59 protein-coding genes, 1 tRNA gene and 1 pseudogene (1 of these 61 only partly in view) are annotated in these 57671 nt (G+C 45.4%); 39 read left to right on the forward strand and 22 right to left on the reverse strand.

From position 1 onward, the window contains the following. Nucleotides 1-65, forward strand: the 3' end of a protein-coding gene (gene ltaS, locus ERX40_RS00310) for a polyglycerol-phosphate lipoteichoic acid synthase LtaS (RefSeq protein ID WP_133416510.1). The gene continues 1873 nt to the left of window position 1, outside the view; 65 of the gene's 1938 nt are visible here — the last part of the coding sequence; its start codon lies beyond the left edge, outside the window; it ends in the stop codon at nucleotides 63-65. A 34-nt stretch (nucleotides 66-99) separates the two neighbouring features. Here ltaS and ERX40_RS00315 read toward each other — a convergent pair whose 3' ends face one another. Further along, nucleotides 100-915, reverse strand: a complete 816-nt coding sequence (locus ERX40_RS00315; protein ID WP_133416511.1) for a ZIP family metal transporter — start codon at nucleotides 913-915, stop codon at nucleotides 100-102. A gap of 90 nt (nucleotides 916-1005) precedes the next feature. Here ERX40_RS00315 and ERX40_RS00320 point away from each other — a divergent pair, with 90 nt between their 5' ends. The 6 genes from ERX40_RS00320 (at nucleotide 1006) to ERX40_RS00340 (ending at nucleotide 7863) form a co-directional block, all read left to right on the forward strand. After that, on the forward strand, nucleotides 1006-2862 hold the full coding sequence (locus tag ERX40_RS00320) for an ABC-F family ATP-binding cassette domain-containing protein (RefSeq protein ID WP_133416512.1): 1857 nt from the start codon (nucleotides 1006-1008) through the stop codon (nucleotides 2860-2862). A 7-nt stretch (nucleotides 2863-2869) separates the two neighbouring features. Next, the gene (recQ, locus tag ERX40_RS00325; protein WP_133417561.1) at nucleotides 2870-4627 is read left to right on the forward strand and encodes a DNA helicase RecQ; all 1758 of its coding nucleotides are present in this window, start codon (nucleotides 2870-2872) and stop codon (nucleotides 4625-4627) included. A 39-nt stretch (nucleotides 4628-4666) separates the two neighbouring features. Then, nucleotides 4667-5587, forward strand: a complete 921-nt coding sequence (locus ERX40_RS00330; RefSeq protein WP_133416513.1) for an ABC transporter ATP-binding protein — start codon at nucleotides 4667-4669, stop codon at nucleotides 5585-5587. Further along, the gene (locus tag ERX40_RS00335; RefSeq protein WP_133416514.1) at nucleotides 5587-7101 is read left to right on the forward strand and encodes an ABC transporter permease/substrate-binding protein; all 1515 of its coding nucleotides are present in this window, start codon (nucleotides 5587-5589) and stop codon (nucleotides 7099-7101) included. Before ERX40_RS00330 ends, ERX40_RS00335 begins: the two co-directional genes overlap by 1 nt. Nucleotides 7102-7201: 100 nt before the next feature. Next, nucleotides 7202-7330, forward strand: coding sequence for a hypothetical protein (locus ERX40_RS11520; RefSeq protein ID WP_279487635.1), 129 nt, complete (start codon nucleotides 7202-7204; stop codon nucleotides 7328-7330). Next, on the forward strand, nucleotides 7327-7863 hold the full coding sequence (locus ERX40_RS00340; RefSeq protein ID WP_133416515.1) for a 5' nucleotidase, NT5C type: 537 nt from the start codon (nucleotides 7327-7329) through the stop codon (nucleotides 7861-7863). The genes ERX40_RS11520 and ERX40_RS00340 overlap by 4 nt, the downstream gene beginning before the upstream one ends. Before the next feature lie 34 nt (nucleotides 7864-7897). Here the strand turns inward: ERX40_RS00340 and ERX40_RS00345 are convergent, their stop codons facing one another. From ERX40_RS00345 to ERX40_RS00365, 5 genes are all read right to left on the reverse strand, one after another. Next, entirely contained in the window at nucleotides 7898-8803 is a 906-nt protein-coding gene (locus ERX40_RS00345) for a diacylglycerol/lipid kinase family protein (RefSeq protein ID WP_133416516.1), read from the reverse strand. A 74-nt stretch (nucleotides 8804-8877) separates the two neighbouring features. Beyond that, nucleotides 8878-10380, reverse strand: coding sequence for a peptide MFS transporter (locus tag ERX40_RS00350; protein ID WP_133416517.1), 1503 nt, complete (start codon nucleotides 10378-10380; stop codon nucleotides 8878-8880). Nucleotides 10381-10534: 154 nt separating this feature from the next. After that, the gene (locus ERX40_RS00355) at nucleotides 10535-12007 is read right to left on the reverse strand and encodes a peptide MFS transporter (protein WP_133417562.1); all 1473 of its coding nucleotides are present in this window, start codon (nucleotides 12005-12007) and stop codon (nucleotides 10535-10537) included. A 118-nt stretch (nucleotides 12008-12125) separates the two neighbouring features. Continuing rightward, nucleotides 12126-12620: a preQ(1) synthase gene (gene queF, locus ERX40_RS00360; protein WP_133416518.1), complete on the reverse strand. Its 495-nt coding sequence runs from the start codon at nucleotides 12618-12620 to the stop codon at nucleotides 12126-12128. 48 nt (nucleotides 12621-12668) lie between these two features. Continuing rightward, the gene (locus ERX40_RS00365) at nucleotides 12669-13517 is read right to left on the reverse strand and encodes a DMT family transporter (protein WP_133416519.1); all 849 of its coding nucleotides are present in this window, start codon (nucleotides 13515-13517) and stop codon (nucleotides 12669-12671) included. A gap of 298 nt (nucleotides 13518-13815) precedes the next feature. Here ERX40_RS00365 and nrdI point away from each other — a divergent pair, with 298 nt between their 5' ends. The 4 genes from nrdI to ERX40_RS11525 are packed head-to-tail and all read left to right on the forward strand — an operon-like array spanning nucleotide 13816 to nucleotide 17441. After that, nucleotides 13816-14193, forward strand: coding sequence for a class Ib ribonucleoside-diphosphate reductase assembly flavoprotein NrdI (nrdI, locus tag ERX40_RS00370; protein ID WP_133416520.1), 378 nt, complete (start codon nucleotides 13816-13818; stop codon nucleotides 14191-14193). Next, nucleotides 14165-16270 (forward strand): class 1b ribonucleoside-diphosphate reductase subunit alpha, encoded by a 2106-nt coding sequence (nrdE, locus tag ERX40_RS00375; protein ID WP_133416521.1) that lies wholly within the window; start codon nucleotides 14165-14167, stop codon nucleotides 16268-16270. The genes nrdI and nrdE overlap by 29 nt, the downstream gene beginning before the upstream one ends. A 25-nt stretch (nucleotides 16271-16295) precedes the next feature. Continuing rightward, complete coding sequence (gene nrdF, locus ERX40_RS00380) at nucleotides 16296-17261, forward strand: class 1b ribonucleoside-diphosphate reductase subunit beta (RefSeq protein WP_133416522.1); 966 nt, start codon at nucleotides 16296-16298, stop codon at nucleotides 17259-17261. 51 nt (nucleotides 17262-17312) lie between these two features. Beyond that, nucleotides 17313-17441: a hypothetical protein gene (locus tag ERX40_RS11525; RefSeq protein ID WP_279487643.1), complete on the forward strand. Its 129-nt coding sequence runs from the start codon at nucleotides 17313-17315 to the stop codon at nucleotides 17439-17441. 9 nt (nucleotides 17442-17450) lie between these two features. Here the strand turns inward: ERX40_RS11525 and rpmG are convergent, their stop codons facing one another. Continuing rightward, on the reverse strand, nucleotides 17451-17600 hold the full coding sequence (rpmG, locus tag ERX40_RS00385) for a 50S ribosomal protein L33 (protein ID WP_133416523.1): 150 nt from the start codon (nucleotides 17598-17600) through the stop codon (nucleotides 17451-17453). A 270-nt stretch (nucleotides 17601-17870) separates the two neighbouring features. On the opposite strand from rpmG, the gene ERX40_RS00390 reads away from it, so the two are divergent. After that, a complete protein-coding gene (locus tag ERX40_RS00390; RefSeq protein WP_133416524.1) occupies nucleotides 17871-18590 on the forward strand; it encodes a FixH family protein in 720 nt (239 codons plus the stop codon). A gap of 22 nt (nucleotides 18591-18612) precedes the next feature. Here the strand turns inward: ERX40_RS00390 and ERX40_RS00395 are convergent, their stop codons facing one another. The 4 genes from ERX40_RS00395 to ERX40_RS00410 form a co-directional block, all read right to left on the reverse strand. Further along, complete coding sequence (locus tag ERX40_RS00395; protein ID WP_133416525.1) at nucleotides 18613-19560, reverse strand: cation diffusion facilitator family transporter; 948 nt, start codon at nucleotides 19558-19560, stop codon at nucleotides 18613-18615. A gap of 323 nt (nucleotides 19561-19883) precedes the next feature. Next, nucleotides 19884-20117: a helix-turn-helix domain-containing protein gene (locus tag ERX40_RS00400; RefSeq protein WP_133416526.1), complete on the reverse strand. Its 234-nt coding sequence runs from the start codon at nucleotides 20115-20117 to the stop codon at nucleotides 19884-19886. Between the two features lie 19 nt (nucleotides 20118-20136). Continuing rightward, nucleotides 20137-21057 carry a UDP-N-acetylmuramate dehydrogenase gene (gene murB / locus ERX40_RS00405; RefSeq protein WP_133416527.1) on the reverse strand — a complete coding sequence of 307 codons (921 nt, stop codon included), beginning with the start codon at nucleotides 21055-21057 and terminating at the stop codon, nucleotides 20137-20139. 44 nt (nucleotides 21058-21101) lie between these two features. Continuing rightward, nucleotides 21102-21566: a GrpB family protein gene (locus ERX40_RS00410; protein WP_133416528.1), complete on the reverse strand. Its 465-nt coding sequence runs from the start codon at nucleotides 21564-21566 to the stop codon at nucleotides 21102-21104. A gap of 77 nt (nucleotides 21567-21643) precedes the next feature. Here ERX40_RS00410 and ERX40_RS00415 point away from each other — a divergent pair, with 77 nt between their 5' ends. Further along, nucleotides 21644-22528, forward strand: coding sequence for an EMYY motif lipoprotein (locus ERX40_RS00415; RefSeq protein WP_165980606.1), 885 nt, complete (start codon nucleotides 21644-21646; stop codon nucleotides 22526-22528). Nucleotides 22529-22538: 10 nt separating this feature from the next. Here ERX40_RS00415 and ERX40_RS00420 read toward each other — a convergent pair whose 3' ends face one another. Continuing rightward, on the reverse strand, nucleotides 22539-22739 hold the full coding sequence (locus ERX40_RS00420) for a hypothetical protein (RefSeq protein ID WP_133416530.1): 201 nt from the start codon (nucleotides 22737-22739) through the stop codon (nucleotides 22539-22541). Between the two features lie 98 nt (nucleotides 22740-22837). On the opposite strand from ERX40_RS00420, the gene ytxJ reads away from it, so the two are divergent. Further along, on the forward strand, nucleotides 22838-23158 hold the full coding sequence (gene ytxJ, locus ERX40_RS00425; RefSeq protein WP_133416531.1) for a bacillithiol system redox-active protein YtxJ: 321 nt from the start codon (nucleotides 22838-22840) through the stop codon (nucleotides 23156-23158). A 54-nt stretch (nucleotides 23159-23212) separates the two neighbouring features. Beyond that, a complete protein-coding gene (locus ERX40_RS00430; RefSeq protein ID WP_133416532.1) occupies nucleotides 23213-24280 on the forward strand; it encodes a glycerate kinase in 1068 nt (355 codons plus the stop codon). Between the two features lie 34 nt (nucleotides 24281-24314). Here the strand turns inward: ERX40_RS00430 and pepT are convergent, their stop codons facing one another. Genes pepT through ERX40_RS00455 form a run of 5 tightly spaced genes read right to left on the reverse strand, consistent with a single transcriptional unit; the run spans nucleotide 24315 to nucleotide 28753 of the window. After that, nucleotides 24315-25538 (reverse strand): peptidase T, encoded by a 1224-nt coding sequence (pepT, locus tag ERX40_RS00435; RefSeq protein ID WP_133416533.1) that lies wholly within the window; start codon nucleotides 25536-25538, stop codon nucleotides 24315-24317. A gap of 42 nt (nucleotides 25539-25580) precedes the next feature. Beyond that, nucleotides 25581-26048 (reverse strand): threonine/serine exporter family protein, encoded by a 468-nt coding sequence (locus tag ERX40_RS00440; RefSeq protein WP_208001637.1) that lies wholly within the window; start codon nucleotides 26046-26048, stop codon nucleotides 25581-25583. Next, complete coding sequence (locus tag ERX40_RS00445) at nucleotides 26030-26779, reverse strand: threonine/serine exporter family protein (RefSeq protein WP_133416534.1); 750 nt, start codon at nucleotides 26777-26779, stop codon at nucleotides 26030-26032. Before ERX40_RS00445 ends, ERX40_RS00440 begins: the two co-directional genes overlap by 19 nt. A 47-nt stretch (nucleotides 26780-26826) precedes the next feature. Next, nucleotides 26827-27888 carry a GGDEF domain-containing protein GdpS gene (gdpS, locus tag ERX40_RS00450; protein WP_133416535.1) on the reverse strand — a complete coding sequence of 354 codons (1062 nt, stop codon included), beginning with the start codon at nucleotides 27886-27888 and terminating at the stop codon, nucleotides 26827-26829. Further along, nucleotides 27881-28753: a YitT family protein gene (locus ERX40_RS00455; protein WP_133416536.1), complete on the reverse strand. Its 873-nt coding sequence runs from the start codon at nucleotides 28751-28753 to the stop codon at nucleotides 27881-27883. The genes gdpS and ERX40_RS00455 overlap by 8 nt, the downstream gene beginning before the upstream one ends. 166 nt (nucleotides 28754-28919) lie before the next feature. Here ERX40_RS00455 and ERX40_RS00460 point away from each other — a divergent pair, with 166 nt between their 5' ends. Beyond that, entirely contained in the window at nucleotides 28920-29963 is a 1044-nt protein-coding gene (locus tag ERX40_RS00460) for a glycosyltransferase family 4 protein (RefSeq protein ID WP_133416537.1), read from the forward strand. Here ERX40_RS00460 and ERX40_RS00465 read toward each other — a convergent pair whose 3' ends face one another. Further along, nucleotides 29964-30593, reverse strand: a complete 630-nt coding sequence (locus tag ERX40_RS00465) for a YigZ family protein (RefSeq protein ID WP_133417564.1) — start codon at nucleotides 30591-30593, stop codon at nucleotides 29964-29966. It abuts the gene before it with no gap. A 124-nt stretch (nucleotides 30594-30717) separates the two neighbouring features. Here ERX40_RS00465 and ERX40_RS00470 point away from each other — a divergent pair, with 124 nt between their 5' ends. The 22 genes from ERX40_RS00470 to whiA all read left to right on the forward strand — a co-directional run bounded on the left by ERX40_RS00470 (nucleotide 30718) and on the right by whiA (nucleotide 54050). Then, nucleotides 30718-31575, forward strand: a complete 858-nt coding sequence (locus ERX40_RS00470) for a DegV family protein (RefSeq protein ID WP_133416538.1) — start codon at nucleotides 30718-30720, stop codon at nucleotides 31573-31575. Nucleotides 31576-31651: 76 nt separating this feature from the next. Then, nucleotides 31652-32878, forward strand: a complete 1227-nt coding sequence (locus ERX40_RS00475) for a DEAD/DEAH box helicase family protein (protein WP_133416539.1) — start codon at nucleotides 31652-31654, stop codon at nucleotides 32876-32878. After that, nucleotides 32866-33537: a ComF family protein gene (locus tag ERX40_RS00480; RefSeq protein WP_133416540.1), complete on the forward strand. Its 672-nt coding sequence runs from the start codon at nucleotides 32866-32868 to the stop codon at nucleotides 33535-33537. Before ERX40_RS00475 ends, ERX40_RS00480 begins: the two co-directional genes overlap by 13 nt. Nucleotides 33538-33601: 64 nt before the next feature. Continuing rightward, nucleotides 33602-34159 (forward strand): ribosome hibernation-promoting factor, HPF/YfiA family, encoded by a 558-nt coding sequence (gene hpf / locus ERX40_RS00485; protein WP_133416541.1) that lies wholly within the window; start codon nucleotides 33602-33604, stop codon nucleotides 34157-34159. 112 nt (nucleotides 34160-34271) lie between these two features. Next, a complete protein-coding gene (gene secA / locus ERX40_RS00490) occupies nucleotides 34272-36803 on the forward strand; it encodes a preprotein translocase subunit SecA (protein ID WP_133416542.1) in 2532 nt (843 codons plus the stop codon). Continuing rightward, a protein-coding gene (gene prfB / locus ERX40_RS00495) for a peptide chain release factor 2 (RefSeq protein WP_243712874.1) occupies nucleotides 36803-37904 on the forward strand; the annotation gives its coding sequence in 2 pieces (ribosomal slippage) (nucleotides 36803-36874 and nucleotides 36876-37904; 1101 coding nt in all). The genes secA and prfB overlap by 1 nt, the downstream gene beginning before the upstream one ends. Before the next feature lie 55 nt (nucleotides 37905-37959). Next, nucleotides 37960-38274, forward strand: coding sequence for a cytochrome c551 (gene cccB / locus ERX40_RS00500; protein ID WP_133416544.1), 315 nt, complete (start codon nucleotides 37960-37962; stop codon nucleotides 38272-38274). Nucleotides 38275-38437: 163 nt separating this feature from the next. Next, on the forward strand, nucleotides 38438-39361 hold the full coding sequence (locus ERX40_RS00505; protein WP_165980607.1) for a C40 family peptidase: 924 nt from the start codon (nucleotides 38438-38440) through the stop codon (nucleotides 39359-39361). 157 nt (nucleotides 39362-39518) lie between these two features. Then, nucleotides 39519-39959 carry a CHAP domain-containing protein gene (locus ERX40_RS00510; RefSeq protein ID WP_243712876.1) on the forward strand — a complete coding sequence of 147 codons (441 nt, stop codon included), beginning with the start codon at nucleotides 39519-39521 and terminating at the stop codon, nucleotides 39957-39959. 80 nt (nucleotides 39960-40039) lie between these two features. Beyond that, complete coding sequence (locus tag ERX40_RS00515; protein WP_133416546.1) at nucleotides 40040-40576, forward strand: TlpA family protein disulfide reductase; 537 nt, start codon at nucleotides 40040-40042, stop codon at nucleotides 40574-40576. A 2-nt stretch (nucleotides 40577-40578) separates the two neighbouring features. After that, a complete protein-coding gene (locus ERX40_RS00520; RefSeq protein WP_133416547.1) occupies nucleotides 40579-41223 on the forward strand; it encodes an HD domain-containing protein in 645 nt (214 codons plus the stop codon). After that, nucleotides 41220-41438 (forward strand): DUF2198 family protein, encoded by a 219-nt coding sequence (locus tag ERX40_RS00525; protein WP_133416548.1) that lies wholly within the window; start codon nucleotides 41220-41222, stop codon nucleotides 41436-41438. The genes ERX40_RS00520 and ERX40_RS00525 overlap by 4 nt, the downstream gene beginning before the upstream one ends. Before the next feature lie 147 nt (nucleotides 41439-41585). Then, nucleotides 41586-43565 carry an excinuclease ABC subunit UvrB gene (gene uvrB, locus ERX40_RS00530; protein WP_133416549.1) on the forward strand — a complete coding sequence of 660 codons (1980 nt, stop codon included), beginning with the start codon at nucleotides 41586-41588 and terminating at the stop codon, nucleotides 43563-43565. Between the two features lie 4 nt (nucleotides 43566-43569). Then, nucleotides 43570-46398 (forward strand): excinuclease ABC subunit UvrA, encoded by a 2829-nt coding sequence (uvrA, locus tag ERX40_RS00535; protein ID WP_133416550.1) that lies wholly within the window; start codon nucleotides 43570-43572, stop codon nucleotides 46396-46398. A gap of 89 nt (nucleotides 46399-46487) precedes the next feature. Continuing rightward, nucleotides 46488-47417 carry an HPr(Ser) kinase/phosphatase gene (gene hprK / locus ERX40_RS00540; protein WP_424960719.1) on the forward strand — a complete coding sequence of 310 codons (930 nt, stop codon included), beginning with the start codon at nucleotides 46488-46490 and terminating at the stop codon, nucleotides 47415-47417. A 1-nt stretch (nucleotide 47418) separates the two neighbouring features. Continuing rightward, a complete protein-coding gene (lgt, locus tag ERX40_RS00545) occupies nucleotides 47419-48258 on the forward strand; it encodes a prolipoprotein diacylglyceryl transferase (protein WP_133416552.1) in 840 nt (279 codons plus the stop codon). Continuing rightward, nucleotides 48236-48709: an acyltransferase gene (locus ERX40_RS00550; protein WP_133416553.1), complete on the forward strand. Its 474-nt coding sequence runs from the start codon at nucleotides 48236-48238 to the stop codon at nucleotides 48707-48709. The genes lgt and ERX40_RS00550 overlap by 23 nt, the downstream gene beginning before the upstream one ends. Before the next feature lie 8 nt (nucleotides 48710-48717). Beyond that, nucleotides 48718-50133, forward strand: a complete 1416-nt coding sequence (locus tag ERX40_RS00555) for a tetratricopeptide repeat protein (protein WP_133416554.1) — start codon at nucleotides 48718-48720, stop codon at nucleotides 50131-50133. Between the two features lie 54 nt (nucleotides 50134-50187). Next, nucleotides 50188-51120 (forward strand): thioredoxin-disulfide reductase, encoded by a 933-nt coding sequence (gene trxB / locus ERX40_RS00560; protein WP_133416555.1) that lies wholly within the window; start codon nucleotides 50188-50190, stop codon nucleotides 51118-51120. Nucleotides 51121-51215: 95 nt separating this feature from the next. Continuing rightward, the gene (rapZ, locus tag ERX40_RS00565; protein WP_133416556.1) at nucleotides 51216-52118 is read left to right on the forward strand and encodes an RNase adapter RapZ; all 903 of its coding nucleotides are present in this window, start codon (nucleotides 51216-51218) and stop codon (nucleotides 52116-52118) included. Beyond that, entirely contained in the window at nucleotides 52105-53085 is a 981-nt protein-coding gene (locus ERX40_RS00570; protein ID WP_133416557.1) for a gluconeogenesis factor YvcK family protein, read from the forward strand. Before rapZ ends, ERX40_RS00570 begins: the two co-directional genes overlap by 14 nt. A 14-nt stretch (nucleotides 53086-53099) precedes the next feature. Next, a complete protein-coding gene (gene whiA / locus ERX40_RS00575; RefSeq protein WP_133416558.1) occupies nucleotides 53100-54050 on the forward strand; it encodes a DNA-binding protein WhiA in 951 nt (316 codons plus the stop codon). 12 nt (nucleotides 54051-54062) lie between these two features. Here the strand turns inward: whiA and ERX40_RS00580 are convergent, their stop codons facing one another. From ERX40_RS00580 to clpP, 3 genes are all read right to left on the reverse strand, one after another. Next, nucleotides 54063-54812: a hypothetical protein gene (locus ERX40_RS00580; protein ID WP_133416559.1), complete on the reverse strand. Its 750-nt coding sequence runs from the start codon at nucleotides 54810-54812 to the stop codon at nucleotides 54063-54065. Between the two features lie 66 nt (nucleotides 54813-54878). Beyond that, the gene (locus ERX40_RS00585) at nucleotides 54879-56234 is read right to left on the reverse strand and encodes an alkaline phosphatase (RefSeq protein WP_133417566.1); all 1356 of its coding nucleotides are present in this window, start codon (nucleotides 56232-56234) and stop codon (nucleotides 54879-54881) included. A gap of 202 nt (nucleotides 56235-56436) precedes the next feature. Continuing rightward, complete coding sequence (gene clpP, locus ERX40_RS00590) at nucleotides 56437-57030, reverse strand: ATP-dependent Clp endopeptidase proteolytic subunit ClpP (RefSeq protein ID WP_133416560.1); 594 nt, start codon at nucleotides 57028-57030, stop codon at nucleotides 56437-56439. Between the two features lie 146 nt (nucleotides 57031-57176). Here clpP and ERX40_RS00595 point away from each other — a divergent pair. Continuing rightward, nucleotides 57177-57248: transfer RNA gene (locus ERX40_RS00595), tRNA-Arg, on the forward strand. A 162-nt stretch (nucleotides 57249-57410) separates the two neighbouring features. Here ERX40_RS00595 and ERX40_RS00600 read toward each other — a convergent pair. Then, a pseudogene (locus ERX40_RS00600) lies at nucleotides 57411-57650 on the reverse strand (tyrosine-type recombinase/integrase); the annotation flags it as partial. Nucleotides 57651-57671 lie beyond the last annotated feature (21 nt).

Genomic DNA, 57671 nt, shown 5'->3' on the forward strand with positions numbered 1-57671 from the left:
ATTTCAAGGAAATCAATCCAGCTGATTACGATTATCCAAATGGGACGGTCAGTGGGATGAAATAGAAAAAAGACGATTTCAGCTGAAATCGTCTTTTTTTTATCCCAATGAAACATCCAGAATCATCATGATAGTAAACCCGAGCATAAGTCCAAGGGTCGCAAGGTCCGTATTTTCACCCGCCTGTGACTCAGGGATCAGTTCTTCTACTACGACGAAGATCATGGCACCTGCTGCAAATGCAAGTGCATAAGGAAGTAGAGGTGTCACGAGAAGGACAGCAGCAGCACCGATTACGGCGAAGACTGGTTCCACCAGAGCAGAGGCCTGGCCGTAATTGAATGCCTGCCACTTGGACTTGCCATCACCCCGGATAGGCAGACTGAGTGCCGTTCCTTCAGGGATATTCTGAATTCCGATACCGATAGCAAGACCGATGGCAGCCATCAGCGTGCCTCCCCCTGTTGCATGTCCGATAGCACCGAACGCAACACCGAGAGCAAGACCTTCAGGAATATTATGCAGGGTGATCGCCAGCAGTAATAATGTGGACTTCTTCATATTACTCTTACGTCCCTCTGTCTGGTGACCAGGTGAGGCATTGGCATGCATATGAGGGACGACAAGATCAAGTCCGCGGATGAACATGCCGCCGAACAAGAAGCCGACAGCAGCAGGAATCCATGGTATTTGACCTGCTTTCTCACTGAACTCAAGTGCAGGAGCGAGCAGCGACCAGAATGAAGCCGCTATCATGACCCCTGCAGCAAAGCCCTGCATGGTATTAAGTAATTTGTTGTTGACAGACTTCACCATGAATACAAGAGCGGCACCAAGAGCGGTCATACTCCAGGTGAACAGACCGGCAATCAGGGCCTGGTAAACATGTGATAACTGACTAAACCATTCTAACATAGTGCCTCCTTATTGAGAAAAGTGTATAATATATTAATAAAATTTTGACATTATCCATATCATAGCACATATATGAGAAAGAGGTTAACAATGGAAGCATATAAGATAGAGAGTTTGGATAAACAGTACGGAGATAAGACTATATTCGACCAGGTTAACTTAAGTATCGCTGAAGGAGAGAAAATCGCACTTGTCGGTATCAATGGTACCGGGAAAAGTGCGCTATTAAAAACGATTGCAGAAATCGAGCCTCATAACGGTGTAGTCACACATCCGAACGGGTTTAAAATCAGCTACGCGGCCCAGGATCCGGTTCTTGAACTCGGTAAAAATGCCCTGCAGAATGTTCTTGATCCGGAGAGTCCTGTCGTTAGACTGCTGACCGACTATGAACGTGTGCTGCAGCGGATGACGGAGGATATGTCAGAAGGAATAATGAGTGATTTCAATCAGCTGCAGGAACAGATTGAAGCAGTGGACGGTTTCAGCTATCAGGCAGAGGCGAAGACGATTCTGACGAAGCTGGGCATTATGGACCATGACAAACACCTGAATGAGATGAGCGGAGGGCAGCAGAAGCGGGTAGCGCTCGCGAAGACCTTACTTTCCCGCCCTGATCTATTATTGCTGGATGAGCCGACGAACCACCTGGATTTCGAATCCATCGCCTGGCTGATTCAGTTCATCAGAAATTATCCGAAGGCGGTGCTTGTGGTCACTCATGACCGCTACTTCCTGAATGAAGTGACCGACCGGATTGTTGAACTGAGAAACGGTCACCTCCATCCTTATACAGGAAACTATGATGCCTATATCGCTCAGAAAGCAGAGGAAGAACTGACCGCTGAACGTCTGCAGCATAAAGAGAAGCAGCTCTATAAGCAGGAGCTTGCATGGATGCGGAAAGGGGCGAAAGCACGCTCGACGAAGCAGCAGGCCCGTATTGACCGATTCAGAACGATTGAGGAGAAGGTCTTGGAACATCAGACGAAAGACCAGATGACAATCGACCTGAATCATCAGCGACTCGGCAAACAGGTCTTTGAACTGGAGCATATCGGTATGACGCTGGGAGAAAACAGGCTCTTCTCCGGCTTTTCTGCAATTGTCCAGACAACGGACAGAATCGGTATCGTCGGCGAGAATGGTACAGGGAAGTCAACACTGCTGAATATTTTGAGCCAGCAACTGACTGATTATGACGGAACATTGAAGGTCGGGCAGACCGTTAAAATAGGCTATTATCAGCAGTCCTACGCCAAAATGAATGAAGAGATGCGTATCATCGACTTTCTGCGCGAGAAGGCAGAGGAAGCTACGCAGAAAGACGGTACGAAAATCTCGGTGACCCAGCTGCTGGAACGTTTTCTCTTTCCGTCAAGCATGCATGGCACACTGATTCATCGCCTGTCCGGCGGTGAGAAGAAGCGTCTGTACTTACTGAGTATCTTGATAGAAGGTCCGAACGTTCTGCTGCTCGATGAACCGACGAATGATCTGGATACTGAGACACTGACCATTCTTGAACAGTACTTGGCGGAATTCAGCGGTGCTGTCATTACGGTCAGCCACGACCGTTATTTTCTCGACAAAGTTGTGAACAAATACTGGTTCATCAGTCAGCAGGAAATTAAGACCATTCTCGGCGACTTTGATGATTATCTGAATCACAAGAAAGAGACATATGTTGTGCCCGTGAAAGAAACAGCAGCGAAAGCGCCGCGCACACAGTCAAGGGTCAGCTATAAGGATAAACGCCGCTTTGAGGAGCTGGGCGCAGAAATAGAGCAGCTGGAGCACAAGCTTGACGAGACGGATACCCACATAGCAGGGGAAACAACAAACTACGAACGACTGAATAAGCTGACAGCAGAACGGGAAGCATTGAACGTGCGGTACGAAGAAGCATTTTTAGAGTGGAGCGAACTCGCAGAACGGATGGAGTAGAATGAAGCTGGAAGAGATACTGCAGAAATATTATGGTTATCAGAATTTCCGGGAAGGACAGGGTGCACTGATCGATTATGCGGTCGAAGGCAGGTCAGCGCTTGGTATTCTGCCGACAGGCGGCGGAAAATCCATCTGTTATCAGGTGCCCGGTATAGCGCTCGGTGGACTGACCCTGGTCATAAGCCCTCTGATCTCACTGATGAAGGACCAGGTGGATGCCCTGACAGCGGCGGGTATTGAAGCCGCCTATCTGAACAGTCAGCAGAAAGAGGCAGAAGCAAGGGCGATTGAAAGGGGTCTTATAAAGGGTGAATATCGGTTCTTATATGTCGCCCCTGAACGTTTCGATAAAAATGATTTCAGATATCTGCTGTCACGCCTGGATATCAGGCTGATAGCGTTCGACGAGGCGCATTGTATATCGAAATGGGGACATGACTTCAGACCGAGCTACCGACAGGTCGTCGGCCGGGTAATGAGCCTGGGAGCGCCGTGTATGGCTGTAACAGCTACAGCAACAGCCGATGTCAGAAAAGATATACAAAGTCTGCTGCATATTAGTGATGACTGTGTCGTTGAGACGAGCATCAAGCGGGACAATCTTGCCTTCAAGGTCGATCCGACCTTTCAGAAAGATAAGATGGTGCGGCGTTACATCAAGGAACATCCGGATGATTCAGGTATTATCTATGCGACGACCCGTAAACAGGTGGAGGCGTTAAGTGAACAGTTCAGAGACTTTAAGATCAGCCATACGATTTATCATGCGGGGCTGCCGGCTGAAGTGCGTGCAGAGAATCAGACGGCATTCGTCAATGATAACTGCTCTGTTATGATTGCGACGAATGCCTTCGGGATGGGAATTGACAAGTCGAATGTCAGATATGTCATACATTACAACCTGCCGCAGGACCTTGAATCCTATTATCAGGAAGCGGGCCGTGCCGGACGGGATGGTCTCACCAGTGAATGCATCCTGCTGTACAGCGACCAGGATATCCGACTGCAGCAGTTCTTCATCGGTAACACGCAGGACGAAGTCATCCAGGACATGAAAAAGGAAAAGCTCGAAAAGATGGTGCAGTATACGAAGACCACCCAATGTCTGCAAGGAACGCTGATCAACTATTTCAATTCCGAGGAACATCTGGAACCGTGCGGCAAGTGTACGAACTGTCTGATGGAAGCGGATTATGATATGACGACAGAAGCGAAGAAACTGCTGAGCTGTCTCCTCCGGATGAAGACACCTGTCAACCGCAGTGTGCTCACGAAGGTGATCAGAGGAGAAAGCTTTCCTCGTCATGACTTCGAACATCTCAGCACGTTCGGACTGATGAAAGAATACGAGACAAAGGCCATCAACGGCTTTATCGATACGCTGTTATTCAACGGTTATGTGGATGAAATAGACGGCAGATTAAGTGTCCATCCAAGTGCGAAGGAAGTACTGCTGGAAAATATGCAGATCATGACACATTATCATCCTGTCGATTACAATGAGCGCGTCACGATTCATACGCTGGTAACAGTGGACGATGCACTCTTCGATGTACTGAAGAAAGTGCGTAAGACGCTTGCAGAGGAAATGAAGATTCCGCCGTTCACCATATTCTCTGACCGGACACTGACATTATTCGCACAGAAACAGCCGACGACGAAACAGGAGATGTTCCAGATAGAAGGGGTCGGCTCCTATAAACTGAAACATTACTGTCCGCGTTTTATCGAAGCGATAAAAAGTTATCAGACCACAGTTTAACGGGACTTATTCAGGCTATTAAGATACAGAGGTGAAGGCATGATTAAATTTGACAATGTTTCTAAGATGTACGGGGACAAAGCAGCGGTGGATCAGATTTCCTTTGAGGTGCAAGAAGGTGAGTTCTTTGTGCTCATCGGTCCGTCAGGATGTGGCAAGACAACGACGCTCAAGATGATCAACCGGCTGATTCCACTGACCAGCGGCTATATTTATTTCAAGGAGCAGCCCATCAGCAGTTATAAGCTTGATGAGATGCGCTGGAATATCGGTTATGTGCTGCAGCAGATTGCACTCTTTCCGCATATGACGGTGCGCGATAATATCGCGCAGGTCCCACTGATGAAGAAGTGGAAGACAGGTACAATCGATGACCAGGTGAACCGTCTGCTGGATATGGTCGGTCTGCCCCATGCACAGTTCAGAGACCGCTATCCATCTGAACTGTCAGGCGGACAGCAGCAGCGTATCGGTGTGGTCCGTGCACTGGCGGCTGATCCGCCTGTTATTCTGATGGATGAACCGTTCAGTGCACTGGATCCCATCAGCCGTGAGAAACTGCAGGATGATCTGCTGCGGCTGCAGTCTGAAATCAATAAGACCATCATCTTTGTCACGCATGACATCAATGAGGCTTTTAAGCTCGGTGATCGTATTTGCCTGATGAATCAGGGCAGAATCGAACAGATCGGTACACCTAGAGAATTTGTAGAGTCCCCGAAGAGTAAGTTCGTCACGTCCTTTATAGGGAAAACAGATATTGAACGCCTGGCTCGGGACTGTGTGACGAAGCTGCCATTTGACGGGCGCTATCCGACAGTAGATGCAGAGACACCTGTCAGTGCGTTGTACTCTCTGCTCGCCGAACACGAGCAGCTGAACGTAACCGGCGCGGACTATCTCGGTGCTGTGACACGTCCTTCTGTCTTCGAAGTCCTGAGTAAAGGAGGCACCGTCTGATGAAGGCACTTATTTCGACATTTCAGGAACGCCAGAGTGAGCTCTGGTCCGCCTTACTGGAACATATCCAGATTTCGTTTATTGCACTGCTGATAGCGATGCTGATCGCTGTACCGCTTGGTATATTATTGTCGAGATATAACAGAATTGCTGAGCCCATTATCAATGTGACCGCAGTGCTCCAGACGATTCCGTCACTCGCACTCCTCGGCTTGATGATTCCGCTATTCGGAATCGGCCGAGTACCTGCCATCATAGCGCTCGTGATATATGCATTGCTGCCTATCCTGCGTAATACATATACAGGGATTAAAGAAGTCGATCCGTCGTTGACAGAGGCGGCAAGCGGTCTCGGTATGAATCCATTCAGACGTCTGACCCGGGTTGAGCTGCCGCTTGCGATGCCGGTCATTATGGCCGGAATCCGCACTGCAATGGTGCTGATCATCGGGACTGCGACCCTTGCCGCGTTTATCGGTGCGGGCGGTCTCGGAGACCTGATCTTACTCGGTATCGACCGGAACAATATGTCCCTGATTCTGCTGGGTGCGATACCGGCAGCTATTCTTGCCATCTTCTTTGATATCCTGCTGCGCTTCATGCAGCGACTGTCATACCGGAAAATCGGCTTGATATTAGGGCTGATTCTACTGATTGCCCTGCTTATGTCGGTCATACCGCTCTTCAGTAAAGATAAGGGTCAGATCAAACTGGCCGGTAAGCTGGGTACTGAACCGGAAATTATCACGAATATGTACAAACAGCTGATTGAAGAGGAGACGGATGTCTCAGTTGAAATTCAGCCGGGACTCGGTAAGACTTCATTTTTATTCAATGCCCTGAAGGCTGATGAGATCGACGGGTATCTGGAGTTCACAGGTACGGTGCTCGGTGAGCTGGTCAAAGAGACACCTGAAGGCAATACAGAAGAAGAGGTCTATCATCAGGCGAAGAACCGTATCGAAAAGAAATATGACATGGCGCTTCTCAAACCGATGCAATATAACAATACGTATGCACTCGCAGTGAAAAGATCATATGCCGAGCAGCATGATTTAAAAACCATCTCTGATTTACGGAAAGTGAAAGACGATATCAGAGCAGGATTCACCCTTGAATTCAATGACCGGGAGGATGGTTATAAAGGGATTCAGAAAAAATATGGGATTAAGCTTGCTCATATCAGAACAATGGAGCCGAAGATCCGTTATCAGGCTATCCAGAGCAATAAGATTGATCTGATTGATGCTTATTCGACTGATGCTGAGCTGAGAAAATATGATATGGTTATTTTAAAGGACAATCAGCATCTGTTCCCGCCTTATCAAGGTGCACCCTTACTTAAGAAAGAGACCGTCAAAGAGTACCCGGAAGTAGCTGAGGCGTTGAACAGGCTGGCAGGACAGATTTCTGATGAGGAGATGCAGCAGATGAACTATGAAGTCGCCTACGAAAAGAAAAAGGCAGCTGATGTTGCACATGATTACCTGAAGAAAAAACACCTGCTTAAATGAGGAGTGAATATCTATGAAGAAACAGCTCTTATCACTCGCTATCTATTCGCCGGAGAAAACAGCTGAAGCGTGAACTGAACATTGAAGGGGATATGATGATGTGCCAGCAGCTTCCATTCTGCCAGCGGGCACGTCCTTTGCCGGGGTTGTCAGAGTGACAATCGGCTCAACTGAGCAGAATACAGTGATTATCGACAGATTTGAACATTATTTTGAGGAGGAATTATAATGAGAGAGACCATTGCCATTGATATGGACGAAGTATTAGCGGATACACTGAAGAAAGTGATATTTAGATTCAATGAGGAGTCAGGTGAGACAGTGACAGCTGAGGAACTGCAGGGTGTCAAACTGCGCGATCTGCATCCACAGCATGTCGAGCACTTATCAAATCTGCTGCTTGACCGTGATTTCTTCAGAGACCTGGAAGTATTCCCGGACGCAGTGCGCGTGGTCAGACGGCTGACAGAATCTTATGATGTCTATATCGCCACAGCAGCGATGGATGTACCTACGTCATTTGATGCGAAATATGAGTGGCTGCTTGAACATTTCCCGTTCCTGGATCCGCAGAACTTTATCTTCTGCGGCAATAAAGGCGTTGTGGGTACAGATTATCTGATTGATGATAATCCTAAGCAGCTCGCCGCCTTCAAAGGCAAGGGCATCATGTTCAATGCAGCGCATAATATCAATGAAGAAGGCTTTGAGCGCGTTCGCAGCTGGAAAGAAGTGGAATCATACTTCTTTCCAGCAGAATAAAGATAAAGAGGTCTCTGGAATTCCAGAGGCCTCTTTATTCTATATCAGGACCGGCGAACAACCGAAGTCTCTTATTTAAGATTTCTATGGTGACTGGTGTGGTCAAGTCGACTTCACCGTCAACATCAATATCCATTTCATCCTTTGTCGAGATTGTGATGTGCTTACCGCTCAGATGCTCGACATTTTTACTGATGGCATTCCAGTTATCGATGCTTTTCTCCTTGATCATCTCCGTAAAGAGCTTGAGTCCTGCTTCCTTGAAAATAAAGATCTGCATCAGTCCATCATCTGCCCGAAGCTCTGTCAGTGGAATACGATTTCCTCCGACAAACTGTCCGTTCGCCACCACGATCATGGAGGCGTTTCCTGTCTGATTCTGACCGTCAATCGTCAAATCATAGTCAAAAAATGTCGGATCAGCGACTGTCTTCAAAGTGGAGAAGAGATAGCTGAACTTACCCAGCTTGCTTTTGCTTTTGTCAACCACTGCCTCAGAGTTTTCTACAATCAACCCCATCCCTACAAAATTCAGTACATATCGATCATTCGCTTTCATGACATCGATGTGTCTGACATGACTGTCGAGCAGAACCTCCGATGCCTCACGAGGTGTAGGAGGAAGATTCAATGTCTTGGCGAAGTCATTGAATGTACCACCGGGTAGAATACCGATCGGCAGATTCAAGTCAGCTGCGATGACACCATTGATAAGTTCATGAACGGTACCATCGCCACCCAGGATAAAAAGGATATCGTAATTTTCATCTTTAAGGGTCTGACAATATGTTTTGATGTCGCCTTTAGCATCGCTCCGGTAGATGGTCAGCTGCTTGCACATCTTTAATACATTAGTTGTCACTTCTCCAAGTGCCTGATGGACATCACCTTGCCCTGCTGCTTCGTGATAGAATAGTATACCTTTGTTGAAATTGGCCATATGGACACCTCGCTTTTATCTATCATTTACCCATTTTAATCAAAAAAACACGCCCTGTACGGGCGTGTCGTCATTTAATGAATGCCTTCCATTTTTCGTGTGACCCACTTGTTCAGCAGAAGTAAAATCACGAAGAGAAAAAGAGCAAGCCCGCCGATAAAGGCGAAGTAGTTCGTGTAGCCCATCGGCTCAACTAATTTCACGAGCTGGGCGTTGATGGCCTGTGCACTGGCATTGGTCAGGAACCAGAGACTCAGCATCTGTGAGCTGAACGCTTCAGGCGCAAGCTTGACGGAGACAGATGACCCTGTCGGCGATAAGCAGAGTTCTCCGATAACGCAGAGCAGGAACGAGAGAACAAGCCATAACGGATTGTAAAGCTCGCTGCCACTTGTCATTGCCGGAATGATCATCACCAGAAAGGAGATACCCGCAAAGAACAGGCCAAGCGCAAATTTAAGCGGAGTTGAAGGATTATATTTACCCAGTTTCGACCATAAGCTTGAAATAAACGGGGCGAGCAGCACGATGAAGAATGGATTGATTGACTGGAACCATGCAGCCGGTACAGTGAAATCAATACCGAACAGCTGGTTCAGATCAAGCTGTGTCTTTTCTTTGGCAAAGATACTGAGCACGTTTGCACCCTGTTCCTGGATGGACCAGAACATAACCCCGGCAATGAACAACGGGATATAAGCAAGCAGACGATTTTTCTCAGTTGAAGTAACATCCCTGCTTATGTACATCATACGGAAATAGATGATGGGCAGCACGACACCAAGAACTGTGACGAGAATTGAGAATGTACCGAATGTCAGACCGCCTGTCATATAAGTGATGACAAACACTGCAATGAGTGCAATAACGGAAATCGTGATGACTTTTGTATACTTCACCTTTTCATCTGCAGTCAGTGGATGGGAAGGTTCAAGTCCGACGAGTCCGAGAGAGCGTCTCTGGAAGATGATATAGGTGATTAAGGCAAGTGCCATACCGATGGCAGCGGCCAGGAAGCCGGTATGATAGTTGTAGTTTTTCTGCAGAGCGCCAACGATGAACGGTGAAGCGAGAGCACCCATATTAACAGACATGTAGAAGATAACAAAGCCTGCATCCATGCGGTCGTCGCTCTTATGATACAAGCCGCCGACCACGTTTGAGATATTCGGTTTCATCAGTCCGGAACCGACGATGATCAGAAACATGGAGGCAAGAAAAGCGGGTACGCCGAACGGCAGACTCATCGCGATATGGCCTGCCATGATCAGTACGGCACCATACATCAGCGCACGTCTTGACCCGATGACACGGTCAGCCAGCCACCCACCGACAATCCCGGTCATGAAGATGAGGGCACCGTACATCGATGCGATACTTGCTGCGGTCGTCTGCTCCATACCGAGTCCGCCGTTGATAATCTTGTCGTACATGTAATAGACCAGGATGGCGCGCATACCGTAGTAGCTGAAACGCTCCCAGAATTCTACGAAGAAGAGGATACCCAGACCTCTAGGATGTCCGAAGAATCCGGTCTGTGGTACACTGTTGACCATTTCCTCTCTTGTGTGTTTCATAAGTCCAACTCCTGTCTTTTTAGTTACCATTATTGTAGCGATGAATGCTTAAAAGAACAATAGTTATGGGAAAAGTTGGAATATTCTTATAATTATATTTAATAATAAATCTGCATAGAAAAAAGCACTCATAACGAGTGCTTTGTTTTCGTAATCAGTGGATGCCGTGCATCTTACGTTTAATCAGCGGATTGATCAGCATAATTAGAATACCCAGACCGATGGCGATACTGCCGAAATAACCGAAGTAATGCGTAGAATCGATGCTGGTATAGACATTGACAAGACGTGCATTGAGACCTTGGGCCATCGTGTTTGACAGGAACCAGATACTCATCATCTGAGCTGTAAATGCTTCAGGTGCAAGTTTTGTCGTTGTCGATAAGCCGACAGGGGACAAGCAGAGTTCAGCAACGGTCACCAGGAAGAAACTGAGAACGAGCCATAATGGGTTGATCAGTTCATTCCCTGACATAAGGGGCAGAATCATGACTAAGAAACTTGAACCTGCGAGCAGTAAGGCAATACCGAACTTAATGACAGTCGGCGGGTTATAACGGCCGAGTCTGACCCAGAGTGATGCGATAAAGGGTGCAAGCGTCACGATGAAGAGTGGGTTCAATGACTGGAACCATGCGGCTGGTATCGTGAAATCAATCAGACCCTCAGTGACCACACCTAAGTCCAGCTGTGTGCGTTTGTCAGAGAAACTTGCAAGTACGGTGGATCCCTGTTCCTGAATCATCCAGAACATCACTGAAGCAAGGAACAGCGGAATATATGCAAGCAGACGGGATTTCTCGATCTGAGTGGTCTTATGCGAAAGAAACATTATCGCGAAATAGATGACCGGCAGCACAACGCCTAAGATTGAGATCGTTAGGCTGATCACATTGAAGTTGAGTTGACCGAGCGCACTAAGAACGAGCAGGAAAACAACAATCCCTGCAGCAATCAAACTTACAAACATCCAGGTCTTTTTACGGTTTTCAGCTGTAATCGGATTAGGGACATTGAGACCTGACAGTCCCAGTGTCTTTTTAGCTGTCAGGATGTAGATGACCAGACCGATGAACATACCGATGGCAGCTGCTGCGAACCCGGCATGGAAGCCGATGCGTGTCTGCAGCAGACCGACAAGCAGAGGTGACAGGAAAGCCCCTAAGTTGATGGACATGACAAATAGGGTGAAGGCTGCGTCTATTTTCGAGTCATTCTTCAGATAGAGTTCGCCGACGTTCGCCGAGATATTCGGTTTCAGTAAACCTGTACCGATAATCAGAAAGAACAGAGCGAAAAGAAATAGAGTGAAGTTATTGGGTAAAGATAATAAAATATGCCCGACCATAATCAGGATGGCACCGATCAGAATAGAGTGTCTGGTACCGAGTATACGGTCTGCAACCCAGCCGCCGATAATTCCACTCATATAGATGAGTGCACCGTAGATGGAGACAATCTGCAGGGCAGTCCCTTCTTCCAGACCGAAGCCTCCTTTGGAGACTTCATAGTAGAGATAGTAGGCCAGGATGGCTCTCATGCCGTAGTAGCTGAAACGCTCCCAGAATTCCGTGACCATAAGTGTGAAAAGCCCTTCAGGGTGTCCGAAGAAACCGGTCCGAGGCATGCTGTTGACGATTTCTTCGCGTGTATGCTGTGTCAAAGTAGATCTTCCTCTCTCAAAAGAAAAAAATAAAAACAATGTAATCAATATACACTGTTTTTAATTCTCTGACAATTTTATTTTAGCGGTTTGTAATCGTTTCCGGGTATAAATCATGGTTCATGAGCCGATAGTTCGCTATTTCTTCATATTTAGAATCAGGCCGGCCATAGTTTGTGTAAGGATCGATGGAAATACCGCCCCGGGGAGTGAATTTCCCCCACACTTCAATATAATGTGGATCCATCAGCTCAATCAGATCATTCATAATAATATTTATGCAGTCCTCATGAAAGTCACCATGATTACGGAAGCTGAATAAGTAGAGTTTCAGGGATTTGGATTCCACCATCTTGATGTTCGGGATATAGCTGATATAAATAGCCGCGAAGTCAGGCTGTCCTGTAATCGGGCAGAGACTGGTGAATTCCGGGCAGTTGAACTTGACGAAATAGTCGCGCCCTGGGTGTTTATTATCGAAAGACTCGAGAATGGAAGGATCGTATTCATAGAGATATTGGTTGTTCTGATTGCCGAGTAAAGTGATATCCTGTAATTCTTCTTTATTGCGTGACATGACATGTCCTCCTTTATTAATGTTCTGATACTACTATAGAAAGATAGTTTACTCAAGTCTTGTTTTCTGGAACATATAGTAGCTGGCACTGAAGACGATGATATAACCGATGAAGCTCAGCATGTCCGGTGTTTGTCTGAAAAGAACGAAACTGATAATGGCACTGAACAGCACTGTCGCATAGAAGAAGATGGAGATATGCTTAGCGGGTGCGTACTGATAGGCGATGGTGATGCCGAACTGGCCGACTGTCGCGAAGACGCCGGATAACAATAGATAAATAGTCTGCGCCATTGTCATTGCTGCGTAATTGAAAATGACGTAAGGCAGCAGAACAATCGTTGAGAAAAAGGAAAAATAAAATACGGTTGTATAGAACTTCTCACGCTGGCCGAGGACTCGTAGTGTAGTATAGGCACACCCGGCGAAGAAGGCACCGAGCACACCGATGATGGCGATATTCATATCGCTTGAGAAACTGGGCTTGATGATAAAGAGAGAACCAAGGAAAGCCACAGTGATGGCAATGATCTGATATCGTCTGATATTCTCTTTCAGGAAGACTGCACACAGCAGAATAGTGAAGAAGGGACTGAGCTTGTTCAGCATATCTGCATCACTCAGCACCATACGGTCAATCGTGATGTAGTTCAGCACGACGCCGATCAGTCCGAATACACTGCGGGCTATCAATAGAGGCTGATTCTGCAGTCTGCCGAATAGCCGCTCTTTGTTTCTGATGACGAAATAAAGGGGAATCAGCATGCCGACAATGTTTCTGAATAATGTTTTCTGCAGTACCGGAAGATCGCCGGAAAGTTTGACGAAGGCACCCATCAGACTGAAACCGAGTGAGGCGATCAAGAGTGCCAGTATGCCTTTTTGTAAATTATTCATAATAGCCGACCTTTCAAGTAGGATAGTTTATTTTAACACATCGAGAATAGACTGAGAAAATTCCTGTCATTAAAATGTAATAATTTCTGAACCCTATGGGCGGCAACGAGTTAAGAATACCAAGTAAAAGTCAAGCTCTTAAATTAAAAAAATTATGGGTATAATCAATTGAAAGTGCGAACAAACGTGCTATAATATTTCATATATCTTGTGGTCCGTTAAAGAATCAAACACTACATGTAGTGTTTGATTCTTTAACGGATTGCAGAGCCGGAGTTTTACATATGGAGTGATGAAAGTGAAGATAGTCTATTATTCGCTGACGGGAAATGTGAGACGTTTCTTGCAGAAGACAAAGTTTACAGGCGAATCAATGCTTGACCTGCAGACAATTGATCAGTCTTTTGTGATGGTGACAGGAACGATAGGTTTCGGAGAAGTGCCGGATGCCGTCCGACAATTTCTGAATCGGAACTCAAGTCATCTAGTAGGAGTTGCCAGCAGCGGTAATCGCAACTGGGGAGAGAATTTTGCTCGTTCAGGCGAGCTGATCGCAGCAGAATACCATGTCCCGCTTCTCATGAAATTTGAACTTCACGGCAATGCACATGATGTACAACTATTTAATGAAAAGGTGGATGAATTAAATGAAAGTCTTAGACGACAAACAATATAATCACATAGAGCTGAATAACCAGGTAACTAAACGCCGTGCAGATGGCTTTTTTGATTTAGAGAAAGATCAGGAAGCACTCAGGGTCTATCTGGAAGAAATAAATGCCAAGACCATTCATTTTAATTCACCGCTGGAACGTCTTCATTATTTAGTGGATAATCAGTTTTACTATGATCTGTTCGCGCAGTACTCAGATGCTGACTTAGTCGAAATTATCGCTTATGCTGAGAGTCTCCCTTTCAGATTTGCGAGCTATATGTCTGCCAGTAAGTTCTTCAAGGATTACTCGCTGAAAACAAACGACAAGAAGCAGTATCTTGAGGATTATAAGGAACATGTTGTGATTGTCAGCCTCTACCTCGCAAAAGGGAATGTGGAAAAAGCGAAGGAACTGGTCAATGCGATGGTGGAACAGCGTTATCAGCCCGCGACACCGACCTTCCTGAACGCAGGACGTGCGCGTCGCGGTGAACTCGTTTCCTGTTTTCTGCTGGAAGTGGATGATTCACTGAACTCTATCAACTATATCGATTCAACAGCCAAGCAGCTCTCTAAAATCGGCGGCGGTGTGGCCATTAACTTATCGAAACTTCGCGCGCGTGGTGAAGCGATTAAAGGCATCAAAGGGGTTGCTAAAGGAGTGCTGCCTGTTGCAAAAGCACTTGAAGGCGGCTTCGGCTATGCGGATCAGCTCGGCCAGCGTCCGGGAGCAGGTGCTGTATACTTAAATATCTTCCATTATGATGTGCTTGAATTCCTCGATACGAAGAAAGTGAATGCCGATGAGGACTTACGTCTGTCCACGATTTCAACAGGACTGATCGTGCCATCAAAATTCTTTGAACTTGCAAAAGAAGGTAAGGATTTCTATATGTTCGCGCCGCATACAGTTGAAGCTGAATACGGCCAGACATTAGATGATATCAATCTGGATGAGATGTACGATGCGATGGTCGCAAATCCGAACATCATGAAGAAATCAAAAGATGCGCGTGAGATGCTGAATACGATCGCCCAGACACAGCTGCAGTCAGGTTATCCTTACCTGATGTTCAAGGATAATGCGAATAAAGTCCATGCAAACTCAAATATCGGCCAGATCAAGATGAGCAATCTCTGTACGGAGATCTTCCAGCTGCAGGAGACATCTGTTATCAATGATTACGGTACTGAAGATGATATCAAACGCGATATTTCATGTAACTTAGGTTCACTGAATATTGTCAACGTCATGGAATCAGGAAAAGTGAAAGAATCCGTTCATATCGGCATGGATGCCCTGACTACGGTCAGTGACGAGGCAGATATCAAGAATGCACCAGGCGTCGCTAAAGCGAACCGTGAACTGCATTCAGTCGGTCTCGGTGTGATGAACCTGCATGGTTATCTCGCAAAGAATAAGATTGCCTACGAATCAGAAGAAGCGAAAGACTTTGCCAATACATTCTTCATGATGATGAACTTCTATTCAATTGAACGTTCAATGGAAATGGCCAAAGAACGCGGTCAGGTCTATACAGACTTTGAGCAGTCAGATTATGCATCAGGCAAGTATTTCGAGAAATATATCCATATAAGCTTTGCACCGCAGTCAGATCAGGTGAAGGCTTTATTCGACGGTATGCATGTGCCGACTGAAGAAGACTGGCAGGAATTAAGCGAAAAGGTCAAACAACATGGTCTCTTCCATGCTTACCGTCTGGCGATTGCACCGACTCAAAGTATTTCATATGTACAGAACGCGACGAGTTCAGTGATGCCGATTGTCGATCAGATTGAACGCCGTACATACGGTAATGCTGAGACATTCTATCCGATGCCATTCCTGTCACCTGAGACGATGTGGTTCTACAAATCTGCATTCAGCACGGATCAGATGAAACTGATTGATCTCATCTCAACGATCCAGCAGCATATCGACCAGGGAATCTCAACGATTCTCTTCGTGAACTCTGAGATTTCAACACGTGAACTGTCACGTCTTTATGTCTATGCACATCACAAAGGTCTAAAGTCACTTTACTATACACGGAATAAATTACTGAGCGTTGAAGAATGTACGAGCTGTGCGATTTAATTAATTAAAGCAAGGATGGGTTCAGATGAAAGCAGTAAACTGGAATACGCAGGAAGACATGACCAACATGTTCTGGCGTCAGAATATCTCACAGATGTGGGTTGAGACAGAATTCAAGGTATCAAAGGATATTGCGAGCTGGAAAGAGCTGACGGAAGACGAAAAATATACATTCAACCATGCACTGGCGGGTCTGACAGGACTTGACACGCAGCAGGCAGATGACGGTATGCCGCTTATTATGATGCATACAACTGATTTACGTAAAAAAGCAGTCTACTCATTTATGGGTATGATGGAGAATATCCATGCGAAGAGTTATTCACATATCTTCACAACATTGTTGCCGACGCATGAAACAGATGAGTTGCTTAATGAATGGGTGCCGAGTGAACCTCATCTGACGTATAAAGCAAACAGAATTTTAGAGAAATATCATAAATTGTGGTCGCCTGAAGCAAGTATCTACGACCAGTATATGGCACGTGTCGCTTCAGTGTTCCTTGAGACCTTCCTCTTCTACAGCGGCTTCTATTATCCATTGTATCTGGCGGGACAAGGCCGCATGACGACATCAGGTGAGATTATCCGTAAGATTCTGCTCGATGAATCCATTCACGGTGTCTTCACAGGACTTGATGCCCAGAGCCTGCGCAACGAATTATCGGACGATGATAAACTTCGTGCAGACAGAGAAATGTACAAGATGCTGGAAGACCTCTATCGCAACGAAGAATCATATACACGTGAACTGTATGACCGTGTCGGTTTAACAGAAGATGTCCTCAACTATGTCCAGTACAATGGTAATAAAGCACTGGCAAACTTAGGGTTTGAGCCTTACTTTGAAGAGCGCGGCTTCAATCCGATCATCGAGAATGCGCTGAATACCAGCACGAAGAACCACGACTTCTTCAGTGTCAAAGGTGACGGCTATGTGCTTGCACTTAACGTCGAAGCACTGACAGACGAAGACTTCGTATTTGAATAAAATGAACCCATCACAGCAATCGTTGTGATGGGTTTTTCTAGTTGTGACTGAATGAATCGTACTGATGACAGTGAGACGGAACGTCAGGGAAACGGGGTTTGCGTGACGATAGGAGACGTCAAGTCACTCAATATAGAAAGAAACGTCCTGCAAACTGAATTTGCGGGACGTTCACTCTGATATCCTGCTTTACTTTGTTTCTCGGTGTAAAGTATGTTTCTTCAGTCTCGGACAGTATTTCATCAATTCGATTCGTTCAGGATTGTTACGTTTGTTCTTCTTTGTGATATAGTTGCGGTCACCACATTCTGTGCATGCTAATGTTACATTTACTCTCATCATCTTTTCTCCTTTTAATTTAAAATAATATCTGCAGCTGTATCCTCGATGATATAGGCAGGAAGCTTACTGTCATATATGTTCCTGTAATACGAAATCATTACGTTTTATAATTCTAAGGTATTTATCTTTTTTTGTAAAGGATAAATTAAATATGGCAGAATCAGTAATTTTAATCATAATTAAAGTACTGTCACGTTTTTGACATTGAATTATCAAAAAATAAAAAAGATAATGAAAGATGTATAAAAAAAGAGAAGGAGCAATCATATGAAAAAATTAGCATTTGTCTTATCAGCAGGTCTTGTTCTTGCAGCTTGCGGACAGACAGCGGAAAAACATGAAGAACATTCCAAAACAGAGGCGTCAGTTCAGCCTGTAAATGTTGAGCTGACAGTTCCTGAAAAAGCAGAAGCAGGTGAGGAAGTCACATTGAAAGCGAAAGTGACACAAGCTGATAAAGCCATCAATGATGCAGACGAAGTGATGTTCGAAATCGTGAAAGATGGCAAAAAAGAGACATCCATCAAGAAAAAGGTCAAAGAAGCCAAGGACGGCGTATATACCCTTCCTTATACTTTCAAAGAGGACGGCAGCTACGAAGTGACCAGTCACGTCACTGCGGAAAATCAGCATACGATGCCCAATAAAACCATTCTGATCGGCAAGGCTGAAAAACCCGCAGCTGCTCACGACCATCATGACGGTTCAGTCCATGTGATGCCGATTACAGCTGAGAAAGATAAAGCTGTGGAGTTAATGATGCATGTAGAAGGTCAGGACGGGAAAGCAAAAGACGGCGTAATGGCACGACTTGAAGTCAAGCAGCCGGATGGTAAAGTGAAGTGGGTTGATCTTGAAGAGACGAAACCTGGGCAGTACGAAGGACAGGAGACGTTCACGCAGAGTGGCATGTATGATGTGACCGCACACGCAGAGAACAAAGAGGGCTTCCATGTCCATACCGAAACGATGTTCACAGTAAAATAAGAGACAGGCATATGCCCGTCTCTTATTTTATTTGCTCGAAATAGGGATCGTCCAGGTGGTTCGCTTTTAAATGTTCCAGCTGAAGTGTTGTATGATCAAGCTTGTAATCTCTTTCAAGCATTGCAGCTAACTCATTGATGACCTGATAGTTCTCGGCATCATTTCTGTTGTCAACTACGACGTGCGCGGATAAGGTATAGTGACCTGTCGTGATGGCAGATAAATGAAATTCATGAACATCCAGAACGTTAGGATGTTCTTTCATACGAGTGATGATTTCATCTGTATCGAGTTCATCAGGTACTTTAGCCATCAGAATATCCCATGCATTTTTCACAATTTTGTAGCCGCCACGGAATATGATGAGTGAAATCAGAATGCTTAAAATAGGATCGATCAGTACCCAGTGAGTGAAATAGATGACAACGACCGCAACGATAACGCCGACTGAATTGAGCAGGTCACCAATGAAATGCCAGAGGGCGCTCTGGACATTGATATTGTCCTCACCTTTTAATGAGCGGGCCAGAATAATGGTCAGAACAATATTGACGACAAGCCCGATCAGTGAGATGGTGAGCATCAGCTTGACATCGACGGTCTGCGGATGAAGAATACGCATGATTCCTTCGTAACAGATACCGAGTGCGATGACAACAAGTGCAAGTCCGTTCAGTAAGGCAGCCAGTATTTCTAAGCGCAGATAACCGAATGTATACCGTGCTGTCGGTGCTTTTGCGGCGAAATAGATGGCGATCATTGACAGACCTAATGCCAGCACATCACTCAGCATATGAGCTGAGTCTGATAATAAGGCGAGGGAGTTGGATAGGATACCACCGACCACCTCAACTATCGTGAAGAACAGGGTGATCAGAAGGGATGCCCATAATGTTTTTTTCGAACCTTGCTGCTCTTTCAGGTGTTCAACGTGGTGATAATAGGTCGGCTGTGATAAAGTTTTTCTCATTATTATTCTCCTTGAACTGTGTGATCTTGTCATTCCCATATACTATTTTACCACCAAGGTGGCCTGTGTATGCGAAAAATCCGCTCCCTAATAGTGATACTATCAGTACGACAGTTAATAGTTCTTTTCTGTAGAATGAGCTGAAGTGAGTAAATAATTTGATAGCAGCCGCAGCGCTGAACATGATAAGGGCAGTAATTGCCATCTGTTTATGATGAATAAGACCTTCAGATGTTTGAAGCAAGACTTAAGCTGCAAGGGAAAAAGAGATGAGCAACAGGAAGATAGCGGCCGAAAAAATGATACACAGTTTTCTGAGCTGTTTATTCACTGAGCTGATATCCCATATTCCGCACCGTCCTGATTTTAACAGGACTTATTTTTTTACGCAGCCGGCCTATCAGTGCTTCCACAGCATTGTCACTGACCACATCATCTATATGCCACACTTTATCCAGTATGAGGTCTTTAGAAGGGATGCCATTCTGATGATGCAGCAGCTGTGTCATTCTGCCCAGTTTCAGGTCGTCTTCAATCAATAGAATATTCATGATCATCTATAAAAAAAGCAGCAGATTAATCCGCTGCTTTCTCTCCTATAATTCTGACTTCCGGCTGAAGTTCAACTCCAGTGTTCTTAAACACGGTCGTCTGTACGTGTTCAATCATATTTTCGTAATCAGTTGCGGTGCCGTTATCTACGTTGACAATGAATCCGGCATGCTTTGTGGAGACCTCAACGCCACCGATGCGATGTCCCTGCAGGCCTGCCTGCTGAATCAGCTGTCCCGCGAAATGTCCGGGTGGTCGTCTGAAGACACTGCCGCATGAAGGATATTCGAGTGGCTGCTTATCCTCACGTCGCTGAGTCAGATCATCCATCTTAGCCTGAATGACGGTGACGTCACCGCGCTCCAGGTTGAACGTCGCTTCCAGAACAACCAGATGCTGGCTCTGGATGGAACTTGTTCGGTAATCCAATGCCAGCTCATCCTTTGAGAGAGTGTAGATTTCGCCTCTTTCGTCGACGACTTTAGCATGATCGATACAGTCTTTCACTTCGCCGCCATATGCACCGGCGTTCATATAGACTGCGCCACCGACAGAACCTGGGATGCCACATGCAAATTCAAGACCGGTCAGGTGATGATCGCGCGCAATACGTGAGACATCAATGAGGGCAGCGCCACTGCCCGCAATAATCTGATTGTATTCGACCTGCACATCAGTGAAGTTGAGCAGACTAAGTACGATGCCACGTATACCGCCGTCACGGATAATGATATTTGAGCCGTTGCCAAGGAATGTAACGGGAACACCGTATTTTTCAGCGAGCTTCATCACCGTGCTGACTTCTGTATATTTACGCGGAGAAATATAATAGTCTGCATTGCCTCCTGTTTTTGTATATGTATATTTTTTTAAAGGTTCATTGATGCTGATCAACTCATCCGGTAGCAATGCTGTCAGTTCCTGCAGTAAATTATTTTCAATCATGACGTTCGCCCTTTCGTTCTTTCTTCCACTATATTATAGCAACATTAGAGGGGATTTGCGATATTCATTCTGAACCAGTCTGCTTTCTCTGTTTCGTAGTCTTTCTTCGGCAGGTGGCGGATGCGGTCCTTGTAATTCCGGAATGCTCTCAACAGGGACGATGATTGTGACAGCAGGTGGTGACTATGCATATAGCGCACTGCTTTGTCACTGTTTTCTTCCACGATATGCAGCCGGCATTTTTCTTCCAGTGTCGTCATGCTGTGAAACTGGCTGAAGACACATTTCTTCCGGTAAGGGTGGTGCAGACGATAAAATCCGGCCAGATTGAGTCGTTTCTCATCAAGTGTCGTCATTGCATGCAGACTCGGTACAATGACCAGAACATCAATGATGCCGTCATCCCCCAGTGCGGTGCCGCCGATATGAGCGACCTCGGTGACCGGAGAATCGAGCAGGTCAAGCAGCAGTCTGCGTATTTCCAGATATTGATCTTGTAAGTGAGTCATGTCAGAACCTCGGTTATTAATTATTATTTATCTTAGACCCGTGTTTAGGTATAATGGGTGTAGCAAGGAGTAGGTATATGAAAATAAAATTTTACGTTCTGTTGCTGATCGGCCTCATGCTGAGCGCTTGCGGTACCAGTTTGCAATCAGATATTAATGATTATAAGTCTCAGATGAAGGATGTTCAATCTGAAGAAAAGAAATTAGTGAAATATATTGATGAACTCGAACTGGATAAAGTGGATCAGCTGATCGGTTCTGAAGTGACAGACCAGAAAAAACAGAGGCTGCAGGAAAAAGAACGGACAATTGAAGATGATGTGCTCCCGCAGCTTGCTGAATATGAAGAGAAAATGAATAAAGTCAATGTGGACAATCCGGAGATCAAGGAAGTTCATGATATCTATATTAACAACTTTGATGAAAAGAAAACGTTTATAGAGAACATCCATCAGTATATCAAGCTATATAATGCGTCAATTGACTCTAATGAAGAGATACTAGGCTATACTAAAATCTTCGAAAAGAACAAAGAAACCAGTGAGAAATATGCTGAACTCGCTGCCAGCAGTAAATCTGAGCTTTCAGATTATAACAAACTGACTGAGATTATCAACCGGAATAATGAAGAACTCAAAGTGAAGGTAGAGGAACTGATGAATATATCTGAGACAGCTGAACGCATCGAATATATCGATGGGCTACTGGTGCCGATGATCAATAAGCATATACAGTCTCTCAATAAAATGCACATCGCTTCTCCGCATACTTCTCATATGAGACAGGCACAGATCGAAATCTACTATAGTCTGATCAATTATTACAAGGAGAGAAAGAATGCGATGAAAATTGAGGAGCAGCTAAGAAAATTACCTGTCCAGAGCATTCTATCAAAAGCAAAAAGTATCAAGACGGTAGATGACAAGTATTATCAGGCATTAAAAAAACTTGAAGAACAGTAAGCTCTTCAAGTTACTTATTCCGAAACTTCGATAAATAGATATTGCGTGCAATGACGGTGAGAATCCAGATACCGAATGCAATGATGATGATCCAGGACAACGTTGCATTGTTCTGGAAATCGATAATGAAGAGACAGACTGTTATCAAGAGACATGCATTGATGGTATCAAGCATACTCCAGCGTTTTACAGGCAGCTGTGGTTTAGCCATTGGGATGTCCTCCTTTTTTATTAAATTATAGCATGACTAAACAAACGCGTGAGGGGTATTCAGTAAGAAAAGAGTCAACCAAATGAAGAGGTGGAAAAATGGTTATTAAATTAAATAGCATTGAACAATTTGAACAGACGATACAGAAGCATGACAAGGTTTTTATTATGAAGCACTCACTGACATGCCCGATTTCACTTAATGCCTATGATCAGTACAATAACTTTTTATATGAACGTGATATGGATGGCTATTATCTGACTGTACAGGAGTCGCGGGAACTTTCAAATTATATCGCTGAGAAGACAGGTATCAGACATGAATCACCGCAGGTCTTTTATTTTGTTGATCAAAAGGTCGCCTGGCATGGTTCCCATAGCCAGATTACTGTATCTTCATTGTCAGCTGCGGAAGAATAAACTTGAGAGAACGAGCAGCCTAGCTGCTCGCTATTTTATTTGAAGGAGAACTGGATGAATATATTAATTGCAATAGACAGGTTTGAAGATGCGCTGACTTCACAGGAGGCGGCGAGCTATGTGGAAGAAGGCGTGAAAGCTGTGCACAGAACAGCAAATGTCATCAGTGTGCCTCTGTTTGATGGGCAGAAGCATCTGATTGACGGTATATTGGCCTGGCAGCAAGGGACTAAATATACATGGAAGATTCCGGATGCCAATATGAAGCGCCGTGATGTGACAGCAGCGGCGATGAATGACCGTTTCTATATTGACTGCTCAGATCTATACGGTCAGACAGAAAATATGCTGCAGACTTCATCATATGGACTCGGTCAGATGTTGTTGAACGGCCTTGACCTGGATTACCGTGTATTCACGATTGCGCTGGGTGAAACAGCATTATTCGACGGTGGCATGGGGATGCTTGAAAGACTGGGTGCACAGTTTTATGACCTGAATGAAGAGAAGTTAGCAGGTCCTCTGGATTCCGAATCTATCAAGAAGGTGAGACGAATCGACTTATCAGGTCTTGATGACCGCCTAAGTGAAAGTACATTTACAGTCATCAGCGATTATGACTATTATCTCTTCGGCAATAAGAGTCAGATAGCAGCGCAATCACTGCCAGATGAAGCGAAGACGAAGCTGGATAATCAGATCTGGTACCTGAATGAGCAGTTCAAGAAGACGGGGCTATATCTATCACTTGAGAAAGGCGGACATGCAGGCGGCTTAAGAGCACTATTTGAGTCATTGTTTCATGCCCGCACGTTATCCTCTAAGGAGATGATCTTTGAAGAGACAAGTATAGAGGAGCTGCTGAATGAGGCTGATATCATCATCTACGGCGGGGGTAACGTCAAACCTGCAGATAACTCACTTGTGGCACAGGCGCTGACTCAGAAAGTCAGTTCCGACAAACGCTTCATCTATCTTGCTGCCGGCCAGCAGTTCGCACCCCCTGACCATTCAGTCTATTATCTGAATATCTATCCTGACATGACTCCTGAAACTGACAGTATGAAGCTGGGTATTCAGTTACAGAACAGCATTCAGACATTACTTAATATCGCCAGATAAAAAACCTCCTCTGATCATTTCAGAGGAGGTTTGATTATGCGCGCTCTTCGAATTTCCGGATGATACCGACGATATGATGGACTGATTTCTCCATATCATCAATCGATACATATTCATAAGGACCGTGAAAATTCTCTGCCCCTGTGAAGAGGTTAGGTGTCGGCAGCCCCATATAGGAGAGCTGGGAGCCATCTGTACCGCCGCGGATCGGTTCAACGATCGGTTCAATACCGAGGTCTTTCATCACTTCAAGCGGCACATCGATCAGCTCAGGGAATGGCTTGATTTTCTCACCCATGTTGAAGTACTGGTCTTTTATAGTGATTTCGACTGACTCTTCTCCGTATAGTGCTGCAATTTGCTTTGCTGCCTGTTTCATCGTCTCTTTTCGATGATTGAAATTTCCCTTATCATGGTCACGGATGATATAGACCAGTTTCGCCTCTTCAACGGATCCATTCATGTCCAGGAGATGATAGAAGCCTTCGTAATTATCAGTCTGTTCAGGCACTTCCTCAGCCGGCAGTTCAGCATGGAACTGCATCGCTAATTTCTGTGCATTGACCATCTTGTCTTTTGCAGAACCGGGATGGACATTGACACCTCTGAATTTCAGGATGACTTCTGCAGCATTGAAACTTTCATACTGCAGTTCACCGCGGCGGCCCCCATCAATTGTATAGGCATATTCAGCGCCGAAACGTTCCACATCGAAGTGATGGGGTCCGCGGCCGATTTCCTCGTCCGGTGTAAAGGCGAAACGGATCTTACCGTGTCTGATTTCAGGATGGTTCTGCAGATAGATGATTGCTTCCATGATTTCAGTGATACCCGCTTTATTGTCTGCACCGAGAAGAGTAGTGCCGTCAGTTGTCATCAGTGTGTGACCCGCATAATATTTAAGCTCGGGAAACTTGTCCTTTGAGATGACAAGCCCGTTTTTCAGTGTGATATCATCGCCGTCATATGCATCGATTACCTGAGGTGAGACATCTGTACCCGTAAAGTCCGTCGCGGTATCCACGTGAGCAAGAAGGCCCATAACAGGCACGTCTTTATCAGTGTTCGCTGGCAGTGTCGCCATCAAGTAACCTTTTTCGTCAATGGAGACTTCCAGGTCCAGTGCTCTGATTTCTTCTTCAAGCAGTCGCAGCAAATCCCACTGCTTTTTAGTTGAAGGCGTTGTTTCACTTGATGCATCGGATTGTGTATCGATCTGAACGTAACGGCTCAGACGCTCGATTAAAGCTTGTTTCATTACTAATCCCTCCCTTGTCTGTTACATATATTATAACGAATTTTATCTTCTGCGGATATATTTTCTCGCTCTGAAGAATGAATGGAAGATCATCTCTGCGACAATCAGCCCGAAGGCGATGGCGCCGGATATGAGTGTCACCTGTATACCATTCTGCAGGGCTGTACTGTAATCACTGATCACAAGATTCTTCGTGGCATCGTAGGCCAGGCCACCCGGGACGAGAGGGATAATACCTGCTACGTAGAAGATGATGACCGGCTGTCTGTAGTAGCGGCTCATCAGATGGGCCATGACACCGAGACAAAGTGAACCGGCAAATGAGGCGGTGACAGCCGACACATCGTAAGTGTTCAGAACATAATAGACTATCCAGCCGACAGCGCCGACAAGACCGCTCGGTATCAGCAGCTTGCGCGGCGCATTGAAAATGATGGCAAAAAAGGCTGTTGCAAAGAAACTGGTCACAAACTGCAGCAGAAACCAGAGTATTAAAGCAGTATGAGACATACTGCCACCCCCGTTCCAATCGCAAAGGCCGTCAGACTGGCCTCAATCCCTTTGACGACACCTGCCAGCAGATGGGCAGCCATCAGGTCACGGATAGCATTTGTGATCAGCACACCGGGTACAAGCGGCATGACACCTGAGATAATCACCTTATTTAATGATACACCGTTCAGATAGTTGATGAAGAAAAGTGCAGTCAGTGCAATGACGAAAGCCCCGGCGAACTCTGAGAAGAACTTGATACGAGTGTGACGCTGGATGAATTCAGCGACCAGCAAACCTGATCCTCCTGCGATGATGCTGCCCGGCATATCCTGAAAAGAGCCGTTGAACATGATGAGGAATAAACCGCTCACTAAGGCGGCAGCGAGTATCTTAATCCAGAAATTGAACTGGAGGTCGGAGGCATCAAGTTCCTCGAGTGCTTCTTTCGCTGCGTGGATGCTGAGTGTATCAGCGGTAATCGCTCTTGATATCTCATTCGTCTCCGCAATTTTCTGCAGGTCTGTTGTCCTCTCTATCACGCGGAGGAGGCGGGACGGAGAGTCAGCGGAAGCAGAGAACATAATAGCAGTCGGTGTGACGAAGCTATGAGTGGATCTGAGTCCGTAATGTTTAGCAATACGTGCCATCGTATCCTCAACCCGGTATGTCTCGGCACCACTTTCAAGCAGAATCTTGCCGGCAAGCAGGGCAACAGAAAGTACAGTATTTTCATCAGCGTTATTCATAACAGCCTCCTTAATCATAAAAAAAATAACAGAAAGAGAGCTTTCTGCTATTTAATAATGGGATTGAACATCACGGTGTCACGCCCTTGTTCTTTGGCAGCGTGGAGCGTATCATCAGCATCCTTGAATATTTTGCGGTGCGATTTAATATCCTTTTCTTGAAGATAACCAACGCCAATGGAAACAGTCAAGGAAATCGTCTCCTTGGTCGGGAGATGGAAAGAAGAATTTTTAACACCTTTTCTGATGCTTTCAGCCAGTTTGATTGCCGCATCAAGCGTCACGTCCGTCAGAATGACAGAGAACTCCTCACCCCCATTACGATAGGCTTTGATATTCCGAGGAATATAGTTGGTCAGCACCTGACCCATCTGTCTGAGTACAGCATCACCTGCATTATGACCGTATGCATCGTTCACGTCTTTAAAACCATCGATATCAATCAGCAGTAAGGCAATAGTCTGATGTTCCGCCTCATAGCTGAGTTGATTGAGCGACCGGTCAAACTCACGGACATTGCCGAGTCCGGTGAGATAATCCATTGTCTTTTCGTTCTCGTAACGCTGAATCAGCTGCGAAATACGCCAGATATCAACGAACATCAGCGCACTGCAGATGGAGAGGATGTATGAAGACGCTGCAATCAGAAGCATATACATCATCGGGTCCGGAATACCTCTGAAGTAGAGACTCACCCCGGTCAGTATCAGCGAGAGGGTGGTCAGCCACTGGATGCTTGCGAAATGAGACAGCTGGATAAACGGTCCGATCAGACCGGTGACTGCTGAGATGGTGAGCAGAATAATCGCCATATCCATGTCATAGCCCATGAAATTCACAGCGACGACACTAGTGATGATCCCACCGGCCAGTGTATAGATGAAGTTGGTATATCGCGCAAGGAACAGCAGCGGGATATAGGCCAGTACAAAGCTGACATCCAAAAGTCTGAGCGGGTTTGTCAGCAGCAGCACACTGATAGAGGTCATCAGTAATGTGATATAGTTCTTTGAGAAGACAATCTCCTTCTCTTCAAAGAACTGCAGACGGTGGAACAGATAAAAACCACTGATGGTGATCGCGACATTGAATATCAGTGCTTCAATCATGATGAGTCACATCCTTTAATATAAAGCTTTTTTCTTTGGAGAAGCCACGACCGATGATATCGGACGCGCTGAGGAAGATCACGAAGGCGTCTGGATTTTTCTGATTGATGACCTGCTTGAAGTAGACTGCTTCACGCTGCTCCATAACAGAGAAAAGAAGGGTTTTCTGCTCACCTGTATAGCCGCCCATTGAATGGATCTTCGTCAGTCCCCGACCAACGGAATCATAGATGAGACGCGAGACTTCCTCTTCTTTGTCGGTGATGATGAACACCAGTTTATTATCTCCTGACTTGAGTTCGACAAAGTCAATGACCTTACTGGTGACGTAAATTGAGATCAGAGCATAAAGCGCTGATTCGAAACTCAGGACGAATGCACTGAGGAGAACGACAGTGGCGTCAACAATCAGCTGACAGAAACCGCTTGAGAGCGACGTATATTTCTTGACGATCTGTGCCAGGGTCGCCGTGCCGCCTGTCGAACCCTTACCTCGATAGACGAGACCTAAGCCGATACCCAGGACGATTCCGCCGTACAGTGCACCTAAAAATGAGTTGTGGACACCGTAAACCACATAATCTTTACTGATGAAGATGATGAATGGAATCAGAAAAGTAGCGACGGCGGTCTTAATGCTGAAGGACCTGCCAAGAATAAACCAGCCTGCGATAAAAATGGGTACATTGATCAGAAACTGTATCAGATATGGCTGAATACGAAAGATACTATAAAGAATAGTGCTGACGCCTGATATACCGCCTGCTGCTATTTCAGACGGCAGTAAAAAGAAGTTATAACTGATGCCGACCAATATGGAGCCGATGATCATATAGAAATAATCTCTTAAAAGCTGGTTTTTCATGGAGACGCCCTCCCGGCTGAATTGTACTTTTTCATTAACCGTCTTATTATGAGTCATAACTTATAATTCGTCAATGTGCCGTCGAGGCGTAATATTAAATTAATATAATTCCTAGTCTTTTATATCTGTGCTATATTTAATGATAAGATAAACCTCGAGGTGGTCTATGTTTACCTTAAAGCTGATAGTGGTTACCGCTATTATTTCATTCTGTCTGACGCCGGTCTTGATATGGGTCTCACCCTGCATCGGCGCAATGGATAAACCTAACTTTCGTAAAGTGCATAAAAAGCCTGTGTCAATCCTGGGAGGAACCGTCATTCTTATCTCCTTTTTAATAGGAATAAAAATTGCTCAGCCCATTGAGGAGGAGATTGTACCGCTTGTCATCGGTGCGATTCTGATCAATATGCTGGGGCTGGTTGATGATATCTATGATCTGAAACCGATCATCAAACTGGTCGGTCAGATACTGGTCAGTCTGATTGTGGTCTATCATGGTATCACCATCGACCTGATCACACTGCCGTTCGGCTTTATTATAGAGTTCGGGGTGCTCAGCATACCTGTGACCATACTCTGGATTGTCGCCGTGACCAATGCCATCAATCTGGTGGATGGACTTGACGGACTCGCTGCAGGCGTATCGATGATCGCCCTTGGTACTATCGGACTGATCGCCATCTTCCAGGGCAACATCTTTATCATCATGATCTGCAGTGTACTGATCGGTGCACTGCTGGGCTTCATCCGTTACAATTTTTATCCGGCCAGCATTTTTCTCGGTGATAACGGCGCGCTGACACTTGGTTTTATCATCGGTGTACTCAGTCTGCTCGGCTTTAAGAATATCACGCTGATATCACTACTGTTTCCCATCATTATTCTCGGGGTTCCTTTTATTGATATGGTGTTCGCGATGATACGACGATACCTGAAAGGACAGCCGGTGATGCAGGCGGATAAATCGCACCTGCATCATAAGCTGCTTGAGCATGGCTATTCACACCCACAGACGGTCATTCTCATCTATTCCATCGCCATGCTGTTCAGCCTGGCATCAGTCATTCTTTATTTATCAACGAATGTCGGGGCCATTTTGATGACAGCGCTGATTCTTCTGACGATTGAACTGGTTGTGGAGCTGACGGGTCTGATTGATGACAACTACCAGCCAATATTGAAGCTCTGCAGAAAAATAATAAAATAATCAGACGGGAAAAGGAAGCATTAACTCTGCTTCTTTTTTTATTTCTGCCTGACCTTGCGAGGTCTCATTGATAAAGTTCTCGAATGATTCAATATCCTCAGCTTTGACATGAATGCTGTATGCCACTTTATCGGTGTAAGTCTGGTCCACCACTTCAAATGGTTTGTCGGCGATATCATACTCAAAACGACCTGTCTGATCATAACTGAGCGTCACATGATAGAGCAGGGCGTTCTGTATGATCACTTTGCCGGCTGATTTAATGGTGTCGGTCACACCTGACTGATAAGCACGTATCAGTCCACCGGTACCCAGTTTGATACCACCGAAATAGCGGGTCACAATCGCGACGACATTATGAATATCTTCTTTTTTCAGCGTCTCAAGCATCGGTACACCCGCTGTACCGGACGGTTCGCCGTCATCATTCGCTTTCTGGATCTGATGCTGGTCACCGATTGTATAGGCGGAACAGTTGTGATTAGCGGACTTATGCAGTACTTTTATCTCTGCGATACGCGCTTTCGCCTCTTCTTCGTCCTCCACCTTGAATAAGTAAGTAATGAAACGGGACTTACTGATCAGCTGCTCAGTCTCAGCATCATTTTTGATCGTGATATAGTTTTCCAAGTTCACTCACACTTCCTTTTTACTTTCAGTATAGTCAACTTGTCAAATAGCAACAATGCTTTAACTTTATTTTTAGGATAAAAATGGTATGATGAGACTGTGGGGAACTGTAAGGAGGGAATGCATGAAGATTGCAGTATTAACAGATTCAACAGCGAATGTCAGTGAAGAACTACGCAGACGCTATGACATCCATGAAGTCTATCTCAATGTTCTGTTTAACGGGCAGACCTACAGAGAGATGAAGGACATCTCGCCCGATGAGTTCTATAGCAGGATGCGGACTGAGGCTGAGCTGCCGACAACGAGTCAGCCATCTGTAGGTGAATATGTGGACAAACTTGAGGAACTTGTGGTATCAGGCTATACCGATGTGATTGCCATCCACCTGTCCAGCGGTATCAGCGGCACTTATCAGAGTGCCATCACAGCAGGCAGTATGGTTGAGGGGATCACGGTACATGCCGTCGATTCAGAGATATCGCTAACGCCTCAAGCATTTCTTTGTATCAGAGCAGCTCAGATGATTCAAGAAGGTGAATCAGTTGAGTCCATTCTTGACGAGATGGCAAAGATGATTGAAGATATGACCGCTTATTTTATGGTGAACGACCTTAAGAACCTGAAAAAAGGGGGGCGACTGAGTGGTGCACAGGCATTTGTAGGCAGCATGCTGCAGGTGAAACCCATTCTGCATTTTGTCGATAAGAAGATTGTGGCGCTCGATAAGGTCAGAACGAAGAAAAAAGCTTTAAAACGTATCGAAGAGCTGATGGCTGACTTCATGGGTGATGACACGGTCGGCACAGCCTGTATCATTCACGGTCATGCAGAAGCGGAAGCCCTCGCGTGGTTAAAAGAAATCGAACCGCATTATCCGGATGTCAAGTTTGTCATTGAAGAGGTGACGCCAGTGGTCGGTTCGCATCTCGGCGCAGGTTCGCTCGCATTCGGTATGGTCAAGCGCGACTTGAAATTGTAAACAGTTTTATATTTTAAATTTTATATTCTTTGACAGCACACTTATTTAAGTGTGCTTTTTATTTTGGAGGTGAATCATGAGTCTGATTGCAGAAGAAGGACAGGAACTAAGAGGCGTCATTAAAAGAAAGGGCTACTACTGTCAATACTGCATGAATGATGATCAGCAGTTGTTCCATCATCATTTTCATCATCGCTTCGGTAAGGAAGTGGTCTACTGCAGAGCCTGTATCCGTATGACATATTCATCAACAGAGACCTATTATAATCTGGTAGAAATTAAGAATTTGCCTGAACAGGCTGACTATCAGCTGGATTTCGAGCTCACTGCCCAGCAGCAGTTTGCGAGCCGGGAGATCGTGGAAGTCGTGAAGACGGGGGGCAGAAGGTTAGTGCATGCAGTGACGGGAGCCGGTAAGACAGAGATGATTTTAGAAGGTATCAGAACAGCCAGGCAGGAAGGGCTGAATGTCGCGATTGTCTCTCCGCGGGTCGATGTCGTAAAAGAAGTGGCACTCAGAATGAAAGATTATTTCAGCTGCGATATCGATGTTCTGTATCAGGGAGAGACTATTCTGTATGATAGCCGGTTTGTCATCAGTACAGTGCAGCAGCTCGTAAAATACCATCATCATTTCGGTCTTGTTATCGTCGACGAAGTGGATGCATTTCCTCTTCCGATGGATAAGCGGTTGCAGCAGCTCATTAAGCGTGCCGCAACCTTGCATTCTGCCTTGATTTACTTGACCGCTACACCGCCAGCGCGTCTGAAGAAAGAAATGAGAGAAGAGACCCTTGTTCTGCCTGCCCGTTATCACAGACGACCGCTGCCTGTTCCGACCTATCAGTATATGTCCCGGCAGCAGATGAGAAAGGGGAAGATGAAACGTTACTTTGAGCGAGATGCCGGTTCATTCCTGCTTGTTTTCTTCAATGATATCAAAGAGATGGAAGAGGCCGCTGAAATCTACAAGGAATATAAACCTGTAACGGTATATGCTGCAGATGTCAGCCGGCATGACAAAGTAGCAGCTATCCGGTCAGGCGCCTATCCGGTCATTTTTACAACGACGATTCTGGAACGCGGCTTTACGATGGCAAGTCTTGACGTCTTCGTAGTCGATGCGGGTAACTACAGTGCTGAATGTCTTGTGCAGATGGCTGGCCGGGTAGACCGCAAATCCGTACCGTATAAGGGTCAGGTCATTTTTTTTCATGAAGGCGTCACGCGCAGTATGATGCAGGCGGTCAAGGAGATCAAGGAGATGAACAGGCTGGCGCGGATGAAGGGGTGGCTGGATTGAAATGTCTGATCTGTTTTGAAGTAATAAAAGAACCGCTCTTCTTAAGCAATTATTTTTCTGTACCTCCTGTATTGTGTGAGGCCTGCCGGTCTTTACTGCAGGAACTTGAGGGCAGGCGGTGCACGCACTGCTGGAGAAAGCTGCTTGCGGACGAAGCGGACTGCACGGACTGCAGCTTTATGCACCGTCATTTCACGCCGCTTGATACTATACATGTGCTCTATGATTATAATGATTTTATGAAGGAACTGATTCATTGCTATAAGGGACGAGGAGACGTCAGGCTGGCAGCAGTATTTGCTGAGTTACTGAGAGCGCAGCATAAAACAATCGCCAGTTATGACTGCATCATTCCGCTGCCGACGAGTGAGGATAAGCTGAACAGTCGTGGATTCAGCCAGATTGAGGCTATTCTGGAGGAAAGCCGTTATAGTTTCTGTCAGCCGCTGAAGATGGCAGGTCGTACAAAACAGTCTATGCTGACGAAGAGAGAGCGGCTGCAGCAGGAGAATCCCTTTACGGTCATTGCACCGGTAGAGGGACGTGTGTTAATCGTTGATGATATATATACGACCGGTCTGACGGTGCACCGTGCAGCAGAAGTACTGAGACACGAAAACGTCAGTGCTATAGGGGTGTTAGCGTTTGCAAGACCCTAGAAATATGGTAAAATGAAGACAGGAAGAAACACCACAGAATATGTTCGTAAGGAGTCGTTGTTTTATGATCAGATACGAAATCCACGGAGAGAATATCGAAGTAACTGAGGCAATCCGTAATTATATTGAGGAGAAATTGAGTAAACTTGAGCGTTACTTTACGAACGTGCCGGATGCGAATGCACATGTAAAGGTTAAGACTTACCAAGATTCTCGTTCAAAAATCGAGGTCACTATTCCACTCAAGAATGTGACTTTAAGAGCCGAAGAAAGACACGATGATCTGTATGCAGCGATTGATCTGATCGTTGAGAAATTGGAACGTCAGGTCAGAAAACACAAAACAAAGGTTAACCGTAAGTTCCGTGAAAAGGGAATGGAGAAAGACGTCTTCCCCGCTTTCCCTGAAACTGAAAAGGATGAAGAACCGGAAAACGAGATTGAGATCATCCGCTCTAAACAGTTTGATTTAAAACCGATGGACTCAGAAGAAGCAGTTCTGCAGATGAATATGCTGGGGCATGATTTCTATATCTTCAATGATGCAGAAACAAACGGCACAAACATTGTCTATCGCCGTAAAGATGGTAAGTATGGTCTGATTGAAACTTCAGCAGAATAATGTTTCAGCCTCTCCGTTGCGGAGGGGCTTTTTTAATGCCGTTATGTTTCTAAATACGTACGTAACATGTTATTATTAATTGTTGTAGATGGTAACTAAAGGAGAGAAAAACATGGGATTCATTAAGAAAATGTTTGACGGCAATAAACGTGAAGTAAAATCGTTATCCAGAATCGCGGACCAGGTTGATACTTATAAAGATATCATGGCTGCAAAAAGTGATGACGAATTGAAAAACATGACCGTTATTTATCAGAATGACCTGAAACAGATAGATGATTACAGAGAACAGCAGGATTACCTGGATCGCATTTTACCCGAAGCTTTTGCTGTTGTACGTGAAGCTTCTCTGCGCGTCCTGAACCTGTTCCCTCACCCCGTCCAGATGATGGGGGGGACAGTGCTGCATAGGGGTGACATCGCAGAGATGAAGACAGGGGAAGGTAAAACATTGACGGCGACGATGCCGGTCTACTTGAATGCCCTGACGGGTCGCGGTGTCCATGTGGTGACTGTCAATGAATACCTGTCAAGCACACAGGCTGAAGAGATGGGTCAGCTTTATAACTTCCTTGGTCTGACTGTCGGACTTAATCTGAACAGCAAGACGACTGCGGAGAAACGCGAAGCATATGCGGCTGATATCACTTACAGCACGAACAACGAGCTTGGTTTCGATTATCTCCGTGACAATATGGTGACCTACAGCGAGGAACGCGTCATGCGCCCGCTTAACTTTGCTATCATCGATGAGGTCGATTCCATTTTGATCGATGAGGCGAGAACCCCTCTTATTATTTCAGGACAGGCTGAGAAGTCGACAGGCATGTATATTCAGGCGAATGTCTTCGTCAAGATGCTGAAACCAGACATCGACTATAACTATGATGAGAAGACTAAAGGCATCCAGTTATCCGAGTCAGGAATCGACAAGGCAGAGAAAATGTTCAAAGTCGACAACCTTTATGATGTGAAGAACGTCAGTCTGATGCATCACATCAATATCGCACTGAAGGCGCACCGTTCAATGCTGAAAGACGTGGATTATGTGGTTGAAGACGGTGAAATCGTGATTGTCGATCAGTTCACAGGTCGTACGATGCCAGGACGTCGATTCTCTGATGGTGTCCACCAGGCCATTGAAGCAAAAGAAGGTGTGGAGATCCAGAATGAATCAAAGACGATGGCATCCATCACATTCCAGAACTTCTTCCGTATGTATAACAAGCTGTCTGGCATGACGGGGACAGCGAAGACGGAGGAAGAGGAATTCATCAGCATCTATAACATGGTCGTGACACAGATTCCGACGAACAGACCGATTGCGCGTGAAGACAAGGCCGATCTCATCTTTGCATCCGAACGTGGCAAGTTCAATGCGGTTGTTGAAGAAGTCATCGCACGTCATAAAGCAGGACAGCCGGTGCTGCTCGGAACTGTAGCAGTCGAGACAAGTGAATATATCTCGGACTTACTGAAGAAGCGCGGCATCCGTCATAACGTACTGAACGCAAAAAATCATGAACGTGAAGCAGAGATTGTAGCGAATGCAGGCCAGAAAGGTGCCGTCACTATTGCCACTAACATGGCAGGTCGGGGTACAGATATCAAGCTGGGCGAAGGCATCCAGGATCTCGGCGGCCTCGCGGTCATCGGGACAGAACGACATGAGTCACGTCGTATTGACGACCAGCTCCGTGGCCGTTCAGGACGTCAGGGTGACCCAGGTTTCAGTCGATTCTATCTGTCACTGCAGGATGAACTGATGGTCCGCTTCGGATCAGAGCGTATGCAGAATATGATGACACGTCTCGGGATGAATGATGAGGCACCGATTGAGTCCAAGATGGTCTCCCGCGCGGTCGAATCTGCCCAGAAACGTGTTGAAGGTAATAACTATGATAGCCGTAAACGTGTCCTCGAGTATGATGATGTGCTCCGTAAACAGCGTGAAATCATCTATAAGGAACGTAACGACATCCTGGAACAGGAAGACTGTTCAGGCCAGGTCCGTTCAATGATTGAGGAGTCAGTACGCCGCGCTGTGAATGCTCACTTTACAAGTGAAGAAGATCACCCCGACTACGAGACGTTCATCAATTATGTTGAGGATGTCTATATCCCGGAAGGTGACCTGAAGGTTGAGGAGATTGAACGACGTGACAACGACCAGATCTTTGATATTGTCATGCAGCACATTGATGAGCAGTATCATCGTCAGGAAATCCAGCTGGGTGATCAGATGCGTGAATTTGAACGCATGATTCTGCTGCGTACAATTGATATGAAGTGGACAGATCACATCGATACGATGGACCAGCTTCGTACCGGTATCCATCTCCGTTCATACGGTCAGATCAATCCGCTGCGTGAATATCAGAACGAGGGTCTGGCGATGTTCGAGGATATGCTTGATAATATTGAAGACGATGTAGCAAAATATATTCTCAAGTCCATCATTGATAAAGGCGAACAGGTAGAACGTGAGCAGGTTGCGCAGGGCGAAGCAATGGTCGCGAATGATGGTAAGGAGAAAGTAAAGAAACAACCTAAGCAGGCTGAGCCGACAATCGGACGTAATGAACCCTGCCCATGCGGCAGCGGTAAAAAATATAAAAACTGTCATGGAAGAGATGAGAACTAATGGAAGCATTTGAAATCAAGAACACACTTGCAGCAATTGAAGGAAAATTACAGAGTTTCAGGGGGTCTCTTTGACTTAGAAGACAAAGAGACGAACATTCAGGAATACGATGAAATGATGGCTGACCCAGCGTTCTGGGACGATGCGACTCAGGCTCAGGACATCATCAATAAAAGTAATGCACTGAAGGAAGTCGTGAATGGCTATCATCAGGTGGCTGAAGAGAAAGAGAACATCGATGTCATGTTCGAGATGGTCAAGGAAGAAAGCGATGCTGAAATGGAGAATGAACTCGCAGATCAGCTGAAGAAGCTGAATGCAGCAGTTGAACAGTATGAGCTGAAGATGCTGCTTGACGGAGAATACGATGCGAATAATGCAATCCTTGAACTGCATCCAGGTGCGGGTGGCACAGAATCGCAGGACTGGGGTTCCATGCTTCTTCGTATGTACCAGCGCTATGCTGACCAGCAGGGCTTCAAAGTAGAGACACTTGATTATCAGGCAGGCGACGAAGCAGGCATTAAAAGTGTGACAATCCTTGTCAAAGGGCATAATGCCTATGGTTATCTGAAATCCGAGAAGGGAGTACACCGTCTAGTCAGAATATCACCATTCGATTCATCCGGCAGACGTCATACATCGTTCGCATCGTGTGAAGTAATCCCTGAGTTTGATAATGATAAGATTGAAATTGAGATTAATACGGAAGATATCAGTATTGACACGTACCGTGCGACAGGAGCTGGGGGCCAGCATATCAACACCACAGATTCTGCAGTACGTATCACCCATAAACCAACTGGAATCGTCGTGACCTGTCAGAACGAGCGGTCACAGATCAAGAACCGCGAACAGGCGATGAAGATGCTGAAAGCGAAGCTCTATCAGCGCAAGCTTGAGGAGCAGGAGGCGGAAATGCTCGCTATCCGTGGTGAACAGAAAGAAATCGGCTGGGGCTCACAGATCAGGTCGTATGTTTTCCACCCTTATTCTATGGTCAAGGATCATCGTACGAATGCTGAGACAGGTAACACCTCGGCAGTAATGGACGGTGACATCTCACTGTTTATTGATGCCTACTTAAAAAGTCAGCTTTAAATGTTTATTACCTGTATGCTGATGGTAAGGTAAAAAGAAAAAGGGGGAACGTGATATGAAAAAGATGATGATAGGTACAGCACTTGCAGCATCAATGACGCTTGCGGCATGTGGTAACAATACAGAGGAGACAAAGACAGCGGATAACAGCGACCCCGGACTGACAGCTTATCAGAATCATTCTTGTGTAGGCTGTCACGGTAAAAACCTGGAAGGCGCGAGCGGTCCTAACCTGGCAAAGGTGGGTGCAAAATATTCTAAGGAAGAAATTGCAGATATCATCAAGAATGGTAAAGGCAATATGCCATCCGGTCAGGCCCAAGGTGAAGATGTAGAAAAAATCGCAGACTATTTAAGCAAGCAGAAGTAATGTTAAGACTATATTAAGTATGAAGCGATACTATTTCAATATTGATGCCTCTATGCTATATTTATATCAAATTTGTTAAATGTTAATTTGATATAAGGGCTGGGGGAATTTTTAAACAATGAAAAAGATGATATTGTCAGTTTGCTTAGTCTCAACGCTTATAATGACTGAACATTCTGCTGTACATGCAGATGAACCGAAAGAGAAAGTCGAAGCGGGTCACTACCAGGTGAAAAAAGGGGATACATTACTGGAAGTTGCAGATAAATTTGAAATTTCCACCTTACGTCTTAAAAAATGGAATCATTTAACGTCTGATACATTAAAACCGGGTAAGGTACTGGTCGTATCTGCTGATAAAGTGGATGCCGCTCTCTCAGTCAGCGCGATGCTGAAACCTGGAGTAGAAGCAACCAAGCCCAAAGAGGAAATCTCATCGGCATCTGCTCCGTTAGAAGAGGAAAAGACATTCGTTCCGGCAGAAGAAGTGACTGCTGAAGTGGCGTCTATCGAACAACCGGCACCTATCGAACAGGCACCTGATCGTGTAGAACCGGAAGTTTTTTCGCCCGCTGATCCGGCCTTGGACAGAACTGTCACAATGCCTGCTATCCAGAGACATGATGAAGAAGTGAATCAGATTAATATCTCTGATTACGCGGCGCAGGATGTCTCCTCATTGCTGCCGGATGAACAGCCGTCAGTCGTTTTGGTACCTGACAGAACGACTGCAGCGGCGCCATCTGCCCGTTCTGACGTAGCACAGCTCGCACGTCAGGTTGCTGTCGGGAAATCATATGTATACGGTGCGAATTCTGCGACACAGGTTGACTGTTCTTCATTTGCCCAGCAGGTGTTTGCAGCGATGGGTAAGAAGCTGCCAAGAACGACGTATGAGCAGATGGCAGTCGGTAAACGTATCACAGATCCAGAGCCGGGAGATCTTGTGTTCTTTAATGAAGGCAGCCACGTCGGTATTTATATCGGCAACGGTCAGATGATTGATGCGCTAAATCCAAGAGAAGGTATCAAACAGCGTGCGGTCAGCTATATCGATGGCACGGTGACAGGTTATTATAGATATTAAGGAGACAGCCCCCGCTGTCTCTTTTTTTATGGTACAGATATATGTCAAACCGTATATATTTCGTAACAGTTATATTACGCTTAAGTAACAACAATTCTTCTCCCGATTTTCTATGCTATTATCATTTTATCAAGAAAACGTTGGAGGAACAAAAAAAGTGAAAAAAGTAATAGTGTCTATCTTAACTGTCTTAATGTTACTGACTATCTCTACTTCTGTTGAACAACCAACTGCTGATGCTTACACTTATCCAAATCCTATAAAATATAAAGCTGCAAACTACTACAGCTGGGGTAGTTGCGCATATTACGCTTTCAACCGTCGTGCTCAGCTAGGACGTCATGTCTCAAATCAATGGGGTAACGCTAAAAACTGGGCTTATAATGCACAACGTAATGGTTACCTCGTAAGCCGTACACCAGTAAAAGGAGCGGTCATGGTATCTCAAACGGGCTACTATGGTCACGTCGCCGTGGTTGAATATAAATATTCAAACGGCAGTATCAAGATTTCTGAAATGAACTATCCGCGCCAAGGCGTTAAAACTTATCGTTATTTGACAAAAACACAGGCAAGCTACTATCAATATATTTATTAATTTCCTGATGGATAAACTGATGTTTATCCATTTTTTTCTGTTTTCTTGTTATAATAGGGGAAATTGATGGGAGGTCTATTATGAAAAGAATGCTTACGCTGCTCTTAAGCGGCCTCTTTATTATCCTCGCCGGCTATAGTGTATGGCAGGTACTGAATAAGGATACATCAGAACTGAAGGTAGGCGGACAGCCTCATTTCATCAATGATAAGAATATCGGCGAAATGGAAGTGACCACGCTAACTGGTGATCAAGAGAAACTTAAACATAAGCTGACAGCTGATATCAACATCATCAACTTCTGGGCATCGTGGTGTGAACCCTGCAATAAAGAGATGCCGGAGCTGGTCAGATATGATGAAATGAAGCCGAATCATATCAAGCTGATCGGTTTGAATGTCCAGGATAAGAATGAAGGCCGACAGTCGTTTCTGAAGAAATATAAGCCCGATTACCCCATTGTTATCGGCACAGAAGAGATGATCAGAAAGTACAGGATTTATAACATTCCGACTACTGTTTTTGTAGCGAAGGACGGTCAAGTGCTCATGACTTATGTGGGTGAACTTGATGTATATAAAATCGAGACGTTAATTCAGCAGATTGAAAGGAGATAACTATGGGTGTCCATCAGTATTTTAAAAGTTTGTCGGATCTTGAGAAACTGGTCCGCTGTCCTGGCAAATTTAAATATCAGGAACATAATGTAGCGAGCCATTCTTTCAAAGTCACTAAAATTGCGCAATATCTAGGGACGGTTGAAGAATATCATGGCAGTACGGTTGACTGGAAAAGATTGTACGAGAAGGCGCTTAACCATGATTATCCTGAAATCTTCACCGGCGATATCAAGACGCCGGTTAAATATGCCTCCCAAGAACTTAAGCAGCTGTTTAATGATGTGGAGGAAGAGATGATCACGAAGTTCATCGAGGCGGAGTTCCCGGAGCAGTACCGGTCAATCTATCATGAACGGCTGCAGGAGGGTAAAGATGAGACACTCGAAGGCCAGATTCTATCAGTAGCTGATAAAATCGACCTGCTCTATGAATCGTTCGGTGAGATTCAAAAACGTAATCCTGAGCCGCTGTTCTTTGAAATCTATGAACAGAGTCTTCAGACCATTCTTCAGTTTGAACATCTGGAGTGCGTGAAGGATTTCCTCGGCGCCATCCTGCCGGAGATGCTGCAGGAGAAATTTATTCCGAGGTCCGAACTCAAGGAAATCACACAGTCTATTCTGGCAGGTAGAGATTATACATGATCTGGTATATACTTGCTTCCTTTCTGCCTGCTCTCATGGTTGTGATCTTCAGTGCCATCGTCAAAAATAAATATACAGGATTATTGTTAGCAACGATTGTGATAGGGGTATCGGTCTATAAGGGCTTTTTTCATTCAGAGATGATTGTCTTCCTCGATACCATTTCCCTGATTCTGGGTTATTTTGCTGTCGATCAGCTGAAACTATCTGAGTGAAATCAATACATACTGAAATGAAGCACGGTTGTCCCGATTGATGGTGACACCGTGTTTTTTTAGTCATCATAGAGAATGGCTGTACGAACAGATGTTTGTATTTTAAGCATCTAATTTGCTAGAATATATATGTTAAGGAGGGGTTATATGGAGCAGCATCCATTCAAACTACAATCAGAATTCAAGCCAGCAGGGGACCAGCCGGCAGCTATTGAGAAACTAGTGGCAGGTGTTAAAGCGGGTGAGCGTTATCAGACGCTGCTTGGTGCGACAGGAACCGGTAAAACATTTACGATGAGCAATATCATCCAGGCAGTGGGCAAACCGACACTTATCATCGCGCACAATAAGACGCTGGCCGGGCAGCTGTACAGTGAATTCAAGGAATTCTTCCCTGAGAACCGTGTGGAATATTTCGTGAGTTACTACGATTATTATCAGCCGGAAGCATATGTCCCTTCAACCGATACATTTATAGAGAAAGACGCATCGATCAATGATGAGATTGATAAGCTGCGTCATTCAGCGACGAGTGCACTCTTTGAACGCAATGATGTCATCATCATCGCTTCTGTCAGCTGTATATATGGCCTCGGTAATCCAGAAGAGTATAAGGATATGGTCGTCAGTGTGCGCACAGGCATGGAGATGGAACGTAATACGCTGCTCAGAAAGCTGGTGGATATCCAGTATACAAGAAATGATATCGACTTTCAGCGCGGCACCTTCCGCGTACGTGGCGATGTCGTCGAGATCTTTCCGGCATCAAGGGACGAACAATGTGTGCGTGTTGAGTTTTTCGGTGATGAGATTGACCGCATCCGTGAAATCAACTACCTGACAGGGGAGGTGCTGAAGGAACGTGAGCACTTTGCAATTTTTCCTGCCAGTCACTTCGTCACGCGTGAGGAAAAACTTAAGGTTGCCATCGGACGGATTGAGAAGGAGCTGGAAGAACAGCTGAAAGTCTTCCGGGCAGAGAATAAGCTGCTGGAAGCACAGCGGCTTGAACAGCGGACGAATTATGATATCGAGATGATGCGGGAGATGGGTTTCTGCTCGGGCATTGAGAACTATTCAGTCCATCTGACCCTGCGTCCTAAAGGTTCGACACCTTACACTTTACTCGATTACTTCGGTGATGACTGGCTGATCATGGTCGACGAGTCACATGTTAGTCTGCCGCAGATCCGCGGGATGTATAACGGTGACCAGGCACGGAAGAAAGTCCTGGTGGACCATGGTTTCAGGTTACCGAGTGCACTGGATAACCGGCCGCTGAAGTTTGAGGAGTTCGAACAGAAAGCACAGCAGTTCATCTATGTATCCGCTACACCAGGACCTTTTGAGATTGAGCATACTGATGAGATGGTTGAACAGATCATCCGTCCGACCGGTCTGCTTGACCCTGTTATTGAAGTCAGACCGTCACAGCATCAGATTGATGATCTGATGGAAGAAGTACGTATTCGTATTGAACGCAATGAACGCGTACTGATTACGACACTGACGAAGAAGATGAGTGAAGACCTGACAGCTTATCTGAAGGAAGCGGGTATTAAAGTCAACTATCTTCATTCCGAGATTAAGACGCTTGAACGGACTGAGATTATCCGTGACTTACGTCTTGGCGTCTATGACGTACTTATCGGCATCAATCTGCTCCGTGAGGGACTCGATATTCCGGAAGTATCGCTGATCACTATCCTGGATGCTGACAAGGAAGGGTTCCTGCGTTCTGAACGCTCGTTGATTCAGACGATCGGACGAGCGGCCCGTAATGAGAATGGCAGAGTGATCATGTATGCAGATAAAATCACAGACTCGATGCGCACTGCGATAGACGAGACCCAGCGCCGCCGTGATATTCAGGAAGCCTATAACGAGGAACATGGCATCACGCCGACTACGATCAACAAGAAGATACGCGATGCCATCAGTGCAACGGTTGAAACGGATGAAACAGAGAAGGCAAAGCCAAGACCAAAGAAAAAGCTGACGAAAAAAGAACGTGCAGCTCGTGTGGAACAGGTCGAGCACGAAATGAAGGAAGCAGCAAAAGCACTGGATTTCGAACGTGCGACCGAGCTGCGTGATATTTTATTTGAACTGAAAGCAGAAGGGTGAAGACATGAAAAATAAAGAAATTGTTGTAAAAGGTGCAAGATCCCATAATTTAAAAGATGTCGATATCACGATTCCGCGTGACAAACTGGTTGTGATGACCGGTCTGTCAGGATCCGGGAAATCAAGTCTGGCCTTTGATACTATTTATGCTGAAGGACAGCGTCGTTACGTAGAGTCCCTAAGTGCATATGCGAGGCAGTTCCTCGGCCAGATGGATAAACCTGATGTCGATACGATTGAAGGCTTGTCTCCAGCGATTTCTATCGACCAGAAGACGACCAGCAACAATCCGCGTAGTACAGTATCGACTGTCACTGAAATCTATGATTATCTGCGCCTGCTGTTTGCAAGAATCGGGACGCCGTACTGTCCGGTCCATCACATCAAGATTGAGTCGCAGACTGTTCAGCAGATGGTTGACCGTGTGATGGAACTGGAGGAACGGACGAAGATACAGGTCCTGGCACCGATTGTTTCAGGGCGCAAAGGTGAACATAAGAAACTGATGGAAGATATCGGTAGAAAAGGCTATGCCCGACTCCGTATTGACGGAGAGATAGTCGAAATAGGTGACGATATTGATATCAATAAGAATACTAATCATGATATTGATGTCGTTATTGACCGTCTGGTCGTCAAACCTAATATCGAGAGCCGCTTAGCGGATTCTCTGCAGAATGCACTTGAGCTCGCTGAAGGTAATGTTGTTATCGATGTCATCGGTGACAAGGAAATCAAATTCTCTGAACATCATGCATGTCCGAAATGTGGTTTCTCCATTGATGAACTGGAACCGCGTATGTTCTCATTTAACAGCCCGTTCGGCGCTTGTCCGACCTGTGATGGCCTCGGTACCAAGCTGACTGTAGACCTTAGCCTGGTCATTCCAGATGAATCGCTCAGTCTGGCTGATGGCGCGCTGGTTCCATGGCAGCCCATCAGTTCTGAGTATTATCCGTCACTTCTCAGACAGACCGCAAAGCATTTCAGGATTGATATGAAGAAACCCTTCAATAAACTGACGAAAAAAGAATGTGATATTATCCTGTATGGTTCACCTGAGCAGATTACCTATAAGTTCCGCCAGGATAATGGTGTCAGCCGTTCCCGTACCATGGCTTACGAAGGCATCATCAATAATATTGACCGCAGATTTCATGACAGCCCGTCTGACTTCACGCGTGAACAGATGCGTAAGTATATGACTGAGGAAGTATGTGAAGCGTGCGAAGGCTACCGATTGAACGACCAGGCGAAGGCCGTAAAAATCAACGGTGAACATATCGGGCAGGTCGTGAAGCGTTCCATCGGCCAGGCCCTCAATTATTATGAGACTCTTGAACTGACTGAGAAGGAGAAGATGATTTCCAATATGATCATCAAGGAAATTACCTCCCGGCTGTCATTCCTGAATAATGTCGGTCTTGAGTACTTGACGATGGACCGACGCGCCGGGACGTTATCCGGCGGAGAGGCACAGCGTATCCGTCTTGCAACGCAGATCGGTTCCCAGCTGACGGGTGTTCTTTATATTCTGGATGAGCCGTCTATCGGACTTCATCAGCGGGATAACGATCGTCTGATAGCATCACTTGAATCTATGCGGGATCTCGGCAATACACTGATTGTTGTTGAACACGACGAGGATACCATGCTCGCAGCTGATTACCTCATCGATATCGGTCCGGGCGCGGGTGTTCATGGCGGTGAAATTGTTGCGGCTGGCACCCCTAAACAGATTATGAGGAACAGTAAATCACTGACGGGGCAGTATTTAAGCGGTAAGAAGCAGATTGATGTTCCGGATACGAGACGTGAACCCGATGGCCGCTATATTAAAGTGCGGGGCGCCCGCAGCCATAATCTGAAAAATATCGATGTTGATATTCCACTCGGCATGATGACAGTGGTCACTGGGGTCTCAGGTTCCGGTAAAAGTACACTCGTCAACGATGTTCTCTTCAAAGGACTGGCACAGGAACTCTATAAGACAAAAGGTAAGCCGGGTGCTCATGATATTATCGAAGGTGTGGAATTGATCGATAAGATTATCGATATCGACCAGTCACCGATCGGACGGACACCCAGATCCAATCCCGCGACTTATACAAGTGTGTTTGATGATATCCGGGAACTCTTCAGTCAGACGAATGAAGCGAAACTCCGCGGCTATCAGAAAGGCCGCTTCAGCTTCAATGTCAAAGGAGGCCGCTGTGAGGCATGTAAAGGAGACGGTATCATCAAAATAGAAATGCATTTCTTACCTGATGTCTACGTGCCGTGTGAAGTCTGTCATGGTAAGCGCTACAACCGTGAAACGCTTGAAGTGACATACAAAGATAAAAGCATCGCAGATATACTGGATATGACAGTAGAAGATGGCTATCATTTCTTTGAGAACCACCCGAAAATCAGCCGGAAGCTGAAGACGATTGTAGATGTCGGCCTGGGTTATGTGGCGCTTGGCCAGTCAGCGACAACATTGTCCGGTGGGGAGGCGCAGCGTGTCAAACTGGCGTCTGAACTCCATCGCCGCTCTAACGGCAAGACGCTCTATATTCTGGATGAACCGACAACGGGCCTGCACGTGGACGATATCTCCCGCTTGCTGAAAGTGCTGCATCAGCTGGTTGAGAACGGCGACACGGTCATCATCATCGAACACAATCTGGATGTCATCAAGACTGCAGACCATATCATTGACCTCGGACCTGAAGGAGGCGAGGGGGGTGGCATGATCATTGCGGAGGGCACGCCTGAGATGATTATGGAAGTACCGGAATCCTATACCGGCCAGTATCTGAAGAAAGCAATCGGACGAACGAAGAAATAATGGAACAATCCGCATTTTTATGATGCGGATTTTTTGTTTAATTGTATTTCAGCGTTAAGTTCATTAAAATTGAAGTATGGAGGAGACTAATCATGAATAGCGCTGAACTACAGAAACATTTCGATTTCAAACTGATAGCAGGGGATAAAGGACTTGACCGCATCATCAGCAATACAGATATTTCAAGGCCCGGACTTGAGATGGCCGGTTATTTCTCACATTATTCATCTGACCGTATCCAGCTGCTGGGTACAACCGAAACCTCTTTTTTTGAGATGCTGAGTAAAGAGGACAAAGCGGAACGGATGAATAAGCTCTGCCGCAGGGAAACACCCTGTATCATCATCGCGAGAGGCATCACACCGCCTGAAGAACTGATTGATGCCTGTAACCGCAGAGATACACCGCTTTTCAGCTGTGATGATGCGACAACCAACTTGATCAGCCGCCTCACCGACTATCTGGAAAGACAGCTGGCGCCTACTACAAGCCTGCACGGCGTCTTGGTCGATGTCTATGGTATCGGTGTACTGATCACAGGCGATTCGGGTGTAGGTAAGAGTGAAACGGCCCTGGAACTCGTTAAACGAGGACACCGGCTGGTCGCGGATGATAACGTTGAAATCAAGGAAACGTCACGCAATGTCCTGATGGGAAGTCCGCCTAAACTGATCGAGCATCTGCTTGAAATCAGGGGACTGGGCATCATCAATATCATGACTCTGTTTGGCGCGGGTTCTATTCTGTCAGAGAAAAGAATCATGCTGAACATCAACCTTGAGACATGGGACCGCGACAAGATGTATGACCGTGTAGGGTTAGTCGAGGAAACACTGCCGATTCTTGATTCTGAGATTACCAAGAAGACCATTCCTGTCAAACCCGGCCGGAATCTCGCTGTTATCATTGAAGTGGCAGCGATGAATTACCGTCTGAATAAAATGGGTGTCAATACCGCAGAGGAATTTACCCATCGTCTGAATGCACAGATTAAAAGTCAATCACATAAGGAGAACTAATATGTTATATACGATAGATCCAATTGCTTTTCACATGGGTTCGTGGCCCGTCCGCTGGTATGGTATCATCATCGCCACAGGTATTCTGCTCGGATTTCTTGTCGCAAATCGTGAAGCGAAGAAAAAAGGGATGGCAGAAGATGAACTCATTGATCTGATCGTCTGGCCTATCATCATCGGTATCATCTGTGCCCGACTTTATTATGTTGGCTTCGAATGGCCATATTATAAGGACCATCTTGCTGAAATTCCGATGATCATGAACGGCGGCATTGCCATTCACGGTGGCTTGATCGGTGCGCTTATAACGGGTTACTTCCTCGTGAAACGGAAAGGACGCTCGTTCTTCCATATCGCTGATATCGTGGCGCCGAGTATTATTCTGGCACAGTCAATCGGACGCTGGGGTAACTTCATGAACCAGGAGGCTCACGGGGGTCCAGTCTCCCGCTCGTTTCTTGAGAACTTGATGATTCCCGGCTGGATCATCGATCATATGAAGATTGATGGCACCTATTATCATCCGACGTTTCTCTATGAATCGTTGTGGAGTCTGCTGGGGTTTATTATTCTGCTGCTCCTCAGAAAGCATCTGAGAATCGGTCAGACTTTCCTGCTGTATGCTATCTGGTATTCAATCGGTCGGTTCTTTGTGGAAGGACTCAGAACGGATAGTCTGATGCTGACTGAATATTTAAGAATGGCACAGGTCATCTCGATCGTGATCATAGCAGTCAGCCTCTTAGTGTGGATCTATAGAAGTATGAAATATCGGCTGCCGAAGTACGGCATTGTCAACCATGTCCTTCGGAGCAGTGATGAGACGTCTAAAGCGGCATAAGGTGACAGGGCCGAATCCCCTCTGGCACGTCTACCGGATCCTGCCTTTTGGACGTACAGCTTTCAACACTATCATTATCGAGCTCGGGCGGTACTGTCCATCCATGCCCATGAAGAAGAAATTATACGAATTAACAGGGATGACAATCGGTGAAAAAACATCTATTGCCTATAAAGTGACACCAGACATCATGTATCCCGAAAAAATCACGATCGGTTCAAACTGTGTGATCGGCTTCAATTCGACGATACTCTGTCATGAATATCTGATCGATGAATATCGCACTGGAGAAGTCATTATCGGTGATGAGGTGATGATCGGTGCCAATGCACTGGTTCTGCCTGGTGTCATCATCGGTGATCGAGCAGTCATCGGGGCGAATACGGTGGTCACTAAGGATGTCCCTGCGAGTACATTTGCATACGGTAACCCGATGCAGATTAGAGAGTAGGAATGACAATGAACGATAATCTGGTCAGTCTGCCTGTTGATGCCAAGGGTTATGTGCGTATCGCACAGAAAAAAATACGACAACAGCAATACGGAGATGCTATACCGTATTTGCAGAAAGCGATTGACATCAGCAGTGAGCGGGACTATTATATCGATCTTTCCACCTGCCTGATACAAGCAGGTCAGATAGATGAAGGTATTCATCTATTATATGAGCGCATTATCCAGGAAGAGGATTTCGCTGACTACTTTTATCATTTGAGCGAGATCTATACGGAGCTGCGCGATCCGAATAGAGCTTTCCTGTACGGTCTGTATTACGTCCAGCTGACTGATGACCAGGATTATCTGGACACGCTGACGACAACATTTGAAGTGACGTATACGAGTCAGACAGCTGTCGAAGCAGAGAGCACGATTTATGTGGCACAGCAGCTTTTTTCATATTTGTTCGCAAAGGGTCGGATCAATGAATCCATCGACTGGCTGAGCAGCCAGCCGCTTCATATCCAGGAGCGTAAGGAGATGCGTAACTTAAAGGCAATGGCCTATCTCTTTATCAGTAAATATAATGAAGCGGAAGTCATTCTTGAGCAGCTGCTGAGTGAAGACGAGACAGATATTCATGCGCTTTGTCACTACACGCTGCTGCTCTACAATACGCAGCAGCATCAGAAATATACCTTTTTTCTGCAGCGACTGAACAAGCTGCACCCCATCAGCGAGGACGAATCATTTAAGCTGGGCATAGTCCTCAGCTTTCTTAAGCAGTATGAGGGTTCACAGCAGTTACTGCTGCCTATCTATAAGAAACGTCAGATGAATAATGCGCAGCTTTTCCATGCTTTAAGTTTTAACTATTTCGCGCTGGGACAGGAAAAGGAATCCGAGGAGATGTGGCGCAGACTGCAGACACTCTCACAGACGGAATCACCTAGTCCAAAAGAGATCAGTGACTTCAATACCTATATCAGCTCAGAAGTACTGCCGTTACTGAGAAGTGAGGACAGGCACGCACGACTTGCGGGACTCTTCAAGTTATCCCGGCTCCCGCATAAGGAAGCGATTATCACAAAAGAGCTATGGGATGAACTGGAGCAGATGGATGATTACGAGAAACTTTATCTGTCGTATCTTTTCAATGAACTGCAGCTGGTGAAACTGGAGTTCATTCACCAGGGACTGCTGCAGCTCTGGGTGCTGGAACAGTCAACAGACTTATTGCTCAGCTGGATTGATAAGGCGCATGCTCTGATAGAAATGAAGGAAATCAAGGACGTCAGTGCATACGCTGCCGCTTGTTTTTACTTATACCGGAAGTCGACAGAACCCTATTCTCTGAAGAAGGTTGCAGCTGCATTTTCTGTCTCGAAGTACAAGTTGGACAAGGCCCTCACCTTCTTTAAGCAAAATAATATTTAAATAAACGGATATAGTATATTCTTATAGTACTGATTCATCTTTAAGGAGGATATTATGACTGAACAAAAACAATATGATGTAATTATTATCGGTGCGGGTCCTGCAGGGATGACTGCAGGTCTCTATGCAGCTCGTGCCAATCTATCAGTTGTCATGGTTGAACGCGGCATGCCGGGCGGTCAGATGGCCAACACAAATGACGTGGAGAACTTCCCAGGATTCGACCTGATCACGGGTCCGGATCTTTCAACTAAGATGTTCCAGCATGCTCAGAAATTCGGTGCTGAATATGCGTACGGTGATATCAAAGGCATCCGTGTGGAAGGTAAGAACAAAATCGTCTCGCTAGGAGACAAAGAACTCATCGGTAAGGCGGTTATCATCGCAACGGGTGCTGAGTACAAGAAAATCGGTGTACCGGGTGAAACAGAACTCGGTGGCCGGGGCGTTTCCTACTGTGCCGTATGTGACGGTGCATTTTTCAAGCAGAAGAACCTGATTGTCATCGGTGGTGGAGACTCTGCGGTAGAAGAAGGTGTTTATCTGACCAAGTTCGCTGATAAGGTAACGATTGTTCACCGTAGAGATGAACTGCGTGCTCAGAAAATTCTGCAGGAACGTGCATTTAAGAATGAGAAAGTTGACTTCATCTGGAATTCAACATTAAAACAGATCAATGAAAAAGATGGTAAAGTAGGCAGCGTGACACTGATTGATAAAGACGGCGCTGAATCTGAAGTTCAGGCTGACGGTGTCTTCATCTATATCGGTATGCAGCCACTGACTGCACCTTTCCTTGATCTCGGTATTACGAACGAAGCAGGTTATATCGTAGCCAATGATCAGATGGAAACTGCGGTTCCCGGTATCTTTGCAGCAGGCGATGTCCGTGTCAAAACGCTTCGTCAGATCGTGACAGCGACTGGTGACGGCAGTATTGCCGCACAGAATGCTCAGCACTATATTGAAGCACTTGATGACAAATAGTATGACTGAAACGATAATAAAAAATAAGATGCGTCCTTTCGGGCGTGTCTATTTTTATGAATTTGTGTAAAATTAAAGATTAAGGAGGGATTGACTTGAATACTGATGAAGGCATAAAAAAACTGATAGTCGTAACAGGAATGAGCGGAGCAGGTAAGTCTGTCGCCATTCAGAGTTTAGAGGATCTGGGCTACTTCTGCATCGATAACCTGCCGCCCATACTCCTGCCGAAGATAGTGGAACTCATGCAGGAGAATAATGATTCACTATCGAAAGTAGCGATTGGCATTGATTTACGGGGGAAGAGTTTCTTCGATAATCTATCATATGAACTGCAGCAGGTGACCAACCTGACAGATATTATCGTCCAGATTCTTTATCTTGATGCCAAAGACAGAGTGCTTGTGACGCGCTACAAAGAGACGAGAAGGACTCATCCTTTATCTGAAGGAGGTTCACCGCTCACTGCTATTCAGCAGGAAAGACAGCTGCTTGCTGATCTGCGTGGTATGGCCACACACATGATCGATACGACTGAGATGAAACCGAAGGCACTCCGTAGTCATATTATCGAACTATTCAATAACGGTAAGGATCATATCTTCAAGATCAATGTCATGAGCTTCGGCTTCAAACACGGGATCCCGATTGATGCTGACCTGGTGTTCGATGTCAGATTCCTGCCGAATCCGTACTACATTGATACCCTCCGTCCACTGACAGGTCTTGATTCTGCAGTGTATGATTATGTGATGAAGTGGAAAGAGACGACGATTTTCTATAATAAACTGATGGACCTGCTTAAATTTATTATGCCGGGCTATATGCGTGAAGGTAAGTCGCAGGTCGTTATCGCAATTGGCTGTACGGGTGGACAGCACCGCTCTGTTGCATTAGCCGAAAGAATCAGCCACGATCTTAAGGATTTCTTCGATTTTGAGCTTAATACCTCTCACCGCGATGCGCTGATTGAAGGTAAACTGAATGAGAAGGCTTAATATATGCCTGATCGGTGGCGGAACCGGTCTCTCTGTTCTGGCCCGAGGACTGAAAGCTTACCCCGTAGATATTACTGCCATCGTAACAGTGGCTGACGATGGTGGTAGTACGGGAAAGATAAGAAATGAAATGAAGATACCTGCCCCAGGGGATATCAGAAATGTGCTGGCAGCGCTCAGTGATGCAGAACCGCTCTTAGAGAAGCTGTTTCAATATCGTTTTGATTCCGATACGCTAGGCAGACATCCTGTCGGAAACCTCATGCTTGCAGCGATGACTGATATCACGAATGACTTCGGTCATGCAGTACGTGAACTGAGTAAGATACTGAACGTGAAGGGGACTGTCATTCCGTCGACCAATACAAGTCCCGTACTGAATGCGGTCATGGAAGACGGAGAAATTGTTGTAGGTGAATCACTTATTCCCATGAAGCATAAGAAGATTGATCACGTCTTCCTCACACCGCTCAATATCGAACCGATGAATGAAGCGGTGGAAGCCTTATACGAGGCTGATCTGATTGTGCTCGGACCGGGCAGCCTTTATACCAGTATTATTCCGAATGTCCTCTTAATTGAGATTGCTGAAGCACTGATTAAAAGTGAGGCAAAGAAACTTTATGTCTCCAACATCATGACGCAGCCAGGAGAAACAACCGATTATAAAGTTTCTGATCATATCCAGGCGATACATAAGCACGTAGGCGCACCGTTTATCGAATTTGTCATAGCAAATCATAAGATGCCGAATGAAAAGATATCATCCAACTATGCTGAACGAAATTCATCCTTTGTGGAATGTGATGTAGAAGCAGTGGAACAGATGGGAATTGAGATTCTGACGGATGATCAGCTGGTACATGTCAATGAGGATTACGCTGTCCGCCATGATAACAGCGTGCTGGCTGATATGATATATGAGCTTGTACTGTCTGAAGTCAGCACGATTCAGGTGGACGAATAGAAAGGAAGAGTAACGTGTCATTTGCATCGGAAATGAAAAATGAACTGACCAGAATAGAGGCAGATGACTGCTGTCATAAAGCGGAACTCGCTGCACTTATCCGCATGAACGGAAACCTCAGTATTTCCAACAGGGAATGGGTCATCAATGTGCAGTCAGAGAATGCAGCAATCGCGAGACGGGTCTTCACGCTGATCAAGAAAATATTTGGCGTAGAGATTGAGCTGCTGGTCCGCAAGAAAATGAAATTGAAGAAGAATAACGTCTATATCTGCCGCATTAAAACGAAGGCGAAGGAAATCCTCGCAGATCTCAGCATCCTGGTGGACGGAAGTTTCACGCATGAAATTGACAATCAGCTGGTAGCAGATGACTGTTGCAGGAGAAGTTACCTGAGAGGTGCATTTCTGGCGGGAGGATCTGTCAATAATCCGGAGACGTCCTCCTATCACCTTGAAATCTTTTCTTTATACGAAAGTCATTCCCGTGATCTGACGGCACTCATGAATAATTATCAGCTGAACGCGAAGACTTTGGAGCGAAAGAAAGGCTATATCTCCTATATGAAAGAAGCGGAGAAAATCGCTGAGTTTCTGAGCATCATCGGCGGATATCAGGCGCTGCTGAAATTTGAGGATGTACGTATCGTCAGAGATATGCGGAATTCAGTGAACCGACTGGTCAACTGTGAGACAGCTAATCTGAATAAGACTATCAGTGCTGCGATGAGACAGGTCGAGAATATTGAACTGATCAAGCAGGAGATCGGGCTTGAAGAACTGCCGGAGCGACTGCGGGAGATAGCGAAACTACGGGTGCTGCATCAGGACGTGTCGCTGAAGGAACTGGGGGAGATGGTGTCAGCAGGTGTCATCTCGAAGTCCGGTGTTAATCATCGACTGAGAAAGCTTGATGAAATCGCAGATAAACTGAGAACAGGAGAATATATCGACCTAAAAAAATAAGCCGGTGCCGGCTTATTTTTTTGCTTTAAATTGATCGAGCGATAGGAAGTGTTCTTCAGGGATAGTCAGACTTTCCGGCGTTGCATCATTGACTTCATGGATAGCAGTGTGCATCAGCATTTCACGTTTGTAGTCGTACTGACGTGTACCATAATCCTCTGCATATTTGACATAGGCATCATATTCAGGGTCTTCTTTATTCAGAGAATCCAGATATTTCACATCATCTGCGTGCATCTTATAGACTGGATACTGATTATAATGGTCCCCGGTCTTAATGACTTCAACATGTTGTGGATCTGCTGTGATAAACGTACCGTTATCGAGCATATACATCTTTAAATCCTTAAATGTCACATCAAGGATAGCATGAAATTCCTGTCCTTCACCAGCAGGTTTAGTCGGAATACCGTGACCTGTATCTTCTGTGTAGAGAACTGTCTCATTGTCTTTGACCTTAATGGTTTTATCAACCGTTTCTGTTGTCAGCTTAGTCAGAGGGTATGTTTTCTTGACGCCAGGTGCCTTACTTTCTGTATCTTTAAATGCAGTATCCTTGTGATCGTGAATATCTTCTTCCTGTGTTTTCTTTTTTTCAACTTCAGCAGGTTTTTCTGTCGATAGTTGCTCGGTCGTTGGACTTTCGGTAGTCGCTTGTTCAGACGATGTCTGTTCTTTAGTGGGAGTAGAAGCAGTGTCGGATTGCTGTCCGCACCCTGCCAGTACCCCTGCAGCAACTAGTATGTATAAATATTTTTTCATCATAGAACTCCCTTTAATAAAAAAAGCCCCCCTATGACTTCCATAGAGGGCCATTCTTAAATGTAATTATTTGATAAGATTGAAGATATGTTTAGCGTTTTCTGTGTTTTCGATATTGCCTCTCCATAATGAGCTGGCTGGCCCGTAACCATATACGTTTACGTCTTCACCGGTATGTCCACCTGTTGTCCAGCCAGTTAAGCTGCGAGTGTTAACTGGCGCTTCGATAGCATTTTCGATTTTAATTGCATCTTTAGCAGCCACAGCATTTTTGATGGCCTGCATTTCTTCAGCTTTTAATTCGAAACCGACGTTAGCTTTGATGATCTGTTCGACGTCAGCGCCGTCCTTCATTAATTGAGCACGTAAGTATTCCGGCGTATGTTTCATTTGTTTGATAGGCTCAACGAACCAGTTGTAAACACCGTTAGCACCGATTGAGAAACCACCAGTAGAGTGATCAGCTGTAGCGATGACTAATGTGTTACAATCTTTTTTAGCGTAGTCGATAGCTGTCTGGAAGGCAAGGTCAAAGTCCTGCATTTCGCTCATTGCACCCGTGATATCATTAGCATGACCAGCCCAGTCTATCTGAGAACCTTCTACCATTAAGAAGAACCCTTTTTTGTTCGTGCTTAGTTTGTCCAGAGCTGTCTGAGTCATATCCTGAAGAGAAGGCATTGAAGCTGCGCGGTCAATCATCTTAGGCATGCCACCTTTAGAGAAGAGACCGAGCAACTGCTGACCTTCAGCTGCCTGCATTTCCTGTTTGTTAGTGGCGAACTGGTAACCATCTTTTTTGAATGCAGATACTAAGTCTTTATCCTTACGTTCGAAGTAGTCACGTCCACCGCCAAGGATAACGTCTACTTTATGTTTGCCGTTGATCGTTTCGTTGTAGTAGTCATCTGCGATAGCTGCCATGTTCTTACGGGATTCATCGTGAGCACCGTATGCAGCTGGAGTCGCGTGAGTGACTTCAGAAGTCGCAACCAGACCAGTTGATTTTCCGACTTCCTTAGCACGCTCCAATACAGTTTTAACTTCAGTTTTATCGTTGTCGACCGCGATAGCGTTGTTATAAGTTTTAACACCAGCACTCATTGCAGTAGCAGCAGAAGCTGAGTCAGTGATGTTTTCATGCTCGTCTTCAGCAATCGTACGTTGTGTACCTAATAAGTAGTGGTCAAATGATGTGAGTTCCATCTGAGCAGTTGCAGGATTATCAAGCATATAACGATGAGCTGTATTGTAAGAAGGTCCCATACCATCACCGATCATGAAGATGATGTTTTTAGGTGCTTTCACGTTCCCTTTACAAGTGACAGGTTTCTGGCCTGTTGCATGATTCATCTGCGCATGGTAGTTCGCATGAGAATTATTAGCTTTTGCATCTGCAGTCTGGATACCTGCAGTCGGCATAGCTGATAAGAAAAGACCCGCGATTACGGATGAAGCAACAACTTTATTGAATGATTTCACGATAAATCCTCCTAGGTTTTAATTACCCATTAAACTTAACAAGTTTTTGTAAAGTTAAGATGCCTATCATGTAAAGAATATGTAAAATTAATGTAAAAAAATAACCGCTGAGCTTTAGGCTGAGCGGTTAAATAGCTTATTATTATTTTTCATTCTCTGTCGGATGCATGACGTTATCAATCAGACCATACTCTTTCGCTTCTTCAGCGCTTAAGAAATTATCGCGGTCAGTATCTTTCTCGATTTTCTCGATCGGCTGACCTGTGCGTTCAGATAAAATGCGGTTCAATTTCTCACGTGTCTTTAAGATATGACGTGCTGCGATTTCAATTTCAGTCGCCTGTCCTTGAGCACCGCCGAGTGGCTGGTGAATCATCACTTCAGCGTTAGGTAATGCGAAACGTTTACCTTTAGCGCCAGCAGCGAGTAAGAATGAACCCATAGAAGCGGCCATACCGATGCAGATGGTTTGTACATCCGGTTTGATGTGCTGCATAGTATCATAGATTGCCATACCCGCTGTCACACTACCACCAGGAGAGTTGATATAAAGGTAGATATCTTTTTCGGCATCCTGTGCCTGCAGGAATAAAAGCTGTGACACAATAGAGTTTGCCACATTGTCGTCAATCTGAGAACCAAGCATGATAATGCGGTCTTTCAAAAGACGAGAGTAGATGTCATAGGCGCGTTCACCGCGGTTAGTAGATTCAATAACTGTTGGAATTAAGTTCATTGGAAAATCCTCCTTTAAGGTTTGTTAATAATATACTATATAAGGTCAAAAATAGTCAAAAGATAGCACTCAGAACACGAGTTACATCAACTTGTATTTTTTCATATTTAAATATAGAGCAAAGAGAGGTATAATGTTAAGTAATTGCCCTCGTGGTGTAATGGATAACACTTAAGATTCCGGTTCTTAGGCTGGGGGTTCGATTCCCTCCGAGGGCGTTATACAGTTAAAACGTGTGATAACTAAAATATCAGAATGGCTTTAAATCAATGGTTTAAGCTATTTAAGATAGAATAGGTTATCATACGTTTTTTATTTTTTATCCCCAAATAATCCCCAAAAGAAAAAGCTGACTACAAAAAATTTGTAATCGGCTTTTTTTACATACTCTCTAAGAACTTTATCGCCTTTTCTTCTTCTTTCTCAAAAGATTGTTCTAATAGATGCGAGTAAACACTCATTGTAACACCTATATTCTTATGTCCCAGACGTTTACTGATGTAATGAATAGAAATACCCTCAGCAATCAAAACAGAGCAGTGAGTGTGTCGCAGGGCGTGACAGGTGACGACTTTATCAAACTTGAAAGGTTTGTTCATCGCCTTTAGATCGTCAATATACTTTTTTAGTTCACCTCTAGC

This window comes from Macrococcus carouselicus, from assembly GCF_004359515.1.
GTDB lineage: Bacteria > Bacillota > Bacilli > Staphylococcales > Staphylococcaceae > Macrococcus > Macrococcus carouselicus.

Excerpts from the sequence above, each read along its gene's own strand:
- ERX40_RS00410 (WP_133416528.1), bottom strand. The coding sequence starts at position 21,566 with ATGACTCACTTACAAGATCAATATCTGGAAATACGCAGACTGCTGCTT.
- secA (WP_133416542.1), top strand. The coding sequence starts at position 34,272 with ATGGGATTCATTAAGAAAATGTTTGACGGCAATAAACGTGAAGTAAAA.
- ERX40_RS00390 (WP_133416524.1), top strand. The coding sequence starts at position 17,871 with ATGAAAAAATTAGCATTTGTCTTATCAGCAGGTCTTGTTCTTGCAGCT.
- ERX40_RS00335 (WP_133416514.1), top strand. The coding sequence starts at position 5,587 with ATGAAGGCACTTATTTCGACATTTCAGGAACGCCAGAGTGAGCTCTGG.
- ERX40_RS00550 (WP_133416553.1), top strand. The coding sequence starts at position 48,236 with ATGAGACGTCTAAAGCGGCATAAGGTGACAGGGCCGAATCCCCTCTGG.
- lgt (WP_133416552.1), top strand. The coding sequence starts at position 47,419 with ATGTTATATACGATAGATCCAATTGCTTTTCACATGGGTTCGTGGCCC.
- ERX40_RS00440 (WP_208001637.1), bottom strand. The coding sequence starts at position 26,048 with ATGTCTCATACTGCTTTAATACTCTGGTTTCTGCTGCAGTTTGTGACC.
- hpf (WP_133416541.1), top strand. The coding sequence starts at position 33,602 with ATGATCAGATACGAAATCCACGGAGAGAATATCGAAGTAACTGAGGCA.
- ERX40_RS00455 (WP_133416536.1), bottom strand. The coding sequence starts at position 28,753 with ATGAAAAACCAGCTTTTAAGAGATTATTTCTATATGATCATCGGCTCC.
- gdpS (WP_133416535.1), bottom strand. The coding sequence starts at position 27,888 with ATGATTGAAGCACTGATATTCAATGTCGCGATCACCATCAGTGGTTTT.
- ERX40_RS00320 (WP_133416512.1), top strand. The coding sequence starts at position 1,006 with ATGGAAGCATATAAGATAGAGAGTTTGGATAAACAGTACGGAGATAAG.
- uvrA (WP_133416550.1), top strand. The coding sequence starts at position 43,570 with ATGAAAAATAAAGAAATTGTTGTAAAAGGTGCAAGATCCCATAATTTA.
- ERX40_RS00345 (WP_133416516.1), bottom strand. The coding sequence starts at position 8,803 with ATGGCCAATTTCAACAAAGGTATACTATTCTATCACGAAGCAGCAGGG.
- pepT (WP_133416533.1), bottom strand. The coding sequence starts at position 25,538 with ATGAAACAAGCTTTAATCGAGCGTCTGAGCCGTTACGTTCAGATCGAT.
- ERX40_RS00580 (WP_133416559.1), bottom strand. The coding sequence starts at position 54,812 with ATGAAAAAATATTTATACATACTAGTTGCTGCAGGGGTACTGGCAGGG.
- ERX40_RS00470 (WP_133416538.1), top strand. The coding sequence starts at position 30,718 with ATGAAGATTGCAGTATTAACAGATTCAACAGCGAATGTCAGTGAAGAA.
- clpP (WP_133416560.1), bottom strand. The coding sequence starts at position 57,030 with ATGAACTTAATTCCAACAGTTATTGAATCTACTAACCGCGGTGAACGC.
- ERX40_RS00505 (WP_165980607.1), top strand. The coding sequence starts at position 38,438 with ATGACTGAACATTCTGCTGTACATGCAGATGAACCGAAAGAGAAAGTC.
- ERX40_RS00420 (WP_133416530.1), bottom strand. The coding sequence starts at position 22,739 with ATGGCTAAACCACAGCTGCCTGTAAAACGCTGGAGTATGCTTGATACC.
- ERX40_RS00445 (WP_133416534.1), bottom strand. The coding sequence starts at position 26,779 with ATGAATAACGCTGATGAAAATACTGTACTTTCTGTTGCCCTGCTTGCC.
- ERX40_RS00365 (WP_133416519.1), bottom strand. The coding sequence starts at position 13,517 with ATGAATAATTTACAAAAAGGCATACTGGCACTCTTGATCGCCTCACTC.
- ERX40_RS00525 (WP_133416548.1), top strand. The coding sequence starts at position 41,220 with ATGATCTGGTATATACTTGCTTCCTTTCTGCCTGCTCTCATGGTTGTG.
- ERX40_RS00315 (WP_133416511.1), bottom strand. The coding sequence starts at position 915 with ATGTTAGAATGGTTTAGTCAGTTATCACATGTTTACCAGGCCCTGATT.
- ERX40_RS00460 (WP_133416537.1), top strand. The coding sequence starts at position 28,920 with ATGTTTACCTTAAAGCTGATAGTGGTTACCGCTATTATTTCATTCTGT.
- murB (WP_133416527.1), bottom strand. The coding sequence starts at position 21,057 with ATGATTGAAAATAATTTACTGCAGGAACTGACAGCATTGCTACCGGAT.
- trxB (WP_133416555.1), top strand. The coding sequence starts at position 50,188 with ATGACTGAACAAAAACAATATGATGTAATTATTATCGGTGCGGGTCCT.
- ytxJ (WP_133416531.1), top strand. The coding sequence starts at position 22,838 with ATGGTTATTAAATTAAATAGCATTGAACAATTTGAACAGACGATACAG.
- ERX40_RS00400 (WP_133416526.1), bottom strand. The coding sequence starts at position 20,117 with ATGATCATGAATATTCTATTGATTGAAGACGACCTGAAACTGGGCAGA.
- ERX40_RS00585 (WP_133417566.1), bottom strand. The coding sequence starts at position 56,234 with ATGCCGACTGCAGGTATCCAGACTGCAGATGCAAAAGCTAATAATTCT.
- ERX40_RS00515 (WP_133416546.1), top strand. The coding sequence starts at position 40,040 with ATGAAAAGAATGCTTACGCTGCTCTTAAGCGGCCTCTTTATTATCCTC.
- ERX40_RS00355 (WP_133417562.1), bottom strand. The coding sequence starts at position 12,007 with ATGCCTCGGACCGGTTTCTTCGGACACCCTGAAGGGCTTTTCACACTT.
- ERX40_RS00520 (WP_133416547.1), top strand. The coding sequence starts at position 40,579 with ATGGGTGTCCATCAGTATTTTAAAAGTTTGTCGGATCTTGAGAAACTG.
- nrdF (WP_133416522.1), top strand. The coding sequence starts at position 16,296 with ATGAAAGCAGTAAACTGGAATACGCAGGAAGACATGACCAACATGTTC.
- ERX40_RS11525 (WP_279487643.1), top strand. The coding sequence starts at position 17,313 with ATGAATCGTACTGATGACAGTGAGACGGAACGTCAGGGAAACGGGGTT.
- uvrB (WP_133416549.1), top strand. The coding sequence starts at position 41,586 with ATGGAGCAGCATCCATTCAAACTACAATCAGAATTCAAGCCAGCAGGG.
- queF (WP_133416518.1), bottom strand. The coding sequence starts at position 12,620 with ATGTCACGCAATAAAGAAGAATTACAGGATATCACTTTACTCGGCAAT.
- ERX40_RS00555 (WP_133416554.1), top strand. The coding sequence starts at position 48,718 with ATGAACGATAATCTGGTCAGTCTGCCTGTTGATGCCAAGGGTTATGTG.
- ERX40_RS00330 (WP_133416513.1), top strand. The coding sequence starts at position 4,667 with ATGATTAAATTTGACAATGTTTCTAAGATGTACGGGGACAAAGCAGCG.
- ERX40_RS00395 (WP_133416525.1), bottom strand. The coding sequence starts at position 19,560 with ATGAGAAAAACTTTATCACAGCCGACCTATTATCACCACGTTGAACAC.
- ERX40_RS00475 (WP_133416539.1), top strand. The coding sequence starts at position 31,652 with ATGAGTCTGATTGCAGAAGAAGGACAGGAACTAAGAGGCGTCATTAAA.
- rpmG (WP_133416523.1), bottom strand. The coding sequence starts at position 17,600 with ATGAGAGTAAATGTAACATTAGCATGCACAGAATGTGGTGACCGCAAC.
- ERX40_RS00570 (WP_133416557.1), top strand. The coding sequence starts at position 52,105 with ATGAGAAGGCTTAATATATGCCTGATCGGTGGCGGAACCGGTCTCTCT.
- nrdE (WP_133416521.1), top strand. The coding sequence starts at position 14,165 with ATGAAAGTCTTAGACGACAAACAATATAATCACATAGAGCTGAATAAC.
- ERX40_RS00430 (WP_133416532.1), top strand. The coding sequence starts at position 23,213 with ATGAATATATTAATTGCAATAGACAGGTTTGAAGATGCGCTGACTTCA.
- ERX40_RS00350 (WP_133416517.1), bottom strand. The coding sequence starts at position 10,380 with ATGAAACACACAAGAGAGGAAATGGTCAACAGTGTACCACAGACCGGA.
- ERX40_RS00415 (WP_165980606.1), top strand. The coding sequence starts at position 21,644 with ATGAAAATAAAATTTTACGTTCTGTTGCTGATCGGCCTCATGCTGAGC.
- cccB (WP_133416544.1), top strand. The coding sequence starts at position 37,960 with ATGAAAAAGATGATGATAGGTACAGCACTTGCAGCATCAATGACGCTT.